At 72.8% G+C, this 57,671-nt stretch carries 22 protein-coding genes and 1 pseudogene (2 of these 23 running past the window's edge); 12 read left to right on the top strand and 11 right to left on the bottom strand.

Annotated elements, in window-relative coordinates:
* A protein-coding gene (locus ACT2CW_RS01265; protein ID WP_445515212.1) for a hypothetical protein crosses the window boundary here: on the bottom strand, positions 1-201 show its 5' end (the start). Its footprint begins 411 nt before the window's first position; the window shows 201 of its 612 coding nt (coding positions 1-201); its start codon is at positions 199-201; its stop codon lies beyond the left edge, outside the window.
* 326 nt (positions 202-527) lie between these two features.
* Here ACT2CW_RS01265 and ACT2CW_RS01260 point away from each other — a divergent pair, with 326 nt between their 5' ends.
* From ACT2CW_RS01260 to ACT2CW_RS01250, 3 genes are read left to right on the top strand one after another with little or no spacing between them, the layout of a single operon-like run.
* Positions 528-1,754 (top strand): cytochrome P450 family protein, encoded by a 1,227-nt coding sequence (locus ACT2CW_RS01260; RefSeq protein ID WP_037961513.1) that lies wholly within the window; start codon positions 528-530, stop codon positions 1,752-1,754.
* 45 nt (positions 1,755-1,799) lie between these two features.
* A complete protein-coding gene (locus ACT2CW_RS01255; protein WP_445515211.1) occupies positions 1,800-2,822 on the top strand; it encodes an ATP-binding cassette domain-containing protein in 1,023 nt (340 codons plus the stop codon).
* Positions 2,819-3,613: an ABC transporter permease gene (locus ACT2CW_RS01250; protein ID WP_138915075.1), complete on the top strand. Its 795-nt coding sequence runs from the start codon at positions 2,819-2,821 to the stop codon at positions 3,611-3,613. Before ACT2CW_RS01255 ends, ACT2CW_RS01250 begins: the two co-directional genes overlap by 4 nt.
* A gap of 100 nt (positions 3,614-3,713) precedes the next feature.
* Here the strand turns inward: ACT2CW_RS01250 and ACT2CW_RS01245 are convergent, their stop codons facing one another.
* Both ACT2CW_RS01245 and ACT2CW_RS01240 read right to left on the bottom strand, forming a co-directional pair.
* Positions 3,714-4,787, bottom strand: coding sequence for a MupA/Atu3671 family FMN-dependent luciferase-like monooxygenase (locus ACT2CW_RS01245; protein ID WP_445515210.1), 1,074 nt, complete (start codon positions 4,785-4,787; stop codon positions 3,714-3,716).
* An 80-nt stretch (positions 4,788-4,867) separates the two neighbouring features.
* Positions 4,868-6,085, bottom strand: a complete 1,218-nt coding sequence (locus ACT2CW_RS01240) for a cytochrome P450 family protein (protein WP_164425340.1) — start codon at positions 6,083-6,085, stop codon at positions 4,868-4,870.
* 288 nt (positions 6,086-6,373) lie between these two features.
* Between ACT2CW_RS01240 and ACT2CW_RS01235 the strand changes: the two genes are divergently transcribed.
* The 3 genes from ACT2CW_RS01235 to ACT2CW_RS01225 all read left to right on the top strand — a co-directional run bounded on the left by ACT2CW_RS01235 (position 6,374) and on the right by ACT2CW_RS01225 (position 30,970).
* Entirely contained in the window at positions 6,374-17,434 is an 11,061-nt protein-coding gene (locus ACT2CW_RS01235) for an amino acid adenylation domain-containing protein (RefSeq protein WP_445515209.1), read from the top strand.
* Positions 17,435-17,811: 377 nt separating this feature from the next.
* A complete protein-coding gene (locus tag ACT2CW_RS01230; RefSeq protein ID WP_445515208.1) occupies positions 17,812-29,688 on the top strand; it encodes an amino acid adenylation domain-containing protein in 11,877 nt (3,958 codons plus the stop codon).
* 16 nt (positions 29,689-29,704) lie between these two features.
* Positions 29,705-30,970, top strand: a complete 1,266-nt coding sequence (locus ACT2CW_RS01225; protein WP_051573426.1) for a cytochrome P450 — start codon at positions 29,705-29,707, stop codon at positions 30,968-30,970.
* Positions 30,971-31,106: 136 nt separating this feature from the next.
* On the opposite strand, the gene ACT2CW_RS01220 is transcribed toward ACT2CW_RS01225, so the two are convergent.
* Complete coding sequence (locus tag ACT2CW_RS01220; protein WP_445515207.1) at positions 31,107-31,625, bottom strand: 3-hydroxyacyl-ACP dehydratase FabZ family protein; 519 nt, start codon at positions 31,623-31,625, stop codon at positions 31,107-31,109.
* Positions 31,622-31,996 carry a hypothetical protein gene (locus tag ACT2CW_RS01215; RefSeq protein WP_164425346.1) on the bottom strand — a complete coding sequence of 125 codons (375 nt, stop codon included), beginning with the start codon at positions 31,994-31,996 and terminating at the stop codon, positions 31,622-31,624. The genes ACT2CW_RS01220 and ACT2CW_RS01215 overlap by 4 nt, the downstream gene beginning before the upstream one ends.
* A gap of 232 nt (positions 31,997-32,228) precedes the next feature.
* Here ACT2CW_RS01215 and ACT2CW_RS01210 point away from each other — a divergent pair.
* Together ACT2CW_RS01210 and ACT2CW_RS01205 are read left to right on the top strand one after the other, a co-directional pair.
* Positions 32,229-46,907: pseudogene (locus ACT2CW_RS01210) on the top strand (amino acid adenylation domain-containing protein); the annotation flags it as partial.
* Between the two features lie 37 nt (positions 46,908-46,944).
* A complete protein-coding gene (locus ACT2CW_RS01205) occupies positions 46,945-47,454 on the top strand; it encodes a flavin reductase family protein (RefSeq protein WP_086880979.1) in 510 nt (169 codons plus the stop codon).
* 119 nt (positions 47,455-47,573) lie between these two features.
* On the opposite strand, the gene ACT2CW_RS01200 is transcribed toward ACT2CW_RS01205, so the two are convergent.
* From ACT2CW_RS01200 to ACT2CW_RS01185, 4 genes are all read right to left on the bottom strand, one after another.
* Positions 47,574-48,212 (bottom strand): MBL fold metallo-hydrolase, encoded by a 639-nt coding sequence (locus ACT2CW_RS01200; RefSeq protein WP_445515206.1) that lies wholly within the window; start codon positions 48,210-48,212, stop codon positions 47,574-47,576.
* Positions 48,212-49,297 carry an S-(hydroxymethyl)mycothiol dehydrogenase gene (locus ACT2CW_RS01195; RefSeq protein WP_445515205.1) on the bottom strand — a complete coding sequence of 362 codons (1,086 nt, stop codon included), beginning with the start codon at positions 49,295-49,297 and terminating at the stop codon, positions 48,212-48,214. The genes ACT2CW_RS01200 and ACT2CW_RS01195 overlap by 1 nt, the downstream gene beginning before the upstream one ends.
* 131 nt (positions 49,298-49,428) lie before the next feature.
* Complete coding sequence (locus ACT2CW_RS01190; RefSeq protein ID WP_445515204.1) at positions 49,429-51,048, bottom strand: M4 family metallopeptidase; 1,620 nt, start codon at positions 51,046-51,048, stop codon at positions 49,429-49,431.
* A 716-nt stretch (positions 51,049-51,764) separates the two neighbouring features.
* Positions 51,765-52,775: an NAD(P)-dependent alcohol dehydrogenase gene (locus ACT2CW_RS01185; RefSeq protein WP_445515203.1), complete on the bottom strand. Its 1,011-nt coding sequence runs from the start codon at positions 52,773-52,775 to the stop codon at positions 51,765-51,767.
* Between the two features lie 100 nt (positions 52,776-52,875).
* Between ACT2CW_RS01185 and ACT2CW_RS01180 the strand changes: the two genes are divergently transcribed.
* Positions 52,876-53,472, top strand: coding sequence for a TetR family transcriptional regulator (locus tag ACT2CW_RS01180; protein WP_445515202.1), 597 nt, complete (start codon positions 52,876-52,878; stop codon positions 53,470-53,472).
* Positions 53,473-53,541: 69 nt separating this feature from the next.
* Entirely contained in the window at positions 53,542-54,138 is a 597-nt protein-coding gene (locus tag ACT2CW_RS01175) for a Uma2 family endonuclease (RefSeq protein WP_078642106.1), read from the top strand.
* 93 nt (positions 54,139-54,231) lie between these two features.
* On the opposite strand, the gene ACT2CW_RS01170 is transcribed toward ACT2CW_RS01175, so the two are convergent.
* Positions 54,232-54,807 carry a TerD family protein gene (locus ACT2CW_RS01170; protein ID WP_037956321.1) on the bottom strand — a complete coding sequence of 192 codons (576 nt, stop codon included), beginning with the start codon at positions 54,805-54,807 and terminating at the stop codon, positions 54,232-54,234.
* Between the two features lie 174 nt (positions 54,808-54,981).
* Between ACT2CW_RS01170 and arfB the strand changes: the two genes are divergently transcribed.
* Entirely contained in the window at positions 54,982-55,419 is a 438-nt protein-coding gene (gene arfB / locus ACT2CW_RS01165) for an alternative ribosome rescue aminoacyl-tRNA hydrolase ArfB (protein WP_445515201.1), read from the top strand.
* Positions 55,420-55,623: 204 nt separating this feature from the next.
* Here arfB and ACT2CW_RS01160 read toward each other — a convergent pair whose 3' ends face one another.
* Complete coding sequence (locus tag ACT2CW_RS01160; protein WP_445515200.1) at positions 55,624-56,124, bottom strand: flavin reductase family protein; 501 nt, start codon at positions 56,122-56,124, stop codon at positions 55,624-55,626.
* Between the two features lie 404 nt (positions 56,125-56,528).
* Here ACT2CW_RS01160 and cdgB point away from each other — a divergent pair, with 404 nt between their 5' ends.
* Positions 56,529-57,671, top strand: partial view of a diguanylate cyclase CdgB gene (cdgB, locus tag ACT2CW_RS01155; RefSeq protein ID WP_445515199.1) — the 5' portion only. It continues 549 nt past the right edge of the window; 1,143 of the gene's 1,692 nt are visible here — the first part of the coding sequence; it begins with the start codon at positions 56,529-56,531; its stop codon lies beyond the right edge, outside the window.

Raw genomic sequence — 57,671 nt, 5'->3', positions numbered from 1 at the left:
CGGCAGCTGTCCCCGGCCGACGTCCACGTTCTTGGTGAGCGGAACACCGAAGGTGACCTGGGCGATGCGCCACAGCCCCGAGGGCAGCACGACCAACGGGATCAGAAAGGCCGCGCGCCGGGCCCAGAGGGGCACCCCCTCGGCGGGAGTGCCGTGCAGCTTTCGATAGCCACGGGAAACGGCGGTAAGGATTCCGGACACGGGGCCCTCCAGGAAACACCGGGAAACGTGCGTCCGTTGCTGGATCGCTGCCAGGAGGATGGCATACGGCATCCCGCGCGCGACTCCTCCCACGGAGGCAAACCCACACGCCGTCGGGTGGAGCCCCCCTTCGCCCCCTCCTCCGTCCGGATGACCGAGAGGGAGGGGATGAACGGCTTTCGAACACGCTCCGTGGGAGCTCGATAGAAATCCTCGAAGTGCGCCGGGGAAGCGCGGAAAAGCCTGCTATCAACGGGTCGGAGACGTAAGTTCACCCACCCTGCGTCCGCGATATGCGGCACGGGCCGACCGAGAGGACCGGACACATGGCCGAGGAGACCAGCCGGGCGCCGGAGGTGCTGGGTGAGGACTTCATCCGCGACCCGTACCCGGTGTACGCCCGGCTCCGCGAGCGGACCCCGGTGGCGCGGGTCGTGCTCGGCGGGGCACCGATGTGGCTGGTGCTCCGCCATGAGGCGGCGCGCGCCGCGCTGACCGAGCCGAAACTGCACAAGGACCCCGAGCGCTGTGCCCGGCTGGCCGCCAAGCACGCGGGCATCGACCCCGCCCCGCAGCCCGCCGAGAAGTCGCCCGGTCAGCGGATGCTGGTGGAGCACATGCTGGGCATGGACCCGCCCCACCACACCCGGCTGCGCAAGCTGGTGGCCAAGGCGTTCACCGCACGGCAGATCCAGGCGCTCCGGCCGCGGATCGAGCACACGGTCGGTGCCCTGCTCGACGACATCGCCGGGCAGGGCGAGGTGGATCTGCTGAAGGTGTTCGCCTTCCCGCTGCCGCTCACCGTGATCTCCGAGATGATCGGCGTCCCCGAGGCCGACCAGGCCGCCTTCGGAGCGTGGTCCAACGCGCTGACCGTGGCCGTCCAGCCGCAGGAGATGCACCGCATCGCCGACCGGATGGCGGAGTACCTCACCGGGCTGATCGCCGCCAAGCGGGCCGCCCCGGCCGACGACCTGATCAGCGGGCTGATCCAGGCGCGGGACGACGAGGACCGGCTCAGCGAGAACGAGCTGGTGTCGATGGTCTTCCAGCTCCTGGTGGCCGGATACGAGACCACCGCGCATCTGATCGGCAACGGGATGCTCGCCCTGCTGCGCCACCCGGACCAGCTCGCCGCCCTGCGCGCGGACCGGTCGCTGCTGCGGGGCGCGGTCGAGGAGTTCTGCCGCTACGACAACTCGCTGCACCTGAACACGCTCTCGGTGACCTCGGAACCGGTGGAGATCGCCGGTGTCCGCGTCCCGGCCGACGAGTTCGTCATCGTCTCGCTCGGCGCGGCCAATCACGACCCCGAACGCTTCGAGGACCCCGAGCGGTTCGACATCCGCCGGGAGGCCGGCGGGCATCTGGCGTTCGGCCACGGCATCCACCACTGCATGGGCGCGCCCCTCGCCCGGTCGCAGGCCGAGATCGCCGTCGGCGCGCTGCTCGACCGCTTCCCGCGGATCGAACTGGCCGTGGCGCCGGAGGAGTTGCGCCGCGAGGTGAACCTGACCCGGGGGCTGGAGTCACTGCCGGTCCGGCTCGGCTGAGCGAGGCGGACCGGACCGGCGTACCGGCCGATGATGAGGAGTCTGATGGATATCGCAATCTCCGCGGCGGGTCTGCGGAAGGTTTACGGCGACAACGAGGTGCTCGGCGGCATCGACCTTTCCGTCGAGGCGGGCACGGTCTACGGGCTCCTGGGCCCCAACGGCGCCGGCAAGACGACCACGGTGCGGACGCTGTCGACGCTGATCAAGCCCGATGAGGGCACCGCGACGGTGGCGGGCTACGACGTGCTGAGCCAGGCGCACGAGGTGCGCCGCAGCATCGGGCTGACGGGTCAGTACGCCGCGCTGGACGGTGAGCTGACCGGCCGCGAGAACCTGGTGCTGATGGGAACGCTGCTGCACATGGGCCGCAAGCGGGCCCGCGCCCGCGCGGATGAGGTGCTGGAGATGTTCGACCTCACCGATGCCGCCGACCGGGTCGTCAAGACCTACTCGGGCGGTATGCGGCGCAGGCTGGACCTGGGCGCCAGCCTGACCGGAAGCCCACCGGTGATCTTCCTGGACGAGCCGTCCACGGGGCTGGACCCGGTCAGCCGGAACGCCCTGTGGGACATGGTGCGCAAGCAGGTCGCCGAGGGGGTCACCGTGCTGCTGACCACCCAGTACCTGGAGGAGGCCGACCAGCTCGCCGACCGTATCGCGCTGATCGACAAGGGGCTGGTGGCGGCGGAGGGCACGCCCGACGAGCTGAAGCGGAAGGTCGGCGGCGAGCGGCTGGAGATCACCGTACGGACCACCGAGATGGTGGAGGCCGCCCGGGTCGCGCTGGCCCGGATCTCCGCGCGGGGCTCCGCTCCGCCGGTCGTCGACGAGAGCGGGATGCGGGTGTCGATCGCGCTGGAGACCGGTATCGCGGGTGTCTCCGCGGCGGCGGCGGAGCTCCAGGGGGCCTCGGTGGAGGTGGTCGACTTCCTCGTGCGGCGCCCCTCGCTCGACGACGTGTTCCTGGAGCTGACCGGAGCCGGATCCGAGACCGGACCCGAGGCCGGATCCGGGGCCGAACCCGAGGCCGGATCCGAGGCCGAATTGGAGGCGACGAGCCGATGAGCACCTATGTCCTGAGCGACGCGTTCGCCCTGGCGGGCCGCCACATACGGCATCTGAAGCGGGCACCGCAGCGGATCCTCAGCATCACCCTGATGCCGATCATGTTCGTGTTCCTCTTCGGCTACCTCTTCGGCAGTTCGATGAACGTGCCGGAGGGCGACTACCACGAGTACATCATGGCGGGCATCTTCACCCAGATGATGCTGGCCGGTGTCATCAACACCGGTGTGGGGGTGGCGGAGGATCTCTCCAACGGCCTGGTGGACCGGTTCCGTTCGCTGCCGATGAGCAGGGGCTCGGTGCTGCTCGGCCGGACCCTCTCCGATGTGCTGCTCAACGCGATCTCCTGTACCGCGATGCTCTCCGTCGGCCTGCTCATCGGCTGGCGCATCCACGGCGGGCCGCTCAAGGCCCTCGCGGGCTTCGGTCTCTTGCTGCTGCTCGGTTACGCCACGGCGTGGCTCGGCGCGCTCGTCGGGCTGCTGCTGCGCGATCCCCAGGCGGTCAACTCGGTGGCCATGGTGATCACCATGCCGCTCACCTTCCTGTCGGCGACCTTCTACCCGGCCCAGAACCTGCCGGGCTGGGTGCGTCCGGTGGCCGAGTGGAACCCGGTGACCACCCTGACCACCGGGATGCGTGAGCTGTGGGGCAACCCCACGGGGAACGGCGCCGATCCGGCGTTCCCGCTGCGGCATCCGGTGGCGGCCTCGCTGATCATGGTGGTGGCGCTGCTGGTCGTCGTGATCCCGCTGGCCAACCGGGCCTACGAGCGGGCCGCCGCGCGCTGAGCGGCGGCCGCACGACACCGGGCCGAAGCCCCGAGCCCCACACCAGAAGCCCGGACGACCGAGGGGCGGTCGTCCGGGCTTCGGCGTGGGCGCCGCCGGGTCAGCTCCCCAGATGCGCACGCCAGGTGTCATGGAGGCGGGCCAGGTGCTCGAAGCCGCCGATCACCTCATCGGTCGGCACCCCGAAGTCCACCAGACAGGCGACCTCGTCCACCCCCGCGTCCTTCAGCTGCTTGAGCATCGCCATGCAGTCGTCGACGGTGCCGAACATCCCGCTGGTCTCGAAGTACCGGTCGAACGCCTGGGCCACCAGGAACTGACGGTCCTCCGGGCCCATGCTCCTCAGCTCCCGGGACATGTCCGCGCCCTGGGCGCCCGCCGCCTCGGCCGCCTTGATCAGCAGGTCGAAGGAGCTGGCCAGATAGCGGGAGAACGGCTCGCGCACGGTCTCCCGCACGGTGTCGCGGTCGGTGCCCACGAAGGTGTGCACCATCACGGCCACATGCCCCTGCCCGGCCGAGGCGGGCTGGTGCTCCCGGTGCGCCCGGCGGTACTCCTCGATGCGCCGGGCGAGGACCTCGACCTCCTGGCCGAGCAGATGGGTGAGCATCCCCATCCCGTGCTCACCGGCCAGCGTGAACGTCGCCGGGGTGCCGCCGCTGGTCAGCCACATCGGCAGCTCGGGCTGGACAGGCGGCGGGAACATGGTCAACTCCACCGTCTCGCCCGCCCCGTCGGTCAGCGACACGCTCTCCCGCCGCCAGAGCCGGCGGATGGTCTCGACCGTCTCCATCAGCCCGGACTTACGGGTCTCGTAGTTCTCCGGGCGGAGCGCGAAGTCCGCGGCGTGCCAGCCCGAGGCGAGCGCCACCCCGGCCCGGCCGCCCGAGAGGTTGTCGACGACCGACCACTCCTCGGCGATCCGCATCGGGTGGTGCAGCGGCGCCACGACGCTTCCGGCGCGCACCGCGACCCGCTGGGTGACCGCCGCCACCGCGGCGCCCGTCACCGAGGGGTTGGGGTAGAGCCCGCCGAACGGATGGAAGTGGCGCTCGGGGGTCCACACCGCGGTGAAGCCGTTGTCGTCGGCGAACCGGGCGCCGTCCAGCAGCAGCCGGTAGCGGTCGCTCTCCTCGGTGTCGTTGTTGGCGAAGTAGAACAGGCTGAAATCCATGGGTCCTCCGGAAAGCGAAAGAAAAGCGCCCGGGGCGCGCTGAGGGCGGGTCCCGGGCGGTGTGGCTGCTTGTGCGCCGTTCAGAAACGCACCGGCAGGTCGATCATCGGGCGGACCATCAGGCCGGGCCGATAACGCACCTCCGAGGGGTGCACGGCCAGCCGGATGCCGGGAAAGCGTTCATAGACCCGTCGAATCGCCAGCTCGGTCAGCGCCTTGGACATATGGGAGCCCAGGCAGTAGTGGATTCCGTGGCCGAAGCTCACATGCGCGGGCTTGGGACGGGTGATGTCCAGCTCCGACGGAGCGTCGGGGAAGGCGTGCGGATCGTGGTTCGCCCCGGCCAGCGAAATGATGATGATCTCGTCCTTGGGGATTTTCACCCCGCACAGTTCGACCGGCTCCAGCGTGACCCGCTGAAGGGAGTTGATCAGCGGGCTGGTGAACCGCAGCAGCTCCTCGACCGCGTTCGGCAGCAGACTCCAGTCGGCCCGGATCTTGTCGGCCTCGCCGGTGTGGGTGAGCAGCGCCGCGAAGGAGCCGTTGAGCAGGCTGGTCGTGGTGTCGTTGCCGCCGGTCATCAGGGCGAACGCGGTGGACAGCGCCTCCGCGGCGGTCAGCCGCTTGTCCTCGTCGGCGTGGACCAGCGCGGAGATCAGATCGTCCTGCGGGGTCCGCTGCTTGGTGGCGATCAGCGCCTTGAGGTAGTCCGACAGCTGCCGGGTGTGCTCGGCGATGATGCCCGTCGGATCGCTGGCGTCCACCCGGCGCAGCGTGTTCGTCCACACCAGGAACCGCGGCCAGTCGGCGTCGGGCACGCCCATCAGCTGCGCGATGGTGATGATCGGAAGCGGCTCGTTGAGCCCGGAGACCAGGTCCCGGTTGTCCGTCCGCACCATGTCGTCGAGCAGATCGTCGACCACCTTCTCCCAGCCGTCGCGCAGTCCGCGCACCCGCTTGGGGGTGAAGGCGAAGGTGAGCGCCTTGCGCAGCGGGGTGTGGCGCGGCGGATCGGAGTTGGCCAGATGGTTGCTGATCTCGTCGGCGGGCTTGATCTCCTGGCCGAGCTGCTTGCCGAGCGCCGCGTAGAGCTTGCCGATGTCCCGCCCGAGCCGGGGGTCGGAGAGCGCGTCGCGGACGTCGTCGTAGCGGCTCACCACCCAGGCCCGCACTCCGTCCGGGGTCTCCACCCGGCACACCGGCTGTTCCTCGCGCAGCTGGGCGAGGAAGGGATAGGGATTCTGTGTGTACTCGTCGCTGAACATCCAATAGCGGGACAGCGTGCCGGTGTTCGTCACCAGTACTCCCTGAAGTCGCGGTGCGGGTGGCGGGCCCGCGGGCGATTGACGGCGCGCGGCCGAACCGATGACAGCACGGCCGGACCCGACCGGTCAGCGGCAGTGTGAATTCTTCGAAGTGGACGGCGAAGTGGGCCACTTCCGCGCCCCCGCGGCGCGCAAAACGAAGTTTTTGCAGCGCCGTTGCCCGGTGGGCCGGCCGGAGATGAGACTCGGCGATCCAGGCTGGTGGCAGGCGACCGAGCCCTTTTTGTCGGCGACCCGGAATGACGAGTGGAGATTTCCATAATGACGCGAGCAGCCATCGACGACGTCCTTCCGCTGTGGCCACTTCAGGAGGGTCTGCTGTTTCAGACCCTCTACGGGGAAGAGAAACTCGATGTCTACGTCGCCCAGATCCTGATCGACCTCGATGGCCCCATGGACGCCGGGGCCATGCGCGACTCGGTGGCCACTCTGCTGCGCCGGCACCCCAATCTGCGGGCCAGTTTCCGGTACGAGAAGCTGAGCCGGCCGGTGCAGGTGATCGCGCGCGAAGTCCCGGTGCCCTGGCGGGAGTTCGACCTTTCCGGGCTCGACGAGCGGGCCCAGGAGCGGGAGCTGGAGCGGCTGGCCGCCGAGGAGGCGGCGCACCGGTTCGACCTGGGGGCCGGGCCGCTGCTGCGCTTCACGCTGATCAAGCTGGGCCCGAATACCAGCCGGCTGATGTTCAACTCGCATCACATCCTGCTCGACGGGTGGTCCACCGCCCGGCTCATGTTCGAGCTCTTCGAGATCTACCACCGGCGCGGCGACGACTCGGGCCTGCCGCCGGTGACGCCGTACCGCGAAGCCTTGAGCTGGCTGGAGCGGCAGGACCGGGCGGCGGCGGAGAACGCCTGGCGCACCGTGCTCGCCGAGGTGGAGGAGCCCACGCTGCTCGCGCCCGACGACGCCGGGGCGCGGACCGTACCGGCCGAGCTGGTCATCACCATGCCCGATGAGCTGGCCGCCCGGGTGCGGGAGACCGCCCGGCGCAACGACCTCACGCTGAGCGCGGTGTTCCAGGGCTGCTGGGCGCTGCTGCTGGGGCAGCTGACCGGCCGTGACGACGTGGTGTTCGGCTCGACCGTATCGGTGCGCCCCGCCGAGCTGGCCGGCGCGGACCAGATGGTCGGCCTGTTCATCAACTCGGTGCCGGTCCGGGTGCGGGTGCGCCCGGACGAGAGCCTGCTGTCCCTGCTGACCGGGATGCAGCGCCAGGCGGCCGGAATGGTCGAGCACCACCACCTCAGCCTCCCGGACATCCAGCGGGCCGCCGGGCTCGGCACCCTCTTCGACACGCTCACCGTCACCGAGAACTACCCCATGGGCGGGGACGACCTGCCCGAGCTGCCCGGTGACCTCACGCTGACCGGCGCCAGGGGCACCGACGCCAACCACTACCCGCTGAGCATCGCGGCCCTGCCGGGCGACGGGCTGCGGCTGCACTTCGGCTACCGGCAGGAGCTCTTCACCCGCGAGGACATCGAGGTGCTCGGCGACCGCTTCCGCCGTCTCTTCGCGGCCTTCGCGGACGATCCGGAGCAGTTGATCGGCCGGCTGCCCCTGCTGAGCGACGCCGAGGCGGACCGCATGCTCGCCCTGGGCATGCCCGAACGGCCGCTGCCGGGCGGTGACGTCATCCCCGCGCTCTTCGCCGAACAGGTACGGCTCCATCCGGACGCCGTCGCCCTGGTCCACGAGGACACCTCGCTCTCCTACGCCGAACTGGACCGCCGCGCCAACCGCCTGGCCCGCACCCTGATCGAGCGGGGCGCGGGGCCGGAGCGGGTGGTCGCGCTCGCCCTGCGGCGCTCTCCCGAGCTGGTCGTCGCCATGCTGGCGGTGCTCAAGGCGGGCGCGGCCTACCTGCCGGTGGACATCTCCTATCCGGCCGACCGGATCGCCTATCTGCTCACCGACGCAGACCCGGCGCTGGTCCTGGCCACCGCCGCGTCGGCGGAGGTGATCCCGGACGTCTGCGCCGCGCCGAGGGTGCTGCTGGACGACCCGGCCACCGTCCGCGAGACCGACGCCCGGCCGGACACCGAGATCGAGCCGGGCGAGCGGCGGGGGACGACGACGCCCGCCAACCCCGCCTACGTCATCTACACCTCGGGATCCACCGGCCGCCCGAAGGGCGTCATGGTGACGCACTCCGGTCTCGCCGGTCTGGTCGCCACCAATGTCGAGCGGTTCGGCGTGGGGCCCGGCTGCCGGGTGCTCCAGTTCTCCTCACCCAGCTTCGACGCCGCCGTCTGGGAGACCTACACCGCCCTGCTCACCGGCGCCGCGCTGGTGCTCGCCCCCGCGACACGGCTCCAACCCGGCCGGGCGCTGGTCGAGCTGGTCGCCGAGCACCAGGTCACGCACGCGCTCATCCCGCCCGCCGCGCTGGCCGTGCTCACCGAGGACCTGCCGTCGATACGCCTGCTGGTGGTCGGCGGTGAGGCGTCCGCGCCGGAGCTGGTCGAGGCGTGGTCCGGCGGCCGGACGATGATCAACGCCTATGGGCCGACCGAGAGCACCGTCTGCGTCTCCCTCAGCGAGCCGCTCTCCGGCGCGGTGGCGCCGCCCATGGGCACCGCCCTCGGCACCGCGCGGCTGCGGGTGCTCGACGGTGCGCTGCGGCCGGTGCCGCCGGGTGTCACCGGGGAGCTGTACGTCTCAGGACCCTGCCTGGCGCGCGGTTATCTGAACCGGCCCGGTGTGACCGCCGAGCGCTTCGTCGCCGATCCGTATCAGGGCGGCGGCGAGCGGATGTACCGCACCGGTGACCTGGTGCGCTGGAACACCGAGGGCGAGCAGCCCGTACTGGAGTTCGCCGGCCGGGCCGACGACCAGGTCAAGATCCGCGGATTCCGGATCGAGCTGGGGGAGATCGAGTCGGTCCTGGCCGCGCACGAGCGGATCGACCGTGCGGTGGTCGTGGTGCGTGAGCCGACCCCCGGCGACAAGCGGCTCGTCGCCTATCTGGTGCCGGTGAGCGGAGGAGAGGTGCCCGCCCCCACCGCGCTGCGCGACCACGTGGGCGCCTCGCTGCCCGAGTACATGGTGCCCTCGGCGTTCGTCGCCCTCGACGCCCTCCCGCTCACCCCCAACGGCAAACTGGACCGCAAGGCGCTGCCCGAGCCCGGCGGCGCGGCCGGTCCGGCCGGGCGCGGGCCGCGCACCCCGCAGGAGGAGATCCTGTGCGCGCTCTTCGCCGAACTGCTCGGCGTGCCCGAGGTGGGGGTGGACGACGACTTCTTCGACCTCGGCGGCCACTCGCTGCTGGCCACCCGGCTGGTCACCAGGACCCGCGCGGTCTTCGGCGAGGAGCTGTCGCTGCGCGCGGTGTTCGAGACGGCCACGCCCGCCGGGATAGCCCGCAGGCTGCGCCAGGCCGTGGACGGCCGGCCCGCGCTGGAGGCGGGGCCGCGCCCCGAGCGGGTACCGCTGTCCTTCGCCCAGCACCGGCTGTGGTTCCTGGACCGGTTCGAGGGCGCCAAGTCGATCTACAACGTCCCGCTCACCGTGCGGCTGACCGGTGAACTGGACCTGGACGCGCTGCGCCATGCCTTCGGGGACGTCCTGGCCAGGCACGAGAGCCTGCGGACGGTGTTCCCGGACGTGGACGGCGACCCGTACCAGCGGGTGCTGGATCCCGCGGAGGCCGAGCTCGACCTGTCCCTGGTGGATCTGAGCGCGGCACCGGAGCGGCTGGACGAGGCGCTCCAGGAGGAGGCGTCCGCCGGGTTCCGGCTGGCCACCGAACTCCCGCTGCGGGTGCGCGTCTTCCGCACCGGCGCCGATGCGTACGTCCTGCTCGTGGTGATGCACCACATCGTCGGCGACGGCTGGTCGCTTGGCGTCTTCGGCCACGACCTCTCGCTCGCCTACACGGCCAGGCTGAAGGACACCGCGCCGTCCTGGGAGCCGCTGCCCGTGAGTTACGCGGACTACACGCTGTGGCAGCGGCGGGTACTGGGTGAGGAGGCGGACGGGAACAGCGCGATCGCGAGGCAGTTCGGCTACTGGTCGGACGCCCTGGCCGGGATCCCCGACGAGCTCAACCTCCCGGTGGACCGGCCGCGCCCCGCGGTGGCGAGCTACGCGGGCGACACCGTGACGTTCCACCTCCCCGAGGAGCTGCACAAGCGGCTGCTCACCATCGCCCGTACCTCCCAGGCCAGCCTGTTCATGGTGGTCCAGGCCGGTCTTTCGGTGCTGCTGTCGCGGTCCGGCGCGGGCACCGACATCCCCGTGGGCACGCCGATCGCCGGCCGCACCGACGACGCCCTCGACGGGCTGGTCGGGTTCTTCCTCAACACGCTGGTGCTGCGCACCGACACCTCCGGCAACCCGACCTTCCGCGAGCTGGTCCAGCGGGTGCGGGAGACCGACCTGGCCGCGTACGCCAACCAGGACGTGCCGTTCGAGCGGCTGGTCGAGCAGCTCAACCCCGAGCGCTCCCTCGCGCGCCACCCGCTGTTCCAGGTGATGTTCACCGTGCAGAACAACCGCCCGGCCGAGCTTTCGCTGCCGGGCCTGCGGGTGGACCGTTACGACCACCTCGGCGACATGGCCAAGTTCGACCTGTTCGTCGGGCTGACCGAGCGGCGCACCCCCGACGGCGCGCCGGACGGTCTGGCCGGGTGGATGGAGTACAGCACCGATCTGTTCGACCGGGAGACGGTCCAGGGGCTCGCCGACCGGCTGATCCGGGTGCTGGCCGGGGCGGCCGAGGACCCCAAGCGGCCGATCGGCTCCCTGGACCTGCTCGACCCGGTCGAGCGGCACCGCCAGCTGACCGCCTACAACGACACCGCCCAGCAGCTCGACGGGGCCTTCCTGCCGGAACTGCTCGAGCGGCAGGCGCACGCGCTGCCGGACGCCCCGGCCGTGGTGCACGGCGACACGGTGCTGTCGTACGCCGAGCTGAACGCGGCGGCGAACCGGCTGGCCCATCTGCTCATCTCACGGGGCACCGGCCCCGAGGACACGGTCGGCATCGCGCTGCCGCGCTCGGCGGAGCTGCTGGTGGCGGTGTGCGCGGTGCTCAAGACCGGAGCCGCCTATCTGCCCATCGACCCGGAGTACCCGGCCGAGCGCGTCTCCTTCATGCTGGCCGACGCGGCGCCCTCGGTGGTGCTGACCCGGACCGGGGTGCTGCCGGACGGTCACCGGGCCCCGCTCCTCGCCCTCGACACCCCGGAGACCGCCGCCCTCCTGGCCGGGCAGGCGGACACCGACCCCACCGACGCGGACCGCACCCGCCCGCTCCACCCGGCCGCCCCGGTCTACGTCATCTACACCTCCGGCTCCACCGGCCGCCCCAAGGGTGTCGTGATGCCCGCGGGCGCCATGGCCAACCTGGTCGCCTGGCACCACGGTGAGATCGGCGGCGGCGCCGGGACGCGGGTCGCGCAGTTCACCGCGATCAGCTTCGACGTCTCCGCCCAGGAGATCCTGACCACCCTGCTCACCGGCAAGACGCTGGTGGTCCCGGACGACGCGGTGCGCCGCGACGCCGCCGCCCTCACCCGGTGGCTGGAGGAGCACCGGATCAACGAGCTGTACGCCCCCAACCTGGTGGTGGACGCCGTCGCGGAGGCCGCCGTCGAGAGCGGTGCAGCCCTCGGCGAGCTGCGGGTGATCGCCCAGGCGGGCGAGGCGTTGGCGCTCACCCCGCGGCTGCGCGCCTTCCAGGCCGACCGCCCGTGGCTGCGGCTGCACAACCACTACGGCCCCACCGAAAGCCATGTGATCACGGCCACCACCCTGCCCGGCGACCCCGCGCAGTGGCCCGCCACGGCGCCGATCGGCCGCCCGGTCTGGAACGACCAGGTCTATGTCCTGGACGACGCGCTGGGCCCGGTGCCCCCGGGGGTCGTCGGGGAGCTGTACCTGGCCGGCGCCGGGCTGGCCCGCGGCTATCTGAAGCGGCCCGGCCTCACCGCGGAGCGCTTCGTGGCCGACCCCTTCGGCCCGGCCGGATCCCGGCTCTACCGCACCGGTGACCTGGTGCGCTGGGGCAAGGACGGACAGCTGGTGTTCGTGGGGCGGGCCGACCACCAGGTCAAGGTGCGCGGCTTCCGGATCGAGCTCGGCGAGATCGAGACGGCGCTCGCCGCCCACCCCGACCTCGCCTCGGTGGCCGTCCTGGCCCGGCAGGACCGGCCCGGGGCACCCCAACTGGTCGGCTATCTGGTCCCATTGGCCGACCGGACCGCCCCGGCCCCGGCCGAGCTGCGCAAGCACCTGGCCGCCACGCTGCCCGATTACATGGTGCCCAGCGCGTTCGTCGTACTGGACGCGCTGCCGCTGACCCCCAACGGCAAGCTGGACCGCCGGGCGCTGCGCGCGCCGGTACGGGAGGACGCCGAGCGGCGGGAGCCGGCCACCCCGCGGGAGGCCGCGCTGTGCGCGCTGTTCGCCGAGGTGCTCGGGGTGGCCGAGGCCGGGGTGGACGACAACTTCTTCGACCTCGGCGGCCATTCGCTGCTCGCCACCCGGCTGACCAGCCGGATCCGTACGACCCTGGGCGCGGAGCTCGGCGTGCGCGACCTGTTCGAGTCGCCGACGCCCGCCGGACTGGCCGGGCTGATCGGCGACGCGGGCGGGGCGCGGTGCGCGGTGACCAGGCGGGAGCGGCCCGAGGAGGTGCCGCTGTCCTTCGCCCAGCGCAGGCTCTGGTTCCTGGGCCGGTTCGAGGGGCCGAGCGCCACCTACAACCTGCCGATGGCCCTGCGGCTGACCGGTGAGCTGGACCGGGAGGCGATGCGCGCGGCGCTGGCCGATGTGGTCGGCCGCCACGAGAGCCTGCGCACCGTCTTCCCGGAGGTGGACGGCCGCCCCCGCCAGGTGGTGCTGGACGTGGTGCCCGAACTGCCGGTGGCCGAGGTCACCGAGGCCGGTCTGGAGGCGGCGCTCGCCGAGGCCGCCGGGTACGCGTTCGACATCGCCACCGAGATCCCGGTCCGGGCCTGGCTGTTCGCGCTGAGCCGGACCGAGCACGTACTGGCGCTGGTGGTCCACCACATCGCGGGCGACGGCTGGTCGATGGCCCCGCTGGGCCGGGATCTGTCCACCGCCTACGCGGCCCGGAGCGCGGGCCGCGCTCCGGAGTTCACCCCGCTGCCCGCGCAGTACGCCGACTACACGCTGTGGCAGCACGAGGTGCTGGGCAGCGAGGACGACCCGGACAGCACCATCTCCCGGCAGGCCGCCTTCTGGCGGTCGGCCCTGGAGGGCGCGCCGGAGGAGCTGGCGCTGCCCGCCGACCACCGCCGTCCACCCGCCATCAGCTACCGCGGCGATATGGTCACCTTCCGCTTCGACGCCGAGGTGCACCGCGGCCTGCGCGAGCTGGCCCTGGAACACCGGGCCAGCCTCTTCATGGCCGTCCAGGCCGGTCTGGCCGCGCTGCTCAGCAGGCTCGGCGCGGGCACCGACATCCCGCTCGGCACGGCGATCGCGGGCCGCACCGACGACGCCCTGGACGACCTGATCGGGTTCTTCGTCAACACGCTGGTGCTGCGCACCGACGTCTCCGGCGATCCGACCTTCACCGAGCTGCTGGAGCGGGTGCGGGAGACCGACCTGGCCGCGTACGCCCACCAGGACCTGCCGTTCGAGCGGCTGGTCGAGCTGATCAACCCCGAGCGCTCGGCGTCCCGGCATCCGCTGTTCCAGGTGATGCTGGCGTTCCAGAACACCGCCGAGGGCAGGGTCGAACTGCCCGGGGTGGTCGCGGGGCCGCAGCCGATCGGCCAGGACGTGGCCAAGTTCGACCTGTCCTTCACCCTGTCCGAGACCCATGCCGACGACGGCGCGCCCGCGGGCATCGAGGGGGCGCTCACCTACAGCACCGACCTGTTCGAACGGGACACGGTGCGGATGCTGGTGGACCGGCTGGCGCGGCTGCTGGCCGCCGCCGTCGCCGATCCGTCCCGCTCGGTGGGCCAGCTGGACGTCCTGCTGCCCGGGGAGCGCCACCGGATCGTCGAGGAGTGGAACGATGCCGCGGTGCGCGAGGTGCCCCCGGCGACCATGGCGGAGCTGTTCGCCGGGTGGGTGGCCCGCACCCCGGACGCACCCGCCCTGCTGGCCGAGGACCGCACCTGGACCTTCGCCGAACTCGACGCGCGGGCCGAGCGGATCGCCCGGGCGCTGGCCGCGCGGGGAGCGGGACCGGAGCAGCTGGTGGCGGTGGCGCTGCCGCGCTCCCCGGAGCTGATCGTCTCGCTGCTCGCCGTGGTGCGGGCCGGGGCGGCCTATCTGCCGGTCAACCCGGACCTGCCGCGCGACCGCGTCGGGTACATGCTCGACGACGCCGAGCCCGCCCTGCTGCTGACCTCCGGCGCCGTCGCCGGACGGCTGCCGCGGACCACCGTGCCCACGGCGCTGTTCGACACGCTGGACGCGACGGAGCCCGTGGCCGTGGACGGGGTTGCTGTGCCCGTGCCCGTGGACGGGGCTGATGTGCCCGCGCCCGCGGCCGACGCGCCCGTACCCGCCGCCGCCCTGTCGCCCCAGCACCCCGCCTACGTCATCTACACCTCCGGATCGACCGGCAGGCCCAAGGGCGTGACCGTGACCCACGCCGGAGTGGCGCACCTGTGCGCGACGCTGGTGGAGCGGGCGGGCGTAGGACCGGGCGCCCGGGTGCCGCAGCTGGCCTCGGCCAGCTTCGACGCGGCGTTCCTGGAGATGTCCATGAGCCTGCTGGTGGGCGGCGCGCTGGTGGTGGTCCCGGCCGACCGGCCGACGTCCGGACAGGCGTATCTCGACCTGTGCGCCGAATACGGCGTCACCCACGCCTTCATCACCCCCGCCTCGCTGGCCGCGCTGCCCGAGGGCGGGCTGCCCGAGGGCATGGAGATCGTCGTCGGCGGTGAGTCCTTCGGACCGGAGCTGATCGGCCGGTGGCGGCACACGGTGCGGATGCACAATGTGTACGGCCCGACCGAGACCACCTGCGTGGCGGCGATGAGCGGGCTGCTGACCGACGACGCCGTACCGGCGCTCGGCGCGCCCGTGGCCGACTCGCGGCTGCATGTGCTGGACGAGCGGCTCCGTCCGGTGCCGCTGGGCTGCGTGGGCGAGCTGCACATCGCGGGCGTCTCGCTGGCCCGCGGCTATCTGCGGCGCCCCGGGCTGACCGCCGAGCGTTATGTGGCCGACCCGTTCGGCCCGCCCGGATCGCGGATGTACCGCACCGGCGACCTGGTGCGCCGCCGCGCCGACGGCGAGCTGGAGTTCGTCGGGCGCACCGACGACCAGGTGAAGCTGCGGGGGCTGCGGATCGAGCTGGGCGAGATCACCGCGGCCGTCTCGGACCACCCCGGAGTGCACCGCGCCACCACCGTCGTGCGCGAGGACCGCCCGGGGGTGCGGCTGCTGACGGCCTATGTGGTGCCCGCCGCCGGGGCGGACGGCATCGACATCGACGAACTGCGGGCCGGGCTGGCGCGACGCCTGCCCGACTACATGGTTCCGGCGGCGTTCGTGACGCTCGAGACGCTTCCGCTGACCACCAGCGGAAAGATCGACCGCAAGGCGCTGCCCGCACCGGAGCAGGGCGGCACCTCGCGGGCGCCGAGCGGCGCCCGTGAGGAGACCCTGCGCAAGCTGGTCGCGGAGGTGCTGGGGCTCGGGGTCGAGGAAGTCGGCGTCGACGACAGCTTCTTCTACCTCGGCGGCGACAGCATCGTCTCGATCCAGCTGGTGGCCAGGGCCCGCGCCGCGGGTCTGGTCTTCACCCCGAAGGACGTCTTCCGCCACCAGACGGTCGCGGCCCTCGCGGCCGCCGCGGGCACCGTCCCCGAGGCCGAGGCGGAGGACCCGGACGCCGGTATCGGGGAGATCCCCGCGACCCCGATCCTCAACTGGCTTGGCGAGCGGAACGGGCCCATCGGCCGGTTCCACCAGTCGATGCTGCTCCAGACGCCCGCGGAGCTGGACCTGGACCGGCTGGTCACCGCCGTGCAGACGCTGCTGGACCACCACGACGCCCTGCGGGCGCGGCTGAACCGGACCGGAGGGCGGTGGTCGCTGGAGGTGGCGGCCCGCGGCGCGGTCCGCGCGGCGGACCTGATCCGGCGGGTCGACCTCACCGGCCTGGACGACGCGGAGCGCCGCGCCCGGCTCGCCGAGCACAGCGACGCGGCGGTGGGCCGGCTCGACCCCGACGCCGGCACGATGGCGCAGTTCGTGTGGTTCGACGCCGGGCCAGGTGAGCGTGGCAGGCTGTGGTTCTCGCTGCACCACCTCGTCGTCGACGGCGTCTCCTGGCGGATCCTGCTGCCGGACCTGGCACGGGCCTGGGAGGCGGTACGGGACGGGCGCACCCCCGAACTCGACCCGGTGGGCACATCGTTGCGCCGCTGGTCGCGGACGCTGGCCGAGGAGGCCGTCGCACCGGAGCGGATCGCCGAACTCCCGGTCTGGCGCGGCCGTCTCGCCCAGGCCCCGGAGCCCCTGGCCGCGCTGACCGTCGACCCGTCCAGGGACCTCACCCGCACCCAGCGCTCGATCACCATGGCGCTGCCCGCGGACACCACCCGGACCCTGCTCACCCGGCTGCCCGAGATGTTCCGCGCGTCCGTCAACGACGTGCTGCTCACCGGGCTGACCCTGGCGGTGGCCGACTGGCGCCGCCGGCACTTCGGCGGGGCCACGGGCGGGCTGCTGGTGGCCCTGGAGGGCCACGGCCGCGAGGAGATCGCCGAGCACACCGAACTGTCCCGTACGGTCGGCTGGTTCACCAGCGTGTACCCGCTGTTCCTGGACCCCGGGCGGATCGACTGGGGCGAGGTGTGGACCGGCGGGGCGACCGTCGGCGACGTCCTCGCCCGGATCAAGGAGCAGCTGCGCCAGGTGCCCGACAACGGCATCGGCTACGGCCTGCTGCGCCATCTCAACCCGGACACCGCGCCCTCGCTGCGGGGCCTGGCCGAGCCGCAGATCGGGTTCAACTACCTCGGTCGCTTCGACACCTCGGCCGCGCCCGAGGCCGCCGACTGGGCGCTCGCCCCCGAGGCGGGCGCCGTCGGCGGCGAGGACCCGGACATGCCGGTCGCCCACGCGCTGGAGGTCACCGCGTCCACCCAGGACCGCGCGGACGGCCCCGAGCTGTCGGTGCTCTGGCAGTGGCCCTCGGCGCTGCTGGAGGAGTCCGTGGTGCGGGACCTCGCCCAGGCGTGGATCCGGGCGCTGGAGGCGCTGGCCCGCCATGCCGACACCCCGCAGGCCGTCCGCCACACCCCCTCCGACATGGATCTGATCGACGTCAGCCAGGAAGAGCTGGACCAGCTCGCGAGCGAACTGGACGACTGGCAGTAGCCGCCCTAGTGAGTTGTTGGTGTGCGGTTCCGGCCAGGACGAGTCGTCCAGCTCGCGAGCGAACTGGACGACTGGCAGTAGCCGCCCTAGTGAGTTGTTGGTGTGCGGTTCCGGCCAGGACGAGTCGTCCAGCTCGCGAGCGAACTGGACGACTGGCAGTAGCCGCCCTACTGAGTTGTTGGTGTGCGGTTCCGGCCAGGACTGGCGGTGGCCGGCAGTAGCCCCACTTCCGAGTTGTTTATGTGCGGCTTTCACCGGGCCGCGGCGCCGTTACGGTCGGATCGGCGGGCCTCGCCGACGGGCGAGAGGGGCCCCGCCGATCTCGACTGCGCACTCGTCACACATCGCATCACGAAGACGCCCAGGGAGCCTGTGCAGTGAAGCAGACACGTATCGAGGACCTTCTGCCTTTGTCGCCGCTCCAGGAAGGGCTGCTCTTCCACGCGCAGTACTCCGAGGACGCGGACGCGCTCGACGTCTACACCGTCCAGCTGGCGGTGCGGATCCAGGGCCCGGTGGACGCTCCGGCGGTGCGCCGCGCCGCGGCCGCGCTGGTGCGGCGGCACGCGAGCCTGCGCGCGGGGTTCCGGCGCCGTAAGACCGGCGACCCGATGCAGGTGATCCTCCGGGACCTCGAACTCCCCGTGACCGAGCTGGACTTCAGTGGTGTGTCCGAGGACGAGCAGCGGGCGAAGGTCCGGGAGTTCGCCGCCGGGGACCGTGCGCGGCGCTTCGACATGGAGCGGCCGCCGCTGCTGCGGGTCACCATGATCAAGGTCGCGGCGGACGCCTTCTGGCTGGTCCTCACCGCCCACCACATCCTGCTGGACGGCTGGTCCGCCCCGCTGGTGATGCAGGAGCTGTTCCAGCACTACCGCGCGGGCGGCGAGGACACCACCCTGCCGCCGGTCACCCCCTACCGCACCTATCTCGCCTGGCTGGCCCGGCAGGACAAGGACGCGGCGAAGCGGGCCTGGCGCGAGGCGATGGAAGGGGTGGACTCGGCCACGCTGGTGGTGCCCGAGGCGGGCCCCGGCGCCGAGGTGCTGCCCGAGGACCTGGTCGCCGAGGTGGACGCGGACCTCACCGCCCGCCTCGGCGAGCTGGCCCGCTCCGCCGGTGTCACCCTGAACACGCTGGTGCAGAGCGCCTGGGGCGTGCTGCTCGGCCGGCTGACCGGCCGCGACGACGTGGTGTTCGGCGCCACCGTGTCCGGGCGCCCGGCGGACATCCCCGGCGTGGAGTCCATGGTGGGGCTGTTCATCAACACCCTGCCGGTCCGGGTGCGGGTGGACCACGCCGCCTCCTGGACCGATCTGCTGACCGCGGTCCAGCGGCAGCAGGCCGCGCTGCTCGACCACCACCACCTGCCGCTGTCCGCCGTGCGGGAATCCACGCCGGTCACCGGTGAACTCTTCGACACGCTGGTCGTCTTCGAGAACTACCCGCTGGACTCCGACGGCGTCACCGAGCCCGTCGACGGGCCGCGGATCACCGACATCACCGGCCAGGACGCCACCCACTACGCGCTCACCCTGTTCCCGACCCCCGGCCCCACCCTGCGGCTGCGCCTGGGATACCGCCCCGATCTGTACCCGGCGAAGCGGGCGCGGGCCCTGCTGGACGGCTTCCGCCGGATGCTGGAGCGGATCGAGGCGGACCCGTCCCTCCCGGTGGGCCGCACCGAGGTGCTCGCGCCCGAGCTGCTGCGCACCGTCCTGGACGGCTGGAACGAGCCCGACGCCGGGGCGCCGGAGACTTCGGTGCCCGAGCTGTTCGCGGCCGCCGTGGCCGCCGACCCGGCGGCGGTGGCCCTGGTCGCGGACGGGGCCGAGGTCTCCTACGGCGAGCTGGACGCCCGCGCCAACCGGCTGGCCCGGCTGCTGTCCGGGCTCGGCGTCGGCCCCGAGACGCGGGTGGCGGTGGCGCTGCCGCGCGGTGCGGACCTGGTGGCCACCCTGCTCGCGGTCCTGAAGACCGGTGGCGCGTACGTCCCGCTGGACCCCGAATACCCGGCCGAGCGCGTCGAGTACATCGTGACCGACGCCGCGCCCGCCGTCGTGGTGACGGACTCCTCGGTGACCTCGGTACCCGCGACCGGTGGTGCGGCGCGGGTGCTGCTGGACGACCCGGCGGTCCGCGACCGGCTGGCCGCCCTGTCCGGCGAGGCCCCGGAACCGGCCCCGGTGGCGGGGGACCACCCCGCGTACACCATCTACACCTCGGGTTCCACGGGCAGGCCCAAGGGCGTCGTCGTCACCCGGGACAACCTCACCAACTTCATCCAGGACATGCGGGACCGGTTCGCCCTGCGGCCCGGGGACCGGCTGGCCGCGGTGACCACCATCGCCTTCGACATCGCGGGCCTGGAGCTGTACACCCCGCTGGTGTCCGGCGCCGCGGTGGTCCTGGCCACCCGCGACGAGGTGATCGACGTCCCCGCGCTGGCCGCGCTGCTGAAGAACACCGGCGCCTCGGTCATGCAGGCCACGCCCACCCTGTGGCAGGCGCTGGTGTCCCAGCACCCCGAGGCGCTCTACGGGCTGCGCGTGCTGGTCGGCGGCGAGGCGCTGCCCGCCGGGCTCGCCTCCCGGCTGTGCGAACTCGGCTCCGAGGTGACGAACCTGTACGGCCCCACCGAGACCACCGTGTGGTCGACGGCTGCCCGCCTCGCCGGGCCCGACGGGGGACCTGACGGCAGTGGAACGCCGAGCACCGAACCGAGCAGCCGTGCGTCGCAGCCCACCGCCGCCCGCCTCGCCGAGGTGTCCGGCCCCCCGGCCATCGGCAGGCCCATCGCGAGCACCCAGGTCTACGTCCTGGACGCCGGGCTGTCCCCGGCCCCGCCCGGGGTCCTCGGCGACCTCTACATCGCCGGGCGGGGCGTGGCGCGCGGCTACGCGGGCCGTCCGGACCTGACCGCGGAGCGGTTCGTCGCCTGCCCGTTCGGCGCGCCCGGCACCCGGATGTACCGGACCGGTGACGTGGCCCGGTGGACGGACGACGGGCAGCTGGAGTTCGGCGGCCGCACCGACGACCAGGTCAAGGTGCGCGGTTTCCGCATCGAGCTGGGCGAGATCGAGACCGTGCTCGCCGAACTGCCCGAGGTCGCCCAGGCGGCGGTGGTGGCCCGCGAGGCCGGGTCGGGCGAGCAGCGGCTGGTGGCGTACGTCGTCGCGGCCCCGGGCGCGGCGGTGCCGGTGCCCGCGCTGCGCCGGGCCGTCGCCGCGCGGCTGCCGGAGTACATGACGCCCTCGGCGTTCATGGTGCTCGACGAGATGCCGCTGACGCCCAACGGGAAGACCGACCGCAAGGCGCTTCCCGCGCCGGACCTCACCGCACTGTCCACCAGCGTGGCCCCGCGCACCCCGCAGGAGGAGATCCTGTGCGGCCTGTTCATGGAGGCGCTGGAGCTGGACTCGGTCGGCATTCACGACGACTTCTTCGAGCTGGGCGGGCACTCGCTGCACGCCACCCGGATGGTCAGCCGGACCCGGACCGCCTTCTCCGTGGAACTGCCGCTGCGTGCGCTGTGGGAGGCGCCCACGGTGGCGAAGCTGGCGGAGCGGCTCCGTGACGCCGACACCGCGCGGCCGCCGGTGGTCCCGGTGGAGCGCCCGGAGCGGATCCCGCTGTCCTACGCCCAGCGCAGGCTGTGGTTCCTCAACCGGTTCGAGAACGGCGCCGCGGCGCACAACATCAGCCTGGGGCTGCGGCTGACGGGCAGGCTGGACCACGAGGCGCTGCGGGCGGCCGTCCGGGACGTCACGGCCCGGCACGAGACGCTGCGTACGATCTTCCCGGAGACCGGCGGCGCCGCGCGGCAGCTGATCCTGCCCCCGGACCAGTGCCCGGCCGAGATGGTCGTCACCACCGTCGACGAGCGGGCGCTGGACGCGGCGATCGCCGAACAGGCGGCGCGCGACTTCGACCTGGCGACCGAGACCCCGCTGCGGGTGACGCTGTTCCAGATGGCCCCTGACCACCACGTCCTGCTGATCATCCTGCACCACATCGCGGGCGACGGCTGGTCGGTCGGCCCCTTCGCCGCCGACCTCACCTCGGCCTATCTGGCGCGGACGGCAGGCCGGGCCCCGGACTGGGAGCCACTGCCGGTCCAGTACGCCGACTACACGATCTGGAACTACTCGGTCCTCGGCGAGGAGAGCGACCCCGGGAGCCTGGTCAGCGAGCAGCTGGAATTCTGGCGGCGGCGACTGGAGGGCAGCCCCGATGTGTTGCCGCTGCCGACCGACCGCCCGCGTCCGCCGGAGGCCGACTACACGGCCGAGACGGTCGAGGGGCGGATCTCACCGGAGCTGCACCGCGCGCTGGCCCGCGTCGCCCGCACGACCGGGACCAGCCTGTTCATGGTGTTGCAGGCCGGTCTGGCCTCGTTGCTCTCCGCGCATGGCGCGGGCACCGACATCCCCATGGGCTCGCCGATCGCCGGGCGCAACGACAAGGCGCTCGAGGAAATGATCGGCTTCTTCGTCAACACCCTGGTGCTGCGCACCGACACCTCGGGCGACCCCACCTTCCGCGAACTGCTGGACCGGGTCCGCGAGTACGACCTGGCCGCGTACGCCCACCAGGAGGTGCCCTTCGAGCGCCTGGTCGAGCTGCTCAACCCCGAGCGCTCGCTGGCCTGGCACCCGCTGTTCCAGATCTGGCTGAACGTACAGAACCTCGAGACCACCACCACCTCGCCGACCGGTCTGCCCGGGGTCGACGCCGTCGCGTATCCGGTGCCGGTCAACGCGACCCAGTTCGACCTGGCCTTCACCTTCAACGAGAGCACCGGCCCCGGCGGCGCCCCGGCCGGTCTCCAGGCGCTGATCGACTTCCGGCTCGACCTCTTCGACCGGGAGACGGTCGAGGCCCTGTTCGAGCGGCTGACGCGGCTTCTGGAGCGGGTCACCGAGGACCCGGACCTGCGGGTGGGCGACATCTCCCCGCTCACCGAGGACGAGCACGCCGTGCTGGCCGCCGCGAACGACACCGCGCGCGACCTTCCCCCGGCGACCTTCCCCGCGCTGTTCGCCCGCCGGGTGGCCGAGGCGCCCGACGACCCCGCGGTGGCCTTCGAGGGCCGTGAGATGTCGTTCGCCGAACTGGACCGGAGGGCGAACCGGCTCGCGCATGTGCTGCGCGCCGAGGGTGCGGCCCCCGAGCGGTTCGTCGCCCTGGCGCTCCCCCGGTCCCCCGACTGGCCGGCCGCGGTCCTGGCCGTGCACAAGGCGGGTGCGGCCTATCTGCCGCTCGATCCGGCGTACCCCGCCGAGCGCATCGCCTACATGCTCTCCGACGCCCGGCCCGGCGTGGTCGTCACCACCCGGCCGATCGCCGAGACCTTGCCCCCCATGGGCGACACCACCGTCCTCCTGCTCGACGACGAGGCCACCGAGGCCAGGATCGCGAAGGCGCCGGAGACCGCGCCGGAGGTCCGGCTGTCGGTGGACCACCCCGCCTATCTGATCTACACCTCCGGCTCCACCGGCAGGCCGAAGGGCGTGGTGGTCCCGCACACCGGCTTCGCCAGTCTGCTCACCGGCTATACGGAGGCGCTCGGACTCGGTCCGGGCAGCCGCGTCCTCCAGTTCGCCTCGCCGAGCTTCGACGCCGCCTTCGCGGAGCTGTGCAAGGCGCTCCTGTCCGGCTCCACGCTGGTGATGGCGCCGTCCGAGCGACTGGACCCCGGCGCCCCGCTGGCCGCGCTGCTCACCGAGCAGCGCGTCACCCAGGCGACCATCCCGCCGGCCGCGCTCGGTGTGATGACGGACGGTGAGGTGCCCGCGGGCGTCACCCTGCTGGTGGCGGGGGAGGCGACCCCGCCGGAGCTGGCCGGCCGCTGGTCGGCGGGGCGGCGGATGGTGAACGCGTACGGCCCGACCGAGGCGACGGTGTGCGCCACCATCAGCGCACCGCTGTCCGGCGTGGCCGAACCGCCCCTCGGCACACCGATCCCCAACGCCCGGGTGCGGGTGCTCGACGCGGCGCTGCGGCCGACGGCCCCCGGGGTGGTCGGCGAGCTGTACCTCTCGGGACCCGGGGTCGCCCGCGGCTACCTCAACCGGCCCGCGGCGAGCGCGGAGCGCTTCGTCGCCGATCCGTTCGGCCCGCCCGGCACCCGTATGTACCGCACGGGTGACCTGGCCAAGTGGACCCGCGACGGGGTGCTGATGTTCGTCGGCCGCGCCGACGAGCAGGTCAAGCTGCACGGTTTCCGGATCGAGCTCGGCGAGATCCGCTCGGCGCTGCTGCGCGGGACCTCGGTCCGGCAGGCCGAGGTGATGGTGCGCGAGGACCGCCCCGGTGAGCCGCGGCTGGTGGCCTACGCGGTGACCGAGGGCGCGGCCGGGCCGCTCACCGGCGCCGACCTGCGCGCCCAGCTGGCCGCTGAGCTGCCCGAGTACATGGTGCCCGCCGCGGTGGTGGTGCTCGACTCGCTGCCGGTGACCCCGAACGGCAAGACCGACCGCAAGGCGCTTCCCGCGCCGGAGTACACCACCACGGCCACCGGCCCCGCCGACGAACCGCGAACCCCCCACGAGGAGCTGCTGCGCGGGCTGTTCGCGGAGGTCCTCGGGCTGGAGCGGGTCGGCATCCACGACAGCTTCTTCGACACCGGCGGGGACAGCATCATGTCCATCCAGCTGGTCCGCCGGGCCCGTGACGCGGGCGTCAAGCTGACGCCGCGGGATGTGTTCGAGCACAAGACGGTGGCCGCGCTGGCCAAGGCCACGGCCGTCGAGGACGCACCCGCGGCAGGCCCCGCCGCCGAGCCCGTGGCGGCCTCGGCGGGGATCGGCGACGTGCCGCTGACGCCGATCATCCACTGGATGCGCGAGCGGGGCGGCCGCCCCGACCGGTTCAGCCAGACCAACATGATCGTGGTCCCGGCGGACGTCGGCGAGCAGCGGCTGCGGTCCGCGTTGCAGACGGTGCTCGACCACCACGACGCGCTGCGGATGCGGCTGCGCCGCACCGGTGGCGTGGTGTGGAGCCTGGAGGTGCCCGAGCGCGGCGCGGTCCGGGTGGCGGACTGCCTGCGCCGGGTCGATCTGACCGGTCTCGACGAGGAGCGGGCCCGTGCCCGTATGGCCGAGGAGACCAAGGGCGCCTGGGACCGGCTCGACCCCGAGGCGGGGCTGATGCTCCAGGCGGTCTGGTTCGACGCCGGCCCGGATGTCTCCGGCAGGCTGCTGCTCACCGTCCACCACCTGGCGGTCGACGGGGTGTCCTGGCGCATCCTGCTGCCGGACCTGACCACGGCGTGGTCCGCGCAGACGGAGGGCGGCACTTCCGGTCTGAACGGCGGCGGCACTTCCGGGCTGAACGGCGGCGGCACCTCCGGGCTCGACGCCGTCGGCACCTCGTTCCGGGAGTGGGCGCAGCTGCTCACCGACGCCGCCCAGCGGCCGGAGCGGGTCGAGGAGCTGACGTACTGGCTGGACACCCTCGCCGAGCCCGACCCGGCGCTCGCCGACCGGCCGCTCGACCCCCGGCGGGACATCACCGCGACGACGAAGCGGCTGCTGCTCACGCTGCCCGCCGAGCAGACCTCGGCCCTGCTCACCACGGTGCCCGCCGCGTTCCACGCCCGGATCAACGACGTCCTGCTGAGCGCGTTCGCGGCCGCCGTCGTCCAGTGGCGCGCACAGCGGGGCCACCAAGCCGGCCATGTCCTGGTCAACCTGGAGGGCCACGGCCGTGAGGAACTCGACGAGGGCGTCGACCTGTCCCGGACCGTCGGCTGGTTCACCAGCCTGTTCCCGGTACGGCTCGACCCCGGCCCGCACGACTGGGCCGAGTACCGCGCGGGCGGTCCGGCGACCGGCCGGGTGCTCAAGCGGGTCAAGGAGCAGCTGCGCGCCCTGCCGGACAACGGGATCGGTTTCGGCCTGCTGCGGTACCTCAACCCGCAGACCGCGCCGGTGCTCTCACGGCTGCCCGAGCCCCAGATCAGCTTCAACTACCTGGGCCGTTTCCCCGGCGCCGTGGCGAACGAGAAGACCGCCCCGGCCGACTGGGGACCTGCCCCGGAGGGCTTCGACCTCGACGGCGGCAGCGACCCCGGGCGCCCGATCGCGCACACCATCGACATCACCGCGATGACCCAGGACCTGCCGGACGGCCCGCAGCTGGTGGCCGATGTGTCCTGGGCGGGCGAACTGCTGAGCGAGGACGAGGTCCACGAGCTGGGCCAGAACTGGCTGACCGCGCTCACCGCCCTGGTCCGGCACGCCGAGGGGCCGGAGGCGGGCGGCTACAGCCCCTCCGACCTGACGCTGGTCCCGCTGACCCAGGACGAGATCGAGGCGGTCGAGTCCGCGGGGGCGGAGCGGCTGGAGGACGTCCTGCCGCTCACGCCGATGCAGGAGGGGCTGCTCTTCCACGCCCAGTTCGACGAGGACGAGCCCGACCTCTACACCGTGCAGCTGGGCATCGACCTCGCGGGCCCCCTGGACGCGGACCGGCTGCGCGGCGCGGCGCGCACCCTGCTGCGGCGCCACGCCAACCTGCGCGCGGGCTTCCGCCAGCAGGGGCTGAGCCGCCCCGTGCAGGTGGTGGCCGCCGACGTCGAACTGCCCTGGGTGGAGCTGGACTTCCGCCATCTGCCCGAGGCGGAGCGGGCCGCCCGGCTGGACGCGCTGATGGACGAGGACCGGGTGCGCCGGTTCGACCCCGAGCGGCCGCCGCTGCTGCGCTTCACCCTGATCCACATGGGCGACCAGCTGGCCCGGTTCCTGATGACCAACCATCACCTGCTGCTCGACGGCTGGTCGGGCCCGCTGCTGATGCGTGAGCTGTTCACGCTGTACGAGGCGGACGGCGACGAGTCGGCGCTGCCGGAGGTCACCCCGTACCGCGACTATCTCGCGTGGCTCGGCCGGCAGGACAAGCAGGCGGCGCGCGAGGCATGGCGCACGGTGCTCTCCGGGGTGGACGGCGCGACGCTCATCGCGCCCGACAGCGACGGACGGACCGTCGAGGTCCCCGGCGACCTGCTCGTGGAACTCCCCGAGCGCACCACCACGGAGCTGACCGCGCTGGCCCGACGCCACGACGCGACCCTGAACACGGTCGTGCAGGCGGCCTGGAGCGTGGTGCTGTCCGGGCTCACCGGCCGGACCGACGTGGTGTTCGGCGCCACCGTCTCCGGCCGCCCCGCGGACCTCCCGGGGGTGGAGACCATGGTCGGCCTGTTCATCAACACCGTCCCGGTCCGCGCCGAGCTGAGGGCGACCGATACCTGGACGACGCTGCTGGAGCGGCTGCGAGCCCAGCAGACGGCGGTGATGGACCACCACTACCTGGGCCTCCAGGACGTGCTGCGCCTGGTCGAGCCGGACACGCTGTTCGACACGATCGTGGTGACCGAGAACTATCCGCTGGACGGCGACGGAATGCCCGCCGTCGAGGACGGGCTGCGCATCGTCGGCCTGTACGGCTCGGACGCCAACCACTACCCGATCAGTCTGGTGGCGATGCCGGGACGCGCCCTGCGGCTGCGTCTGGGCTACCGGCCGGACCTCGTGGCCCCCGACGCCGTGGAGGCCATCGGCGGCCGGCTGGTCCGCGCGTTCGAGGCCATGATCGACGCGCCGGAGCGGCCGGTGAACCGGGTCGATCTGCTGACCACGGACGAACGCCGCACGCTGCTGGAGGAGTTCACCGCCACGGCGCGGCCCGCGCCCGTCGCCCTGGTGCCCGAGCGCTTCCAGGCCCAGGTCGCCCGCACCCCGGACGCCCCGGCGCTGCTGGCCGCGGACGGCACCCGGCTCAGCTACGCACGGCTCGACGCGGCCGCCGACCGGCTGGCCGCCGAGCTGATCGGGGCCGGAGTGGGCCCCGAGCGGCTGGTGGCACTGGCCCTGCCGCGCTCGGCCGACCTGGTGATCGCCGCCCTCGCGGTGCTCAAGGCGGGCGGCGGCTATCTGCCCGTGGACCCGGGCGACCCGGCGGACCGGCTGGCGCACGTCCTCACCGACGCGACTCCGGTGCTGGTGCTGACCCGCTCCGCCATCGCGCCCGGCCTGCCGCGGACGGCGGCGCCGGTGCGGCTGCTGGACGAGGCCGGTACGCATGAGCCGACCGCGCCCGCCGCCTCCGCCGGTTCCGGCGGCCACCGGTGGCAGGCCCAGAGCCCCGCGTATGTCATCTACACCTCGGGGTCCACCGGGCGGCCCAAGGGCGTCGTGGTGGAGCACCGTTCGTTCGCCCAGTACCTCGACTACGCCGCCGAGGCGTACCCGTCGCTGGGCGAGCGGGCCCTGCTGCACTCGCCGGTCTCCTTCGACATGGCGGTCACCTCGCTGTTCGGCCCGCTGACGACCGGCGGCTGTGTGCATGTGGCGGAGCTGGAGCAGCCCGCGGAAGGGCGGGTCCGGCCGGCGTTCTGCAAGGTCACCCCCTCCCATCTGCCGCTGCTTGCCGGTGTGGACCCGGAGTGCTCCCCGACCCGGGAGCTGGTGATCGGCGGTGAGCAGCTGCTGGGCGAGGCGCTGGCCCCCTGGCGCGCCGCCCACCCGGACGTGGCCGTGGTGAACGAGTACGGGCCGACCGAGGCCACCGTCGGCTGCGCGGTACTGCGGCTGGAACCGGGCGAGGAGACACCGTCGGGCGCGGTGCCGATCGGCCGGCCCACTCCCAACACCCGGCTGTATGTGCTGGACGCGGGGCTGCGGCCCGCGCCGCGCGGCGCCGTCGGCGAGCTCTACATCGGCGGCGGCCAGCTGGCCCGCGGCTATCTGAACCGGCCCGCGCTGACGGCGGCCCGGTTCGTGGCCGATCCGTTCGGCGCGCCGGGCGGCCGGCTGTACCGCACCGGCGACCTGGCGCGCTGGAACGCGGACGGGCAGCTGGAGTACCTGGGCCGGGTGGACGAGCAGGTCAAGGTCCGCGGCTACCGCGTGGAACTCGGCGAGATCGAGGCCGCGCTGGCCCGGGACCCCGAGGTGGGCCAGGCGACGGTCGTGCTGCGCGCGGACGAGGGCGCGGGCAAGCGGCTGGCCGCCTATCTGGTGCCAGTGGCGGGCGGCGGGCTGGACCCCGCCGCGGTGCGCGAGCGGCTGGCCGCGGCGGTACCGGACTACATGGTCCCGGCCGCGTTCACGGTCCTTCAGGAGCTGCCGCTGAACGCCAACGGGAAGGTCGACCGCAAGGCGCTGCCCGCACCCGACTACAACCCGCGCGAGTGGAGCGGACCGCGCACCCCGCAGGAGGAGATCCTGTGCGGGCTGTTCCGGGAGGCGCTGGGTCTCGACGTGGTGGGGATCCATGACAGCTTCTTCGACCTGGGCGGCGACAGCATCATGTCGATGGGCCTGGTCAACCGGATCCGGTCGGCGTTCGGCGTGAAGCTCGGCATGCGGACGGTGCTGACCGCGCCCACCGTCGCCGAACTGGCCCAGCGGCTCGGCGGCGACGCCGAGCAGGACTCGCTCGATGTGCTGCTTCCGCTGCGCGAGCACGGCAGCCGCGTCCCGCTGTTCTGTGTCCACCCCGCGGGCGGGCTGAGCTGGAGCTACTCGGCGCTGCTGCGGAGCGTGGACGCCGAGCACCCGGTCTACGGCCTCCAGTGCCGCGGACTCGACGGCGAGGGGGACGCGCTCCCCGGGACCCTGGAGGAGATGGCGGCCGACTATGTCGCCCAGATCCGCCGGGTCCGGCCCACCGGACCGTACGCCCTGCTCGGCTGGTCGCTCGGCGGCACGGTCATCCACGCCATGGCGGCGCTGCTCCAGGCCGAGGGCGAGGAGGTGGCGCTGCTGGTCAATCTGGACGAGTACCCGCTCGACCGCTCCCAGCCGCTGCCCGACCGGCTGCCGGACGAGCAGGACGCGCTGCGGGTGCTGCTGGACTTCGAGGGCTACGACGTGACCGCCCTGGGCGACGCGCGGCTGACCCACGGCCAGGTGGTGACCATGCTGCGGGAGCGGCAGTCGGTGCTGGCCAGCCTGGACGAGGACAACGTGGCCGCCCTGGCCCGTGCCTTCGCCAACAACCGCCGGCTGTTCCTGGCCTATGAACCGGCCCGCTACCGGGGCGACCTGCTGGTGCTGGTGGCCGAGGAGGACCCGTCGGTGCCCGCGGCCGACCTGGCCGGGCGCGCCGAGCGGTGGCGGCCCTTTGTCGACGGACGGATCGAGTACCGGCGGATCCCGCACGCCCACCCGTATCTGATGCGGCCCGAACCGGCCGCCGAGATCGGCCGCGTACTCAACGAGAAGCTCCGGGAACTCAAGTGACCCGATTGGTGGAGAGATGAGCGTGCAGACAGCGATGAGCCGCGAAGAGGTACCGGAGGAGATCTCGGCGGTCAACCTGGTCGACCCCAAGACCTACCTCGAGCACGACATGGACGCGTACTGGCGCCGGCTGCGCGCCGACCACCCGCTGCACTGGCATCCGCCGGTCGACGGCGCTCCCGGCTTCTGGGTGGTCAGCCGCTACGCCGATGTGATGGCGCTCTACCGGGACAACCAGCGGCTCACCTCGGAGAAGGGCAACGTCCTGGTGACGCTGCTGGCGGGCGGCGACTCGGCCGCCGGCCAGATGCTGGCGGTGACCGACGGCCAGCGCCACAAGGACCTGCGCAATGTGATGCTCAAGGCGTTCTCGCCGCGCGCCCTGTCCAAGGTCGCGGCGCTGGTCCGGGTCAACGCCCGCCGGATGATCGCCGAAGCGGTCCGGCGGGGGGAGGGGGACTTCGCGGCCGAGGTGGCCCAGGTGATCCCGCTGACCACCGTGGGCGGTCTGCTCGGGGTGCCGGTGAAGGACCACGCCTATCTGCTGGGTCTGACCAAGTCCTCGCTCAGCTCGGACGAGGCGGACCAGGCCCCGGAGGAGGCGTTCCTGGCGCGCAACGAGATCCTGCTGTACTTCAGCGACCTGGTCGCCGAGCGGCGCGCCGATCCGCAGGACGACGTGATCAGCACGCTCACCGCCAGTGACATCAACGGTGTGCCGCTGACCGATCAGGACATCGTCTTCAACTGCTACAGCCTCATCCTGGGCGGCGACGAGACCAGCCGGCTCACAATGATCGACTCCCTCTACACCCTCAGCCGCGAGCCGGAGCAGTGGAAGCGGCTCAAGGAGGGGTCGGTGACGCTGGAGTCGGCCACCGAGGAGGCGCTGCGCTGGGCCACCCCCGCGATGAACTTCGGCCGCACCGCGCTGGTCGACATCGAGATGGCCGGGGGGACCATCAAGGCGGGCGACGTGGTGACGCTGTGGAACACCTCGGCCAACCGCGACGAGTCGGTCTTCGACGACCCGTACGTCCTGGACCTGGGCCGTTCGCCGAACAAGCACATCACCTTCGGCTACGGTCCGCACTTCTGCCTCGGCGCCTATCTGGCGCGGGTCGAGGTGAAGGAGATGCTGGACGCGATGCGGACGTTCAGCAACGGTGTCGAACTCACCGGTGAGCCGCGCCGGATCCACTCCAATCTGATGACCGGGATGTCGACCCTGCCGGTCCGGTTCCTGCCGGACGAGGCGGGGCTGGCCACCGCCGACTCCTGAGCGCCGTTCCGACACCGGGCCGCCCGGTGTCAGTGGTTCGGTGTCGGTGGCCCAGTGTCGGTGGCCCAGTGTCAGCGGCCCGGTGTCGGTGGTCCGGTGTGAGCGGCCCGGTGTCAGTGGTTGGGTGCCCGTCGGTTCAGCGCTCGTCCCCGTCCGGCGGGAACAGCGCGCTCGCGGGGCGGAACGCCATCACCATCCGCCCGATGGACACCATCGGGTGCCCGTCCACCAGACTCTCCCCCTCGAAGATCAGATGGTCACCGAGGGATCTGACGATCCTCGCCCGGTGCTCCAGCAGCACTCCGGGCAGGACCGTGCGGTGCACCAGGACGTCGCTCAGCCCGGCGAGTAGCATCATGCCCTCGGGCAGCTCACCGCTCAGCCGCGACAGGATCCCGGCGGCCTGGCCCCATGACTCGATCACCAGGGCCGACGGATAGCCGAGCCGTTCGGCGGGGGTGCCTTCGGGGAGCCGCGCGTACCACGGCTCATTGCAGGTGACGGCCTTCGCCGCGACGATCCGCTCACCCGGGACGACTTCCAGCACCCGGTCCACGAGCAGCATGGGGCGGCGGCGCGGAAGCAGCCGGCGCACCCCGTCCAGTTCGATCACCGGTGCGCGGCCCGTGGTGTCCGCGGTGGTCGGTCCGGTCACCGGTCCGCCTCCCCGACGTAGCGCAGCCGGGCGGAGGCCGCCGTGCCGCGCACGGTGCTCGCGGTGGCCAGCCCGGTCCACTCGTCCTCGCCCGACCGCTGCCAGGTCAGCCGGACCGTCAGTTCCTCACCGGGGAACACCGGGCCCACGAACCGCACCCGGTCCACCGCGTGCCAGCGCAGACCCGGGGCGGGCACGCTGGCCTCCGCGCTCGCCCGCAGATACTCCAGGACGCACACCCCGGGCAGAACGGGGAAGTCCGGACAAGGGGCCGCGAGCAACGTCTCGAGCGACGCGGTGTGGGTGATCTCGGCGGTCGTCGCCGCCGAGGCCTGTTCGCGGCGCTCGGCATTCTGCCCTGTGAGGTTCATGGCTCACATCGTGCCCATGACGAGAGGTGCCGCCTACATCGCCTCGAATAGTTCAAATCGGAAGCCCCGCTACGCCCCCCCGATCACGTACTCAATTCTTTGCACTGTCGTTGTCGCACCTCACGGGCGTCGGACAGGCTGCGATGAGTGAAGGCTGTTCAGCCGACCGTCTCCTTTCTCCCATCGAGTGTGGAGTGAGTGCATGTCTGTCCCGCAGGGTGTTCGATTCCGCTTGACCGACGGCCAGCGGGGAATCTGGTACGCCGTCCAGGGCGATCCCGCCAATCCGCTCTTCGGCCTGGCGGAGCGGGTGGACATCCAGGGCCCCGTCGACCCCGGTCTGTTCGAGGCCGCCCTGCGGCGGGTGGTGGCGGAGACCGAGGCCCTGCGGGTGTCCTTCGGCGCGGACGCCGACGGCCCGTACCAGGTGGTGGCGCCCGGACTCGACTGGCCGTTCCACTTCGTGGACGTGTCCGGACAGGACGATCCGGAGGCCGCCGTGCGCGCATGGGCCTCGGCCGACCAGAAGCGCCCGGTGGACCTCTTCGCCGGACCGCTGTTCACCTTCGCGCTGTTCCGGCTCGCCGAGGACCGGCACGTCTGGTACCAGCGCCATCACCACATCGCACTGGACGGCCAGAGCGTGGGCATGGTCGCGCGCCGGGTCGCCGCCGTGTACTCGGCCGCCGTGGCGGGGGAGCCGTGCCCGGAGTCCGGCCACGGCGGTCTGCGGGAGCTCATCGAGGCCGACGCCGCGTACGGCGGGTCCGAGGAGATCGTCCGCGACCGGCGGTACTGGGCCGAGCAGCTGGCCGACCGCCCCGAGGCCCAGGGCCTCACCGCACAGCCCACCCGCTATCCGGACGGCCCGCTGCTGCGGGTGGTCGCCACGCTGGAGCCGGCCGCCGTCGAGTCGATCCGGTCGCTGGCCCGCGAGGCGGGCACCGCCTGGCCGACGGTGGCCGTCGCCGCCCAGGCGCTGTATCTGCACCGGATCACCGGCCGCACCGATGTCGTCCTCGCCCTCCCGGTCGCGGCACGGCCCGGCGGCGCCGCCGCGAACGTGCCCGGCATGGTGTCCAACCTCGTGCCGCTGCGGCTGTCCGTCCGGCCCGGGGACACCGTCGCCGAGCTGCTGGGCCAGGTCTCCCGGCGGATGCGCGGCGCCCTGCGCCACCAGCGCTACCGCTACGAGGAGCTGCGCCGCGACGCCGGCACGCTGGCCGACGGCAGGCGTCTGGTCGGCCCGCGCGTCAACATCATCATGTTCGACTACGACCTGGACTTCGGCGGCCACCCGGGCGTGGTGCACAACCTGACCATCGGTCACGACGACGATCTGACCGTCGTCGTCGACAACCGGGCGGGCGACGGCGGGCTGCGGGTGGAGCTCAACGCCAGCCCCGAGCTGTACTCCGCCGCCGAGGTGGAGCGCCACGGCGAGCGCCTGACCGGGCTGCTGCGCGCCCTGGGCGCCGGCGCGCCGGACCGGCGGCTCGGCGCGCTGGACATCGCCACCGAGGCCGAGCGCCGGCAGGTGCTGGTGGACTTCGCCGGCGACGAGGCGCAGGCCGCCACCGCCGGGCTCTCCGCGAAGCCGGAGGGCGACGGTGCCACCGCCACCCTCACCGAGCTGTTCGAGGCGCGGGTGCGGCAGTGCCCCGACGCGCGGGCGGTGTCCCTCGGCGCGGATGAGCTGACCTACGCCGAGCTGAACGCGCGGGCCAACGCGCTGGCCCGGCTGCTGGTCGCGCGGGGCGCCGGTCCCGGCCGGTTCGTCGGCCTGGTGCTGCCCCGCGGCATCGACCTGGTGGTGGCGCTGCTGGCGGTGGTGAAGTCGGGCGCCGCCTATGTGCCCATCGACCCCGCGTATCCGGCGGACCGCATCGCGTACACCATCTCCGATGTGGACCTGGCCCTGCTGGTGACGGACACGCGGGTCGAGGTGGCGCTCCCGGAGGGCGTGGCGCGGGTGGTGCTGGGCGAGGAGGAGGTGCGGGAGAGCCTCGCCGCCCTGCCCGGCACCGATCTGACCGACGCCGACCGGACCTCGCCCCTGCTGCCGGTGGCCCCCGCGTACGTCATCTACACCTCCGGTTCCACCGGGCGCCCCAAGGGCGTCGTGGTCTCCCATCACAACGTGGTTCGGCTGTTCTCCGCCACCCGCCGGTGGTTCCCCTTCGGCGCCGACGAGGTGTGGACCCTGTTCCACTCGTACGCGTTCGACTTCTCGGTGTGGGAGCTGTGGGGGCCGCTGCTGCACGGCGGGCGGCTCGTGGTGGTGCCGTTCGACGTGTCCCGTTCGCCGGAGCGCTTCCTGCGGCTGCTGGCGGATGAGCGGGTGACCTTCCTCAACCAGACCCCGTCGGCGTTCTACCAGCTCGTCAACGCCGACCGGGAGGACCCGGCGACCGGCGACCGGCTGGCGCTGCGCCATGTGGTCTTCGGCGGTGAGGCGCTGGACCTGGGGCGGCTGGCCGACTGGTACGAGCGGCACGGCGAGGGCGCCCCCTGCGCCCCGCTGCTGGTCAACATGTACGGCATCACCGAGACCACGGTCCACGTCAGCCATCTGGCACTGGACCCCGAACTCGCCGCCTCCGGCGCCGGTTCGCTGATCGGCGGGTCCATCCCCGATCTGCGGGTGCGGGTGCTGGACGGCGCGCTGCGCCCGGCGCCCCCCGGCGTGGCCGGGGAGATGTACGTGGCGGGCGCCGGTGTCGCGCAGGGCTATCTGAAGCGGCCCGGCCTGAGCGCCTCCCGGTTCGTGGCCGACCCGTTCGCGGGCGACGGCAGCCGGATGTACCGCACCGGCGACCTGGCCCGCTGGAACGCCGACGGGCTGCTGGAGTACCTGGGCCGCGCCGACGACCAGGTGAAGATCCGGGGCTTCCGGATCGAGACCGGCGAGATCGCGGCCGCGCTGTCGGCCTGCCAGGGCGTCGCCGACTGCGCGGTGGTCGCCCGGGAGGACCGGGGCGGTGAGCGGAGGCTGGTGGCCTACGTGGTGCCACAGGCCCCCGGCGAGGCGCTGGATCCGGCGTCTTCTTTTGGCACCTGGGCTGTTGGGTCGGCGCCGCAGGCCCTCGGCGAGGCGCTGGACCCGGCGTCTTCTTTTGGCACCTGGGCTGTTGGGTCCGCGCCGCAGGCCCCCGGCGAGGCGCTGGATCCCGGACTGCTGCGCAAGAAGCTCGGCGAGTCGCTGCCGGACTACATGCTGCCCGCCGCGTTCGTCACCCTGCCCGCGCTGCCCCTGACCCCCAGCGGCAAGCTCGACGCACGGGCGCTGCCGGAGCCGGAGGTGACCGGCGGGGCGGCCGGACGGGACGCCCGCACCCCCGGCGAGCAGGTGCTCGCCGGGCTGTTCGCCGAGGTGCTCGGCGTGCCCGGGGTCGGCGTGGACGACAACTTCTTCGCGCTCGGCGGCCATTCGCTGGCCGCCACCCGGCTCGCCGGCCGGGTCCGCTCCGTGCTCGGCGTGGAACTCGCCGTGCACGAGGTGTTCGACCGGCCCACCGTGGCCACGCTCGCCGAGCTGCTGGACACCGCGGGGGCGGCGCGGCCCGCGCTGGTCCCGGTGGACCGGCCGGAGCCCATGCCGCTGTCGTTCGCCCAGGCCCGGCTGTGGTTCCTGGACCGGCTCGACGGCCCCAACCCCACGTACAACATCCCCTTCGTGCTGCGGATGTCCGGCGACCTGGACGTCCCGGCGCTGCGGGCGGCGCTGCGCGACGTCCTGCTGCGGCACGAGAGCCTGCGCACCGTCTTCCCCGACACCGCGGGCGAGCCCCGGCAGCACCTGGTGCCCGCCGAGGAGCTGCCGCCGCTGCCGTATGAATCCGAGGTCGCCGCCGCGGACCTGCCCGCCGCCCTGGCGGCCGCCGCGGGCCACAGCTTCCGGCTCGCCACCGAACTGCCGCTGCGCGCCGAGCTGTTCCACCTCGGCGGCGGTGAGCACGCGCTGTCCGTCGTGGTCCACCACATCGCCGGGGACGGCTGGTCCCTGGCGCCGCTGGTGCGCGATCTGTCAGCTGCCTACACCGCCCGCTGCGACGGCCGGGCCCCCGGCTGGGAGCCGCTGCCGGTCGCCTACGCCGACTACACCCTCTGGCAGCGGTCGCTGCTGGGCGAGGACTCCGACGAGACCAGTCCGCTGGCCCGTCAGCTGGCGTACTGGAAGAGCGAGCTGGCCGGTCTGCCCGAGGAGCTGGCCCTGCCCACCGACCGGCCCCGGCCCGCCGTGGCGAGCCACCGAGGCGCCGTACTGGACTGCGAGATCGGCCCCGAACTCCACCGTGAGCTGCTCGCCGTCGCCCACGCCGGCGGCGCCAGCGTGTTCATGGTGCTCCAGGCGGCGCTGGCCGTGCTGCTGTCCAAGCTCGGCGCGGGCGACGACATCCCGGTCGGCAGCCCGATCGCCGGACGGACCGACGAGGCCCTGGACGACCTGGTCGGGTTCTTCGTCAACACGCTGGTGCTGCGCACCGACACCTCCGGGCGGCCGTCCTTCACCGAGCTGGTCGACCGGGTCCGCCGGGCCGACCTGACGGCCTACGCGCATCAGGACGTGCCGTTCGAGCGGCTGGTCGAGGTGCACAACCCGGACCGCTCGCGGTCCCGGCACCCGCTGTTCCAGATCCTGCTGAGCATGCAGGACCACCCGGACCGCTCGCTGGAGCTGCCCGGTCTGACCGCCTCGGTGGCCCCGGGCGACCTCACCATCGCCAAGTTCGACCTCCAGTTCGACTTCCAGGAGCGCCGGGACGCGGCGGGGGCGCCGGCCGGGATCGGTGGCCAGGTGCTGTACGCCACGGATCTGTACGACGAGGAGACCGTGCGCCGGATGGTGGCGCGGTTCCTGACGGTGCTGGAGTCGGCCGTGGCGCGGCCCGGCGACAGCATCGCCGAGATCGACGTGCTGGCACCCGAGGAGACCCGCAGGCTGGCCGTGGAGTGGGCCGGCCCGGTCCGCGAGGTGCCCGCGCTCACCGGCTCCGTGCCCGCCCGGTTCGCCGAGCGGGTGGCCGCCGCCCCGGACGCGACCGCGCTCGTCGCCGCGGACGGCACCGAGATCAGCTACCGGGAGCTGGAGGCGCGCGCCAACCGGCTCGCGCACCGGCTGCTCGCCGCGGGCGTCGGCCCGGAGGCGCGGGTGGCCGTGCTCCAGCAGCGCTCGGTGGAGCTCGTCGTCTCCCTGCTCGCCGTGGTCAAGGCCGGTGCCGCGTATGTGCCGCTGGACTCGCGCGCCCCGCAGGCCCGCTGGGAGCAGGTGATGGAGCGGACCGAACCGTCGGTGCTGCTCCTCGACCGGGCCCAGCCGGAGCTGGAGTTCACCCACCGGGCCACCACCGTCGTGGTGGACGACGACTTCACCGGGCATCCGGATCAGCCTCCCGCGGTGGCCGTACACCCCGAGCGGCTCGCGTATGTGATGTTCACCTCCGGCTCGACCGGCCGCCCCAAGGGCGTCGCGGTCACCCACCGCGATCTGCTGGCGTTCGCCCTGGACGGCTGCTTCGAGGCCGACGCCCACCGCCGGGTGCTGCTGCACGCGCCGCACGCCTTCGACGCCGCCAACTACGAGCTGTGGGTGCCGCTGCTCACCGGCGGCACGGTCGTCATCGCCCCGCCGCAGGACATGGACGTCCGCACCCTGCGCCGGATGATCGCCGAGCACGGCATCACCGGACTGCACCTGACCGCCGGGCTCTTCCGCGTCGTGGCCGAGAACGACCTGGACTGCCTGACCGGTGTGCGGGAGCTGCTGGCCGGTGGCGACGTCGTGCCCGGTACGGCGGTGCGTGCCCTGCTCGAGCGGTTCCCCGGCATGGTGTTCAAGGACACCTACGGCCCGACCGAGACCACCTCCTTCGCCACCTTCCACCGGGTGACCTCCGCCGACCGGGTGCCCGACGTCGTACCGATCGGCACCCCGCTGGACAACACCCGGGCCCATGTCCTGGACGGCCAGTTGCGCCGGGTGCCGCCCGGCGTGGTCGGCGAGCTGTACCTCGCCGGTGAGGGGCTGGCGCGCGGCTACTGGCGGGCGCCCGCGCTCAGCGCGGAGCGGTTCGTCGCCAACCCGTACGGCCCGGCGGGCAGCCGGATGTACCGGGTGGGCGACCTCGCCCGCTGGACCGGGGATGGGGTGCTGGAGTTCGCGGGGCGCGCCGACGACCAGGTGAAGATCCGGGGCTTCCGGATCGAGCCCGGTGAGGTCGAGGCCGCGGTCGCCCGCCGCCCCGGTGTCGCCTCCGCCGCCGTGGTCGTGCGCGAGGACCGCCCCGGGGACAAGCGGCTGGTCGCCTACGCGGTGCCCGCCCCGGGCCACCGCCTCGACACCTCCGCGCTGCGCGAGGAGCTCGCCGAGGCGCTGCCCGACTACATGGTGCCCTCCGCCGTGCTGGCCCTGGACACCCTTCCGCTCACCCCCAACGGCAAGCTCGACCGCAAGGCGCTGCCGGAGCCGGAGCTCACCGGCGAGGGAGCGGGCAGGTCGCCGCGCACCCCGCAGGAGCAGGTGCTGTGCGGGCTCTTCGCCGAGATCCTCGAGCTGGCCTCGGTGTCGGTGGACGACAACTTCTTCTCCCTGGGCGGGCACTCCCTGCTCGCCACCCGGCTGGTGCTGCGCATCCAGGCCGTCCTGGGCGCCGATGTGGCGGTGCGCGACCTGTTCGACGCGCCGACCGTCGCCGAGCTGGCCCGGCTGGTCGACCGGGCCACCGGGGCGCGCACCCCGCTGACGCCCCGGGAGCGCCCCGAGGAGGTGCCGCTGGCGTACCCGCAGCGCGGCCTGTGGTTCATCAACCAGCTGGACCACGCGGACGGCACCTACAACCTGGGTATCTCGCTGCGCTTCACCGGACGGCTCGACCGCGCCGCGCTCCACACCGCGCTGCACGACGTCATCGCCCGGCACGAAAGCCTGCGCACCCTCTTCCCCGACCGCGGCGGTGTGCCCTGCCAGGTCGTGCTGGACGCCGAGCGGGCCCAGGCCGAGATCCGGGTCTCCGAGGTGGCCGAGGAGCGGCTGGACGAGACGCTGTCGGAGGTGGCGCGGCGCGGCTTCGACCTCGCCTCCGAACTGCCGATCCGCGCCGACCTGCTGGTGCTGAGCCCCACCGAGCACGTCTTCCTGATCGTGGTGCACCACATCGTCGCCGACGGCTGGTCCTTCGGCCCGCTGGTGGACGACCTGGTCGCCGCCTACACCGCGCGGCGCACCGGGGCCGCCCCCACCTGGCGGCCGCTGCCGGTGCAGTACGCGGACTACACGCTGTGGCAGGCCGAGCTGCTGGGCGCCGAGGACGACCCGGACAGCCTGCTGGGCGGTCAGCTGGACTACTGGAAGCGGACCCTCGCCGGTCTGCCCGAGCAACTGGAGCTGCCCACCGACCGGCCCCGCCCGGCGGTGCTCGGCAACGACGGGGACCGGCTGCCGCTGTCCCTGAGCCCCGAGCTCCAGACCGCGCTGACCGACATCGCCCGCTCCAGCGGAGCCAGCCTCTTCATGGTGGTGCAGGCGGGCCTGGCGGCGCTGCTGTCCCGGCTGGGCGCGGGCGAGGACATCCCCCTGGGCACGGCCATCGCGGGCCGCAACGACGAGTCCCTGGTGGACGGCATCGGCTTCTTCGTCAACACCCTGGTGCTGCGCAACGACCTGTCCGGCGACCCCACCTTCCGGCAGCTGGTCGAGCGGGTGCGGGAGGCGGACCTGGCCGCCTACGCCCACCAGGAGGTGCCGTTCGACCTGCTGGTGGAGACCCTGAGCCCGGACCGGTCGCTCTCCCGGCACCCGCTGTTCCAGACCATGCTGACGTTCGAGAACATCCCCGAGCTGACGCTGCGCTTCCCCGGCCTGGACACCCGGCTGCACCCCGCCAACAACCGCACGGCCAAGTTCGACCTCGACTTCGCCATCGGCGAGACCTTCGACGCCGGCGGCGCCCCGGCCGGGATGACCGGCACGCTGGTCTACAACACCGACCTGTACGACCGGGCGGGCGCGCAGGCGCTGGCCGACCGGTTCGTACGCCTCCTGGAGACGGTGGCGGCCAACCCGGCCGTCCGCCTCACACAGATCGACCTGCTCTCCGAGGCGGAGCGCCGGCGGGTGCTGGTGGAGTGGAACGGGGACGCGGCCGATGAGGCCGTGGCCACCCTTCCGGAGCTGTTCGAGGCGCGGGTGCGGGAGTGCCCCGGCGCGCGGGCGGTGTCCCTGGGCGCGGACGGGCTGACGTACGGGGAGCTGAACGAGCGGGCCAACGCACTGGCCCGGCTGCTGGTCGAGGGGGGCGCGGGCCCCGGCCGGTTCGTGGGTCTGGTGCTGCCGCGCTCGGTGGATCTGGTGGTGGCGCTGCTTGCGGTGGTGAAGTCAGGCGCCGCGTATGTGCCGATCGACCCCGCGTATCCGGCGGACCGCATCGCCTACACCATCGCGGACGTGGACCTGGCGCTCGTGGTGACGGACAGCCGGGTCGAGGTGGCGCTGCCGGAGGGCGTGGCGCGGGTGGTGCTGGGCGATGAGCCGGTCGTGGACCGGCTCGCCGAACTGCCGGGCACGGACCTGACGGACGCCGACCGGATCGCGCCGCTGGTGCCGGAAGCACCCGCGTATGTGATCTACACGTCGGGTTCGACGGGGCGCCCCAAGGGCGTGGTGGTCTCGCACGGCAATGTGGTGCGGCTCTTCGAACACACCCGGCAGTGGTTCGCGTTCGGCCCGGACGAGGTGTGGACGCTGTTCCACTCCTACGCGTTCGACTTCTCGGTGTGGGAGCTGTGGGGGCCGCTGCTGCACGGCGGGCGGCTCGTGGTGGTGCCGTTCGACGTGTCCCGTTCGCCGGAGCGCTTCCTGCGGCTGCTCGCGGATGAGCGGGTGACCTTCCTCAACCAGACCCCGTCGGCGTTCTACCAGCTGATCCACGCCGACCGGGAGGACCCGGGAACCGGCGACCGGCTGGCGCTGCGCCATGTGGTCTTCGGCGGTGAGGCGCTCGATCTGGGGCGGCTGGCCGACTGGTACGAGCGGCACGGCGAGGGCGCCCCCTGCGCCCCGCTGCTGGTCAACATGTACGGCATCACCGAGACCACGGTCCACGTCAGCCATCTGCCGCTGAACGCGGAGCTGGCGGCCTCGGGCGCGGGCTCGCTCATCGGCCGGTCCATCCCGGACCTGCGGATCTATGTGCTGGACGGTGCGCTGCGCCCGGTGCCCCCGGGGGTGGCGGGGGAGATGTACGTGGCCGGTGGCGGCGTGGCGCAGGGGTATCTGAAGCGGCCGGGGCTGAGCGCGTCGCGGTTCGTGGCCGATCCGTTCGCGGGCGATGGTTCGCGCATGTACCGGACCGGTGATCTGGCCCGCTGGACCGTGCACGGGCTGCTGGAGTATCTGGGCCGGGCGGACGACCAGGTGAAGATCCGGGGCTTCCGGATCGAGACCGGCGAGATCGCCGCCGCGCTGTCGGCCTGCCCGGGCGTGGCCGACTGCGCGGTGGTCGCCCGGGACGACCGGGGCGGCGAACGCCGGCTGGTGGCCTATGTGGTGCCGCAGGACCCGGATGAGGCACCGGAACCGGCCCTGCTGCGCGACACGCTCGCCGCTTCGCTGCCCGACTACATGCTGCCGTCCGCGTTCGTGGTGCTGGAAGCCCTGCCCCTGAACGCCAGCGGCAAGCTCGACCGCAAGGCGCTGCCCGCCCCGGAGTACGGGCCGGCGCCGGCGGGCCGCGCGGCGGGCACACCCCGCGAGGAGATCCTCTGCGGTCTGTTCGCCGATGTGCTCGGGGTGCCCGCGGTCGGCGTGGACGACAACTTCTTCGATCTGGGCGGCCATTCGCTGCTGGCGGCCAGGATCGTCAACCGGATCCGTTCGGTCCTGGCCGTCGAGCTGTCGGTCCGCACCCTCTTCGAGGCCCCGACCGTGGCGGCGCTGGCGAGGACCCTGGGCGGGGAGGCGACCGCCCGGCTGCCGCTGACCGCCCGCGAGCGGCCTGAGGTGCTTCCGCTGTCCTTCGCCCAGCGCAGGCTGTGGTTCCTGGGCCGGATGGAGGGGCCGAGCGCCACCTACAACGTGCCGGTGGTGCTGCGGCTGTCCGGGGAGCTGGACCGGGCGGCCCTGGAGCAGGCCCTGGGCGATCTGACCGGCCGGCACGAGAGCCTGCGCACGGTCTTCCCCGAGACCGACGGCTCGCCCCGGCAGCAGGTGTGGGACCCGGACGCGGTGCGGATACCGCTGACCGTGGTGGAGACCACCGAGGAGGCGCTGCCCGAGCAGCTCGAGGCGACCGTCACCCGGGGCTTCGACCTGACCGTCCAGCTGCCGCTGCGCACCACCCTGTTCGCGCTCGGCGAGAGCGAGCACGTCCTGGCCCTGGTGATCCACCACATCGCCACCGACGGCTGGTCCACGGCGCCGCTGGTGCGCGACCTGTCGGCCGCTTACGCCGCCCGCGCGGACGGCCGGGCCCCGGACTGGGAGCCGCTGCCGGTCGCCTACGCCGACTACACCCTCTGGCAGCGCGACCACCTCGGCGACGAGGACGACCCGGAGAGCCTGGCCTCCCGTCAGCTGGCGTACTGGCGCGAGGCGCTCGCCGGGCTGCCGGACGAGCTGACCCTGCCCACCGACCGGCCCCGGCCGGCCGTGGCCGGCCATCGCGGCCGCACCCTGGACTTCGCGATCGACCCCGGGCTGCACGAGCGGCTCACCGCCCTGGCCCGGGCCCGCGGGGTCAGCACCTTCATGGTGCTCCAGTCGGCGCTGGCCCTGCTGCTGACCAAGCTGGGCGCCGGAGAGGACATTCCGGTCGGCAGCCCCATCGCCGGGCGCCCCGACCAGGCCCTGGAGGACCTGGTCGGCGTGTTCCTGAACACGCTGGTGCTGCGCACCGACACCTCGGGCGACCCGACGTTCGACCAGCTGCTGGAGCGGGTGCGGCGCACCGCGCTGGACGCCTACGCCCACCAGGACGTGCCGTTCGAGCGGCTGGTGGAGGTGGTCGACCCGGAGCGGTCCCTGGCCCGGCACCCGCTGTTCCAGGTCATGCTGATGGTCCAGAACATGCCGGCCGCCGAGACCGCGCTGGGCGGGCTGGCCCTGCGGCCCGAGCTGGTCGACCTGGGCGTCGCCAAGGTCGATCTGAGCTTCGCCTTCGGTGAGCGGCCGGAGCGGCCGGGCGCGCTGTCCGGCGTCTGCGAGTACAGCACCGAGCTGTTCGACGCGGACAGCGTGGAGACGCTGGTCCGGCGGCTGATCCAGGTGCTGGAGGCGGTGACCGGTGACCCGGGGCTGCGGATCAGCGAGGTCGAGGTGCTCTCGGCGGCCGAGCGCGAGCGCGTGCTGGTCGAGTGGAACGACACCGCGCGGCCGCTGCCCGCACGCCGGGTCCACGAGCTGTACGCGGCGCAGGCCGCCCGTACCCCATCGGCCGTCGCGGTGGTCTCCGGCGGGGTCGAGCTGACCTACGCCCAGCTGGAGGCGCGCGCCAACCGGCTCGCCGCGCTGCTGACCGCCCGCGGGGCGGGCCCCGAGCGGCTGGTGGCCGTGGCGCTGCCGCGCTCGGCGGACCTGCTGGTCGCGCTGCTGGCCGTGCTCAAGACCGGGGCGGCCTATCTGCCGCTGGACCCGGAGCACCCCAGGGACCGGATCGCCTACACCCTCCAGGACGCCCGCCCCGCGCTGGCGCTGGTCACCTCCGGCACCGCGCCGCTGCTGGCCGTGGGCGGCGGGGACGGCGGGGACGGCGGGGATGGCGCTGGGCAGGACCTGGTGGACCGTGGCGGGGAGGCTGCCGTGGACGGCGGTGCCGTGGAGGGCGCTGGCCGGGACCTGGCGGACCGTGGCGGGGAGGCTGCGGCGACCGGTGGTGCCGCGGACGGCGCTGGCCGGGACCTGGCGGACCGTGGCGGGGAGGCTGCCGCGACCGGTGGTGCCGTGGAGGGCGCCGGGCACGGCGGCGTACCGGCGCTGGTGCTGGACGACCCGGCCGTCGCCGCCGAGCTGGCGGCGGCGCCCACGGCCGCGCCCGGTGCGGTGTGCTCACCGGACCACCCGGCGTATGTCATCTACACCTCCGGTTCGACCGGCCGCCCGAAGGGCGTGGTCGTCCCGCACGGCGCGCTGAGCAACTTCCTGGACGACATGGGCGAGCGGTTCGGCCTCGGCCCCGCCGACCGGCTGCTCGCGGTCACCACGGTGTCGTTCGACATCGCGGCGCTCGAGCTCTATCTGCCGCTGCTGTGCGGTGCGGGCGTCGTGATCGCCGACCGGGACACCGTGCGCGACCCGGCCGCGCTGCTGCGGATGGCCGAGGAGACCGGGGCGGGGGTCGTCCAGGCGACGCCGTCGCTGTGGCAGGCCATGGTCACCGCGTCGCCGGAGGGCGTGCGCGGGCTGCGGGCGCTGGTCGGCGGTGAGGCGCTGCCGGAGGCCCTGGCCACCCGGCTGCGCGCCTCGGCCGCCGGGCTGACCAACCTCTACGGACCGACCGAGACCACCATCTGGTCGACGGCCGCGGACCTGACGGACGGCCAGGGCGTGCCCTCGATCGGCGCACCGATCGCCAATACCCGGGTCTATGTGCTGGACGACCGGCTGCGGCCGGTCGCCCCCGGGGTGCCGGGCGAGCTCTACATCGCCGGCGCGGGCGTGGTGCGGGGCTACCACAACCGGCCCGCGCTGACCGCGGAGCGGTTCGTGGCCTGCCCGTTCGGCGGCCCCGGCGAGCGCATGTACCGCACCGGCGACATCGTCCGCCGGACCGCCGACGGCCGGCTGGAGTTCTCGGGCCGGGCCGACCACCAGGTGAAGGTGCGCGGCTTCCGGATCGAGCTCGGGGAGATCGAGACGGTGCTGACCGCCCATGAGGCGGTCGGCCAGGCCGTGGCGCTCGCCCGCGCCGACCAGGGCGGCGGGGCGCGGCTGGTCGGCTATGTGGTGCCGAAGGTCCCCGGTGCGGCGCCGGATCCCGGAGTGCTGCGCACGTGGCTCGGCGCGTCGCTGCCGGAGTACATGATCCCGTCCGCGTTCGTGGTCCTCGACCGGCTGCCGCTCACCCCGAACGGCAAGCTCGACCGCAAGGCGCTGCCCGCGCCGAGCTTCGGCGCGGCGGCCGGTTCGCGGCCCCCGCGGACCCCGGTCGAGGAGGCGCTGTGCGCGGTCTTCGCCGAGGTGCTCCGGCTGCCCTCGGTCGGCATCGACGACAGCTTCTTCGAACTGGGCGGCGACAGCATCGTGACGATGCAGCTCATCGCCCGCGCCCGGGCGGCGGGCCTGGTCCTCGCCGTCAACGACGTGTTCGAGCACAAGACGGTGGCCGGGCTCGCCGCGGTGGCGGAGGTGCTCGACGACGCGGCCTCCCGCGAACCGGACAACCCCGTCGGCGAGTTCGCCGCCACGCCGATCATGCACTGGCTGCGGGAGCGCGGCGGTGCGATCGACTCCTTCAGCCAGCCGATGCTGGTGCGGACCCCGGCGGGCCTGGACCTGCCGACGCTCACCACCGCGCTCCAGGCGCTGCACGACCGGCACGATGTGCTGCGCGCCCGGCTGGTCGGCCGCGACGCCGAGGGCGTCGAGGGTGACCAGGGCGTCGAGGGCGTCGAGGGTGACCAGGGCGCCGAGGGCGTTGAAGGTGACCAGGGCGCCGAGGCCGGCTGGCGGCTGAGCGTGCCACCGGCCGGGGCGGTGTCCTGCGCGGACCGGGTCCGCCGGGTCGACATCGCCGCCGCCGAGCCCGGGGACCTCGCCCCGCTGGTCGGCCGCGCCCTCACCGAGGCCCGTGCGGAACTGGCGCCCCGGGACGGCGAGATGGTGCGCGCGGTGTGGTTCGACGCCGGTCCCGGACGGCCGGGACGGCTGCTGCTCGTCGCCCACCACCTGGTGGTCGACGGAGTGTCCTGGCGGATCCTGCTCCAGGACCTCGCCGACATCGCGACGGCGATCGCCGCCGGGCGGGAGCCGGAGCTCACTCCGGTGGGCACCTCGGTGCGCCGCTGGAGCGAACTTCTGGCGGCCGAGGTGCGCAGGCCGGAACGGCGGGCGGAGCTGCCGCTGTGGACGGACGTCCTGTCCGCCCCGGACGCCCGGCTCGGCGGGGCCACCTCGGCCCCCGGGCACGACCCGGCCGGACCGGTCGCCCGCGTCACCATGACGCTGCCGGCCGCGAAGACCGCGCCGCTGCTCGGCGAGGTGCCGTCGGTGTTCCACTGCGGTGTGGACGACGTGCTGCTCAGCGCGCTGGCGCTGGCGGTCGCCGATCGCCGCCGCCGGGTGGGCTCCCCGGCCACCTCGGTGCTGGTCGCCGTGGAGGGGCACGGCCGGGACGAGAGCGTCGGGGGCGTGGATCTGTCCCGTACGGTCGGCTGGTTCACCAGCCTCCACCCGGTGCGTCTCGACCCCGGCCAGGTGCAGTGGGGCGAGCTGTGGTCGGGCGGCCCGGCCACCGGGCGCGTGGTCAAGCGGATCAAGGAACAGCTGCGCGCGGTGCCCGGCACCGGGATCGGCTACGGCCTGCTGCGCCATCTGGACCGGGAGACGGCCGCGGAGCTGTCCGGGGCGGCCGTGCCGTGGATCGGCTTCAACTATCTGGGCCGGGTCGAGGTCCACGACGGGCACGGGCCCGGGGGCGACTGGCGCCCGGCCTCGGAAGCGCTCGGGCTCGACCTCGGCGGCGACGGCCTCGGCACCCCGTACGGACTGGAGCTGAACGCCGTCACCATCGACCGCCCCGGTGGCCCGGAGCTCATGGTGACCTGGACCTACGCCTCCGATGTGCTGTCCGAGGCGGAGGTACGGGAGGTCGGCGAGGTGTGGCTGCGCGCCCTGGACGGGATGGCGCTGCATGCGGCCGGACCCGGCGCGGGCGGCCACACCCCCTCGGACCTGGCCCTGTCGAATCTGGAGCAGGAGGAGATCGAGTTGCTGGAGGACGAGTGGTGAAGCGTCGATGACCATCACCTCTGAGGAGTTCACCCGGGCCATGGCCCGGGTGCCCGCCCCCGTGACGGTGGCCACGACGGTCGACGCGTCCGGACGCAGATGGGGGTTCACGGGCAGCTCGTTCAGCTCGCTGTCCCTGACCCCGCCACTGGTGCTGATCTGCCTGGGCAAGACCGCGAGCACCCACGAGGCGTTCACCACCGCCGAGAGTTTCATGATCAACATCCTGGCGGAGGGGCAGGCGGACATCGCGAGGCGGTTCGCCGCCTCCGGTGCGGACCGGTTCGCGGCGGGGGACACCCTGCCGATGGAGCTGGGGCTGCCGGGCATACCGGAGGCGGTCGCCCGGGTCGCCTGTTCACTGCACCGCGTCGTGGACGGCGGCGACCACTCCGTCCTCATCGGCCGGGTCGTCGCGGCCCACGTCGGCGAGGACGACCCGCTCGTCTACTGCGACCGCTCCTTCCAGCGCCCGGCGGCGGTGGCCGAGACGGTCCGCGGGGCCGCGGTCTGGTGAGCGCGGCCCCGCGGACCGGGGTGGACCGACCGCGGGGGCGCGATGGCCCCCGCGTCGTCCACTTGTTACTTGTTCAGGTGCGGGGCCGATTGATCAGGTGTGGGACCGACCGCGGCGGCTCAGTGCCCGCGCGCGATCCACTCCTCCAGCTGCGGGGCCTCGTCCCCGACGGTCGTGGAGTCGCCGTGGCCGGTGCGGACCACCGTCTCCGGCGGCAGCGTCAGCAGCCGCTCCCGGATCGACTCGATGATCGTCGGGAAGGACGAGTACGAGCGCCCGGTGGCGCCCGGGCCGCCCTGGAACAGGGTGTCCCCGGAGAAGACCGTGGCCAGCGCCGGTGCGTACAGACAGACGGCGCCGGGGGAGTGGCCGGGGGTGTGCAGCACCCGCAGCTGCGTCCCGGCCACGGTGAGGACGTCACCGTCGGCCAGCGGCTTGTCCGGGGCGCGGTCCGGGTGGCGCATCCGCCACAGCACCTCGTCCTCCGGGTGCAGCAGGATCGGCGCGCCGGTGCGCTCGGCGAGTGCGGGGGCCGCGTCGATGTGGTCGTCGTGGCCGTGGGTGGAGATGATGCCGAGCAGCCGGCGGCCGCCGACGGCTTCCGCGATGGCGTCGGCGTCATGCGCGGCGTCGATCACGTACACCTCGTGGTCGTCGCCGATCAGCCACACGTTGTTGTCCACCTCCCAGGTGCCGCCGTCCAGCGAGAAGGTGCCGGAGGTGACGAGGTGGTCGACGCGTACGGGCGGAGGGGTCATCAGAACATCACCACCGAGCGCAGCACCTCGCCGCGGTGCATCTTGGCGAACGCCTCCTCGATGTCCTCGAGCCCGATCGTCTCGCTGACGAACGCGTCCAGGTCGAGGCGGCCCTGCTGGTAGAGGTCGATCAGCATGGGGAAGTCGCGGTCCGGCAGACAGTCCCCGTACCAGGAGGACTTGAGCGACCCGCCGCGTCCGAAGACGTCCAGGAGCGGCAGCTCCAGCTTCATCTCGGGGGTGGGGACGCCGACCAGGACGACGGTGCCGGCCAGGTCGCGGGCGTAGAACGCCTGCTGGTAGGTCTCGGGGCGGCCCACGGCCTCGATGACGACGTCGGCGCCGTTGCCGTCGGTCAGCTCACGGACGGCCTCGACGACGTCGGAGCTCTTGGCGTCGATGGTGTGGGTGGCGCCCAGCGAGCGGGCCCACTCCAGCTTCCGCTGGTCCAGGTCCACCGCGATGATCTTCGCGGCCCCGGCCAGCCGCGCCCCGGCGACCGAGGCGGCGCCGACCCCGCCGCAGCCGATCACGGCGACGGAGTCACCGCGCTGGACGTTGCCGGTGTTGAGTGCGGCGCCGATGCCGGCCATCACCCCGCAGCCGAGCAGCCCGGCCGCGGCGGGCGAGGCCGAGGGGTCGACCTTGGTGCACTGCCCGGCCGCCACCAGCGTCTTCTCGGCGAACGCGCCGATGCCGAGCGCCGGGCTGAGCACGGTGCCGTCGGTCAGGGTCATGGGCTGCTTCGCGTTGTGGGTGTTGAAGCAGTACCAGGGGCGGCCGCGGCGGCAGGCCCGGCACTCGTGGCAGACCGCGCGCCAGTTGAGGATCACATAGTCGCCGGGGGCCACCTCCGTGACGCCCTCGCCCACGGACTCCACGGTGCCCGCCGCCTCATGGCCGAGCAGGAAGGGGAACTCATCGTTGATCCCGCCCTCCCGATAGTGCAGATCGGTGTGGCAGACGCCGCACGCCTGGATCCGCACCACCGCCTCGCCGGGGCCGGCGTCCGGCACCACGATCGTCTCGATCCTGACCTTCTCGCCCTTGCCGGGGGCTACCACGCCGCGTACCTGTTGAGTCATGACAGCAGCGTAAGTGGCGACCAGCGGCTACGACAGGGATGACGAGGCCCGTCCGGAACGGGCCGCCCGGTCGGTCAGAAACGGGCCGCACCGGTACCCCGGTGCGGCCCGTCACCGCTTTCGCGGACCGCTTACTTCACGTTGATCGCGGTCCAGGCGGCGGCGACCGCCTTGTACTCGGTGGAGTTGGCCCCGTAGAGGTCGGAGGCGGCGCTGAGGGTGCCGGTGCGGGCGCCCGCGTACTTGGTCGTCGAGGTCCAGTACGTGGTCAGGGCCCGGTACCAGATCTTGATGGCCTTGTCCCGGCCGATCCCGGTGACGGTCGAGCCGTCGTAGGTCGGGCTGTTGTAGCTCACGCCGTTGATCACCTTCGCGCCGCTGCCCTCGGACAGCAGGTAGAAGAAGTGGTTGGCGGGGCCGGAGGAGTAGTGGACGTCGATGTTGCCGAGCGTCGAGGACCAGTAGTCCTTGGACGCCCCGTCCTTGCTGGGCTTGTCCTGGTAGCGCAGCGGGGTGCCGTCGCCATTGATGTTGATCTTCTCGCCGATGAGGTAGTCACCGGCGTCCGCGGAGTTGCCCGAGTAGAACTCCACCGCGGTGGCCATGATGTCGGAGGTGGCCTCGTTGAGACCGCCGGGCTCACCGGCGTAGTTGAGGTTCGCGGTGGCCGCGGTCACGCCGTGGCTCATCTCGTGGCCGGCCACGTCCATCGAGGTCAGCGCGTTGGCGTTGCCCGAGCCGTCGCCGTACGTCATGCAGAAGCAGGAGTCCTGCCAGAAGGCGTTGACGTAGCTGTTGCCGTAGTGGACGCGGGAGTACGAGCCCGCGCCGTTGTTCTTGATGCCGTTGCGGCCCAGGAACTCCTTGTAGAAGTCCCAGGTCTCGGCCGCGCCGTAGTGCGCGTCGACGCCGGCGGTCTGGCGCCCGCCGCCCCATACGTCGTCCGCGTCGGTGAACAGGGTGCCGGTTCCCGAGCTGCCCTGGTTCAGGTCGTACGTCTTGTGGTTGCCCCGTGTGGAGTCGGTGAGGCTGTACGTGGAGCCGCTCTTGGTGGTGCCCAGGGGCACCGTGCCGCTGTACTTGCTGGTGCCGCTGCCGGTCTCGACGCCCTCCCACTGGGACAGCTTCTTGCCCGTGGTGGCGTCGGTGACGACGTGCAGCTCGCTCGGGGTGCCGTCGGCCTGCGTGCCGGTGACGACGGTCTCCCAGGCCAGGACGGGCTTGCCGGTGGCCGCCCAGACCACCTTCCGCGGCGACTTGGCCTTCTCGCCGGTGGTCGCCTTCGGCGCGGCCTTCAGCGCGGTGCCGGAGGCGGCCGAGGAGGCCACGGCGGCGTCGGTGCTCTTGACCGCTATCCGCGCGTCGGTGGCCTTGTTGACGGAGCGCGCGCCGCTGGTCTTCTCGTGGACGACCAGGTCGCCGCCGAGGACGGGCAGCCCCGCGTAGGTGCGCTCGTAGCGGGTGTGAACGGTTCCGTCCGCGTCCTTGATGACGTCGCGGACGAGGAGCTTCTCCTTGGCCCCGAGCCCGAGGGACTCGGCCTGCGCGGAGGCGTCGGCCTGGGCCGCCTTGATCGCGGTGGCGCGCTCGCCCGCGGTCAGCGGAAGCGCCGTGGCGCCCGCCTCGCGGGAGCGCTCCGGCTGGGCGCTGGCCTGGCCGGTCTGCACGCCGATGACGACCATGGCGGCGGAGGCGACGAGCGCCGCCACGCGGACGGTCTTCTTACGGGGGGAGGAAGCGATGGGTCTCACTCGGTCTCCTTGCCTTGGGGCCGCCGGGTCGCGGCCCTGTGTAGGGGGTACGGCCGGCCATGGGTGGGCCGTCCGGTCGAGCAGGAGTGGTGCGAGTGGTGCGCAGAGAGGTGCATGAAGTGCATGAGGTGCATGAGGTGCATGCGGGCCTTACCGCGGAGTCAGAAGACGCGCGGCGGGCCGACCAGAGATTGTCATTGAACGATCGATTGGGATAGGCGCGTAACAAGAATTTGACTCGACGTTGTTCAAGTAGGGGCGAATTCGGTCAGCGAGGCATGAGGCAACAACGGCTGGTTGATGCCGACTTATGCCACTACGTCATGCCCCTGCCGCATCGGTGATCCCGACCGGCGCGGGGGCGGGACCCGGCCGATCACCCAGGTGACGAGCGCGGCGGGGCGATCGGCGGGCGCGCCGGGCGGAGTTGCCGAGTGTTGCCGTGTACGCGACGAGAAGACGATCTGCGCGCTGAGCGGTGAGCGACCGGGTTTTCCGGGGGCGCCCGGCGGGCGTGTGCGGGGTGCCCGGCGGGGCCGAGGTCCGTGGCGGAGGTGGTCGGGTTCTGCGCGGTGGGCGGTGCGTGACGGCGTTTCCGGGGGGCGCCCGGCGGGCGTGTGCGGGGCGCCCGGCGGGGCCCAGGTCCGTGGCGGAGGTGTCGGGTTCTGCGCGAGGGGCCGTGCGCGACGGCGTTTCCGGCGGGCGCGGCCCCGGCCTCAGAACTCCAGCACCGCCCGGTAGCGCGCGCGTCCGTGGCGGACGTGGTCGAGCGCCTCGCCGATGCGCGCGACCGGGAACGTCTCGACGACCGGGCGGATACCGTGCCGCGCCGCGAAGTCCAGCATCTGCCGGTTCTCCTCAGCCGATCCCACGACGCCGCCGACGAGCCGCTTCTCGCCCGGCAGCAGGCTCAACGGGTGGAAGCTGAACGACCCGTGGGGAACGCCGACCACGCACAGCGTCCCCTGCGGGCGCAGCGCCGCCAGATACGCGTCCCACGGCAGATCGGCCGAGACGGTCGAGAGGATGAAGTCGAACGAGCCCGCGGCCCGCTCGAGCCCCTCCTCCGCGACGATGAACTCATGGGCGCCGAACAGCCGGGCGTCGTCCGCCTTCGCCGCCGTCGAGGAGATGGCGGTCACATGGCAGCCCCACTTGGCGAGGAACTGGATCGCGAGGTGGCCCAGGCCGCCCACGCCCACCACGGCGACCCGGTCCGTGGGCCGGACCCCGTTCCGGCTGATCGCCGAGAAGACCGTGATCCCGGCGCACATGAGCGGCGCCGCGTGCTCGGAGGCGAGGGCGTCGGGCAGGGGCTGGACATACCGCCAGTCGCTCGCGCGCACCCGGGTGGCGAACCCGCCGCGGTCGCCGCGCAGCACCGTGTCGTCCTTGTGCGGGCACAGGAACTGCCGGCCGGTGAGGCACCACTCGCAGCTGAAGCACGCCCCGGCCACCGCGCCGACGCCCACGCGCTGCCCCACGGCCAGCCGCGTGCCGTCGACGGCGCTGCCCACGGCCTCGACCACGCCGACCGCCTCATGCCCCGCGACCACCGGGAACCGGGAGACGCCGTACACGTCGTCGACCAGGCCGATGTCGGTCTGGCAGACGCCGCAGTGCGTCACGGCGACATCGACCTCCAGCGGCCCCAGGGGCTCCGGCTCGTACTCGAGCGGCTGTACGGGCCCACCGGCCTGCTCCACCGCGTACGCGCGCACGGTCATGCGTCCCACCTCAATTTTCTAACTAACTAGTTGGTTGGATTTTTGTACGCTACGCGCCCACCCCCAGCGTTGGCAACTAACCAGTTGGTAATCTGAACCCGTGTCTCCCCGGAAAAGCGATGCCACCCGCCGCCGCCTGCTCGACGCGGCCACCGCCGACTTCGCCGCCCACGGCATCGCGGGCGCCCGCGTCGACCGCATCGCGGCCGCCGCGGGCGTCAACAAGGCGCAGCTGTACGCCTACTTCGGGGACAAGCTCGGCCTCTTCGGCGCCGTCTTCCGCCTCCACGCCGACGCCGTCGTCGACGCCGTCCCGTTCACGGCCGACGACCTCCCCCGGTACGCCGTGCGGCTGTACGAGACCGCCATCGAACGGCCGGAGCTGATCCGCCTGGCCACCTGGGCCAAGCTCGAGGGAGTGGTCACCGACAACCTGGTGACCGAGTCATCCGCCGTCACCGTCAAACTCGAGGCGATCGCCGAGGCCCAGCGCGCCGGCCGTGTCACCGCCTCGATCGACCCCCCGGACATCCTCGCGCTGGTCCTCGCCATGGCCCTGACCTGGTCCGCCGCCGGCCTCTCCGCCACCGCCGCCCCCGACGACCCACCCAAGATCCACACCCGCCGCAAGCAGGCCCTGACCCAAGCGGTCTCGGGCGCCTTCGGCGCAAGCGCGGATCGTCCTCCGAAAGGGTGACAACGGGCTCAGTCGCCCGAGACCGCTCGCCTACGCTGGAAGCATCGCTCCGTACGAAGGAGGTCCACCGTGGCACTGACGGCTCCCGAGCGCGAGGCGCGCACGGACAGTGGCGAGAGCACCGCTTCATCGGTCGAGGAAGCCTTCGTGGCGTTGAGCGCGGCAGCCCCCGAGGGATGGCGCGTGGAATTGATCGAAGGGGAAATCCACGTGGTGCCTCCCGCTAATGGCGAGCACGAAGAGATTGTGTCCGAGGTCGCGGACCAGGTGACCAGTCGTCGCACGAACAAGGAACTGCGGACGCGTACTGGGCTTGGGCTCCTCGTTCCTGGAGCTTCGGCCACCGGCAAGGTCGTTCCGGACATCGTCATCGCGCCCAAGGGGAGCTTTGACGACTCCTTGGAGTACCACGACCCCGGAGCGGTGATGCTCGTCGGCGAGGTCACGTCACATTCGACCGCCGACAACGATCGGGGCCCCAAACTGCGGGGCTACGCGGCGGCGGGCATCCCGTTCTACCTGCTGATCGACCGGGAGCGGAACCAGGCCGTCCTGCACTCCCTGCCCGCTGGGAAGAGGTACACCCGCAAGGTCGAGGTCGACATCTCCCAGCCGCTGTCGCTGCCCGAACCTCTCGGGTTCGACCTGGACACCAGCGAGTTCTGACCCCCTTCCCCTTCAGCGTGGACATGGCCACGGACACGGCGAGGGCCGCCCCGGGTGGGGGGCGGCCCTTGGTGGTGGTGCGCTGGTGGGACCTCAGACGTTGACGCCGAAGTCCTTGGCGATGCCCACCAGGCCGGAGGCGTAGCCCTGGCCCACGGCGCGGAACTTCCACTCCGCGCCGTTGCGGTACAGCTCGCCGAAGACCATGGCGGTCTCGGTGGCGGCGTCCTCGCTCAGGTCGTAGCGGGCGATCTCGGTGCCGCCGGCCTGGTTGACGATGCGGATGAACGCGTTCCGCACCTGGCCGAAGTTCTGGCTGCGGGACTCGGCTTCGTAGATCGAGACCGGGAAGACGATCTTCTCCACGTCGGCCGGCAGCCCGGCCAGGTTGACGTTGATCTGCTCGTCGTCGCCCTCGCCCTGGCCGGTGACGTTGTCACCGGTGTGGACGATGGTCTGGTCCGGCGTGGACTTGTTGTTGAAGAACACGAAGTGCTGGTCGGAGTAGACCTTGCCCTGCGTGTTCACGGCGATGGCGCTCGCGTCGAGGTCGAAGTCGGTGCCCGTGGTGGTGCGGACGTCCCAGCCGAGGCCGACCGTGACGGCGGTCAGGCCCGGTGCCTCCTTGGTGAGCGAGACGTTGCCGCCCTTGGACAGGCTTACAGCCATGGGGAGTCCCTTTCGTGGTCTCGATGGTCCGAGGCGACGGGCGAAGCCGTCGTCACCCTCCACAACGCCATGGATGGCCCGACAGGTTCCAGCTCTCTTTACTTTCTTTGCCAAACCCTGATGTCGGAGTGCGACGAGATAACAAGATGACGTCACCGGGGTCGGGAGGCGACCATGGGGGACATGCCCGCGCCCTATGTCATCCGAGGTTCGGTCTTCCTGCCGGAGGCCGAGTTGATGTGGCGTTTCTCGCGGTCCTCCGGGCCCGGTGGACAACACGTCAACACCAGCGACAGCCAGGTCGAGCTGCGCTTCGACCTCGCCCGCACCGAGGCGCTGCCGCCCGTATGGAAGGAGCGCGCCCTGGAGCGGCTGGCGGGCCGGCTGGCGGACGGAGTGGTGACCGTACGGGCCTCCGAGCACCGTTCGCAGTGGCGTAACCGCGAGACGGCCGCCGTAAGGCTCGCGTCACTGCTCGCGGAGGCGACCGCGCCGCCGCCCAAGCCGCGCCGCCCCACCCGGATCCCCCGAGGCATCAACGAGCGGCGGCTGCGCGAGAAGAAGCAGCGGAGCGAGACCAAGCGGGGGCGTACGGGGCGGGGCTGGACGTAGCCACGGGCCGGGCTGGACATAGCCCCGGGCCGGACCGGGGCGGACCGGGCCGGGCTGGGTCGGCCGGGCCGGGGCGACCGGGCCGGGCCGCGCGCTCACCGTTCCCCGGTCGCCACGTCTTCGGTGCGGCCCCGCGCCCCAGCTTCTACGGTGTCCCGCGTCCAGCTTCCTCGCCGCCCGCGCCCCAGCTTCTTCGGTGCCCCCTCACCCCAGCGCCCGGTAGCGCCCCCTGAAGTACGTCAGCGGCCCGCCCTCCGCGGCCGGTGCCGCCGCGGCGAGCACCCGGGCCACCACCAGCGTGTGGTCCCCGGCCGTCACCCGCTGCTCGGTGCGGCACTCCAGCGTCGCCAGTGAGCCCACCGCGAGCGGCGCGTCCGTATGCTCGCCCCGCACCACGGGCATGTCCTCGAACAGCAATCTGTCGCTGATGCGCCCCTTCATGGCGAATCGTCCCGCGATGTGCCGCTGACTCTCCGACAGGACCGATACCGCCCAGTGGGGCTGTCGCTCCAGGAGCTCGTCCATCCGGGACCCGTTGCGAACGCTCACCATCACCAGCGGCGGGTCAAGTGACACTGACATGAACGCGGTGGCCGTCATGCCGACGTCCTCGCCGCGCGGCCCCTCCTCCGGGTCGTGCGCGGTCACCAGCACCACACCCGCGGTGAACCGCGACAGCGCGGTGCGGAACTCGTCCTCGCTCACCCCACCAGCATGGGGGACGGCGGGCTCGGCTGGGCTGGAAGGAGTCGTCGGGAACACCCTTCGACGCTAACCGCCCCCGGCCGGTCCCCGCATCGGGCCCGGGGACCACTCCGGGCGTAGGTCGCGGGCCGTAAGCCCGGCGTCGGGCCGGGGGCGTCCGGGCTTCCCGAGTGGCCGCCTTGCAAGGCCAGGCGCCCTCGTTCCGGGATTTGCGATCACAAAAACTAGGAGCGCTCCCACCCGCTCTGTTGAAGAAGTGAACACGGTCTGTGACATGAGTCACAGCAGGCAGTAATTGTTGACCCTGTGTACCGAGTGGGCAGCTCGCTGTGATTCAGTGGCCGTGGCAATCGGACGACAAGACGCCAGGAGTTTGCTGTCGAGGTCTCGGGGGAGTGCGATCGATGGAGACCGAGTCGGAGCCGTACATCCGCCTTGCGACCCTGCGGCAGCTGCACCAGGTGGTCGCCGATCTGAACACCGCCCGCAGCTTCGCCGACACGCTCCAGGCCGTCGCCGACGGCGTCATCGCCGGGCTCGGCTTCGAGCTGTCGGCCGTCAACCTCGTCCGCCCCGACGGTGACCTCGTCGTCGCCGCGGTCGGCGGCAGCGCCGGGGCCGAGGCGCTGATGGCCGGGCGGGTCGGCTCCCGATCCTCCTGGGAGCGCCGGCTGGCCATGGGCGAGCGCTGGGGCGATCTGCGCTTCATCCCGTACAGCGAGGGCTGGGTCCTCGACGACGACGACGTCCCGCAGTGGCACACCCCGGGACCCGCCCCCCGTTTCCCGGACGAATGGCATCCGATGGACCGCCTGTTCGCCCCGCTCTACGCGGCGGGCGCCTCCGGCGGCGAGCTCATCGGCGTCCTGTCCGTCGACAAACCGCGCAACGGCCGCCACCCCGGCGCCTGGGGCCGCGAGGCCCTCCAGATGTACGCCTTCCACGCCGCCGTCGCGATCGGCAACGCCCGGCTGCGCGGCAATATGCAGCGCGCCCTGCTGCGCCTGGAGCGCGAGCAGCAGGCGCTGCGCGCCAGCGAGGAGTCCTTCCGGCAGGCGTTCGAGTACGCGCCCAGCGGCATGGCCATCGCCGAGATGGGCGGCGATCAGCACGGCCGGCTGCTGCGCACCAACGACGCCCTGTGCCGGCTGCTGGGCCGCCCGGCCTCCGCGATGCGCCGCTTCTCCTTCTCCGACCTGGTCCACCCCGAGGACATCGGCACCCTGCTGCGCACCTCCGCCGAGGGCGGCCGCGCCGAGCTGCGGCTGGCCCGCCGCGACGGTTCGTACGTCTGGGTCTCGCTGCGCAACTCGGTGGTGGCCGACGCCGCCGACGGCCCGCGCTTCCTGCTCACCCATGTCGAGGACATCGAGGAGCGCAAGCGCCATGAGCTCCAGCTCGCCCACCGCGCCAGCCATGACTCGCTGACCGGCCTGCCCAACAGCGCCGAGCTGCGCGCCCGGCTCGCCGCCCGGCTGTGCGCCACCGCGCCCCGGCCGGGCGGGGGGTACGAGGACGTGGGCGCCCCGGACGGCGGTGCCGCGGGC

Source organism: Streptomyces sp. NEAU-174, from assembly GCF_052665095.1.
Note: the sequence above shows the minus strand (reverse complement) of the source record. Positions and strands in the feature narration are given on the sequence as shown.

Bases quoted from the DNA above. Each gene is read 5' to 3' on its own strand.
- ACT2CW_RS01170 (WP_037956321.1), bottom strand. From the start codon at position 54,807: ATGGCTGTAAGCCTGTCCAAGGGCGGCAACGTCTCGCTCACCAAGGAG.
- ACT2CW_RS01185 (WP_445515203.1), bottom strand. From the start codon at position 52,775: ATGACCGTGCGCGCGTACGCGGTGGAGCAGGCCGGTGGGCCCGTACAG.
- ACT2CW_RS01260 (WP_037961513.1), top strand. From the start codon at position 528: ATGGCCGAGGAGACCAGCCGGGCGCCGGAGGTGCTGGGTGAGGACTTC.
- ACT2CW_RS01250 (WP_138915075.1), top strand. From the start codon at position 2,819: ATGAGCACCTATGTCCTGAGCGACGCGTTCGCCCTGGCGGGCCGCCAC.
- ACT2CW_RS01195 (WP_445515205.1), bottom strand. From the start codon at position 49,297: ATGACTCAACAGGTACGCGGCGTGGTAGCCCCCGGCAAGGGCGAGAAG.
- ACT2CW_RS01200 (WP_445515206.1), bottom strand. From the start codon at position 48,212: ATGACCCCTCCGCCCGTACGCGTCGACCACCTCGTCACCTCCGGCACC.
- ACT2CW_RS01245 (WP_445515210.1), bottom strand. From the start codon at position 4,787: ATGGATTTCAGCCTGTTCTACTTCGCCAACAACGACACCGAGGAGAGC.
- ACT2CW_RS01225 (WP_051573426.1), top strand. From the start codon at position 29,705: ATGAGCGTGCAGACAGCGATGAGCCGCGAAGAGGTACCGGAGGAGATC.
- ACT2CW_RS01205 (WP_086880979.1), top strand. From the start codon at position 46,945: ATGACCATCACCTCTGAGGAGTTCACCCGGGCCATGGCCCGGGTGCCC.
- arfB (WP_445515201.1), top strand. From the start codon at position 54,982: ATGGGGGACATGCCCGCGCCCTATGTCATCCGAGGTTCGGTCTTCCTG.
- ACT2CW_RS01235 (WP_445515209.1), top strand. From the start codon at position 6,374: ATGACGCGAGCAGCCATCGACGACGTCCTTCCGCTGTGGCCACTTCAG.
- ACT2CW_RS01215 (WP_164425346.1), bottom strand. From the start codon at position 31,996: ATGAACCTCACAGGGCAGAATGCCGAGCGCCGCGAACAGGCCTCGGCG.
- ACT2CW_RS01255 (WP_445515211.1), top strand. From the start codon at position 1,800: ATGGATATCGCAATCTCCGCGGCGGGTCTGCGGAAGGTTTACGGCGAC.